53 protein-coding genes and 2 tRNA genes (1 of these 55 cut by a window edge) are annotated in these 56272 nt (G+C 67.1%); 30 read left to right on the top strand and 25 right to left on the bottom strand.

Annotation, left to right across the window (positions count from 1 at the left end; translation table 11 throughout):
• Positions 1 to 998, bottom strand: a 998-nt coding sequence (gene xseA / locus QZH66_RS07955) for an exodeoxyribonuclease VII large subunit (protein ID WP_305805418.1), incomplete at its 3' end; no start/stop codon positions are given.
• 55 nt (positions 999 to 1053) lie between these two features.
• The gene (gene queG / locus QZH66_RS07960) at positions 1054 to 2145 is read right to left on the bottom strand and encodes a tRNA epoxyqueuosine(34) reductase QueG (protein ID WP_305805419.1); all 1092 of its coding nucleotides are present in this window, start codon (positions 2143 to 2145) and stop codon (positions 1054 to 1056) included.
• A gap of 24 nt (positions 2146 to 2169) precedes the next feature.
• Here queG and QZH66_RS07965 point away from each other — a divergent pair, with 24 nt between their 5' ends.
• The 6 genes from QZH66_RS07965 to QZH66_RS07990 all read left to right on the top strand — a co-directional run bounded on the left by QZH66_RS07965 (position 2170) and on the right by QZH66_RS07990 (position 9700).
• The gene (locus tag QZH66_RS07965; protein WP_305805420.1) at positions 2170 to 3642 is read left to right on the top strand and encodes an NAD(P)H-hydrate dehydratase; all 1473 of its coding nucleotides are present in this window, start codon (positions 2170 to 2172) and stop codon (positions 3640 to 3642) included.
• 8 nt (positions 3643 to 3650) lie between these two features.
• Positions 3651 to 4130 (top strand): tRNA (adenosine(37)-N6)-threonylcarbamoyltransferase complex ATPase subunit type 1 TsaE, encoded by a 480-nt coding sequence (tsaE, locus tag QZH66_RS07970; RefSeq protein ID WP_305805421.1) that lies wholly within the window; start codon positions 3651 to 3653, stop codon positions 4128 to 4130.
• Positions 4131 to 4213: 83 nt separating this feature from the next.
• Entirely contained in the window at positions 4214 to 5758 is a 1545-nt protein-coding gene (locus tag QZH66_RS07975) for an N-acetylmuramoyl-L-alanine amidase (RefSeq protein ID WP_305805478.1), read from the top strand.
• A 130-nt stretch (positions 5759 to 5888) separates the two neighbouring features.
• Entirely contained in the window at positions 5889 to 7751 is a 1863-nt protein-coding gene (gene mutL / locus QZH66_RS07980; protein WP_305805422.1) for a DNA mismatch repair endonuclease MutL, read from the top strand.
• A complete protein-coding gene (locus QZH66_RS07985) occupies positions 7751 to 8692 on the top strand; it encodes a DUF1684 domain-containing protein (RefSeq protein WP_305805423.1) in 942 nt (313 codons plus the stop codon). Before mutL ends, QZH66_RS07985 begins: the two co-directional genes overlap by 1 nt.
• Before the next feature lie 3 nt (positions 8693 to 8695).
• Positions 8696 to 9700, top strand: coding sequence for a TraB/GumN family protein (locus tag QZH66_RS07990; RefSeq protein WP_305805424.1), 1005 nt, complete (start codon positions 8696 to 8698; stop codon positions 9698 to 9700).
• An 18-nt stretch (positions 9701 to 9718) separates the two neighbouring features.
• Here QZH66_RS07990 and phaR read toward each other — a convergent pair whose 3' ends face one another.
• The 4 genes from phaR to gluQRS are packed head-to-tail and all read right to left on the bottom strand — an operon-like array spanning position 9719 to position 12088.
• Complete coding sequence (phaR, locus tag QZH66_RS07995) at positions 9719 to 10246, bottom strand: polyhydroxyalkanoate synthesis repressor PhaR (protein ID WP_305805425.1); 528 nt, start codon at positions 10244 to 10246, stop codon at positions 9719 to 9721.
• A 7-nt stretch (positions 10247 to 10253) separates the two neighbouring features.
• Positions 10254 to 10382 (bottom strand): hypothetical protein, encoded by a 129-nt coding sequence (locus QZH66_RS08000; RefSeq protein WP_305805426.1) that lies wholly within the window; start codon positions 10380 to 10382, stop codon positions 10254 to 10256.
• Positions 10383 to 10398: 16 nt separating this feature from the next.
• A complete protein-coding gene (locus tag QZH66_RS08005; RefSeq protein ID WP_305805427.1) occupies positions 10399 to 11139 on the bottom strand; it encodes a beta-ketoacyl-ACP reductase in 741 nt (246 codons plus the stop codon).
• A gap of 46 nt (positions 11140 to 11185) precedes the next feature.
• Entirely contained in the window at positions 11186 to 12088 is a 903-nt protein-coding gene (gene gluQRS / locus QZH66_RS08010; RefSeq protein ID WP_305805428.1) for a tRNA glutamyl-Q(34) synthetase GluQRS, read from the bottom strand.
• Between the two features lie 96 nt (positions 12089 to 12184).
• Here gluQRS and htpX point away from each other — a divergent pair, with 96 nt between their 5' ends.
• Positions 12185 to 13051 carry a protease HtpX gene (htpX, locus tag QZH66_RS08015; RefSeq protein WP_305805429.1) on the top strand — a complete coding sequence of 289 codons (867 nt, stop codon included), beginning with the start codon at positions 12185 to 12187 and terminating at the stop codon, positions 13049 to 13051.
• Between the two features lie 488 nt (positions 13052 to 13539).
• Here htpX and QZH66_RS08020 read toward each other — a convergent pair whose 3' ends face one another.
• The gene (locus QZH66_RS08020) at positions 13540 to 14367 is read right to left on the bottom strand and encodes an inositol monophosphatase family protein (RefSeq protein ID WP_305805430.1); all 828 of its coding nucleotides are present in this window, start codon (positions 14365 to 14367) and stop codon (positions 13540 to 13542) included.
• A 120-nt stretch (positions 14368 to 14487) separates the two neighbouring features.
• Between QZH66_RS08020 and QZH66_RS08025 the strand changes: the two genes are divergently transcribed.
• The 3 genes from QZH66_RS08025 to QZH66_RS08035 all read left to right on the top strand — a co-directional run bounded on the left by QZH66_RS08025 (position 14488) and on the right by QZH66_RS08035 (position 18352).
• Positions 14488 to 15243: an RNA methyltransferase gene (locus tag QZH66_RS08025; protein ID WP_305805431.1), complete on the top strand. Its 756-nt coding sequence runs from the start codon at positions 14488 to 14490 to the stop codon at positions 15241 to 15243.
• Between the two features lie 80 nt (positions 15244 to 15323).
• Positions 15324 to 16220, top strand: coding sequence for a phosphate/phosphite/phosphonate ABC transporter substrate-binding protein (locus QZH66_RS08030; RefSeq protein ID WP_305805432.1), 897 nt, complete (start codon positions 15324 to 15326; stop codon positions 16218 to 16220).
• On the top strand, positions 16217 to 18352 hold the full coding sequence (locus QZH66_RS08035) for an EAL domain-containing protein (RefSeq protein WP_305805433.1): 2136 nt from the start codon (positions 16217 to 16219) through the stop codon (positions 18350 to 18352). Before QZH66_RS08030 ends, QZH66_RS08035 begins: the two co-directional genes overlap by 4 nt.
• A gap of 16 nt (positions 18353 to 18368) precedes the next feature.
• Here QZH66_RS08035 and epmB read toward each other — a convergent pair whose 3' ends face one another.
• Positions 18369 to 19397, bottom strand: a complete 1029-nt coding sequence (gene epmB, locus QZH66_RS08040) for an EF-P beta-lysylation protein EpmB (RefSeq protein WP_305805434.1) — start codon at positions 19395 to 19397, stop codon at positions 18369 to 18371.
• Between the two features lie 100 nt (positions 19398 to 19497).
• Between epmB and efp the strand changes: the two genes are divergently transcribed.
• The 5 genes from efp (at position 19498) to QZH66_RS08065 (ending at position 23739) form a co-directional block, all read left to right on the top strand.
• Complete coding sequence (gene efp, locus QZH66_RS08045) at positions 19498 to 20064, top strand: elongation factor P (protein WP_305805435.1); 567 nt, start codon at positions 19498 to 19500, stop codon at positions 20062 to 20064.
• A gap of 115 nt (positions 20065 to 20179) precedes the next feature.
• Complete coding sequence (locus QZH66_RS08050) at positions 20180 to 21523, top strand: TRZ/ATZ family hydrolase (RefSeq protein ID WP_305805436.1); 1344 nt, start codon at positions 20180 to 20182, stop codon at positions 21521 to 21523.
• Positions 21524 to 21577: 54 nt separating this feature from the next.
• Positions 21578 to 22315, top strand: a complete 738-nt coding sequence (gene ubiG, locus QZH66_RS08055; RefSeq protein WP_305805437.1) for a bifunctional 2-polyprenyl-6-hydroxyphenol methylase/3-demethylubiquinol 3-O-methyltransferase UbiG — start codon at positions 21578 to 21580, stop codon at positions 22313 to 22315.
• A complete protein-coding gene (locus QZH66_RS08060; protein WP_305805438.1) occupies positions 22308 to 23015 on the top strand; it encodes a phosphoglycolate phosphatase in 708 nt (235 codons plus the stop codon). The genes ubiG and QZH66_RS08060 overlap by 8 nt, the downstream gene beginning before the upstream one ends.
• A 22-nt stretch (positions 23016 to 23037) precedes the next feature.
• Entirely contained in the window at positions 23038 to 23739 is a 702-nt protein-coding gene (locus QZH66_RS08065; RefSeq protein WP_305805439.1) for a squalene/phytoene synthase family protein, read from the top strand.
• A gap of 113 nt (positions 23740 to 23852) precedes the next feature.
• Here QZH66_RS08065 and QZH66_RS08070 read toward each other — a convergent pair whose 3' ends face one another.
• The 3 genes from QZH66_RS08070 to yidD are packed head-to-tail and all read right to left on the bottom strand — an operon-like array spanning position 23853 to position 26315.
• Positions 23853 to 24698: a M23 family metallopeptidase gene (locus QZH66_RS08070; RefSeq protein WP_305805440.1), complete on the bottom strand. Its 846-nt coding sequence runs from the start codon at positions 24696 to 24698 to the stop codon at positions 23853 to 23855.
• Positions 24698 to 26044, bottom strand: coding sequence for a dihydroorotase (locus QZH66_RS08075; RefSeq protein WP_305805441.1), 1347 nt, complete (start codon positions 26042 to 26044; stop codon positions 24698 to 24700). The genes QZH66_RS08070 and QZH66_RS08075 overlap by 1 nt, the downstream gene beginning before the upstream one ends.
• Before the next feature lies 1 nt (position 26045).
• Entirely contained in the window at positions 26046 to 26315 is a 270-nt protein-coding gene (gene yidD, locus QZH66_RS08080; protein WP_305805479.1) for a membrane protein insertion efficiency factor YidD, read from the bottom strand.
• 262 nt (positions 26316 to 26577) lie between these two features.
• Between yidD and dksA the strand changes: the two genes are divergently transcribed.
• Both dksA and QZH66_RS08090 read left to right on the top strand, forming a co-directional pair.
• Positions 26578 to 27669, top strand: a complete 1092-nt coding sequence (dksA, locus tag QZH66_RS08085; RefSeq protein ID WP_305805442.1) for an RNA polymerase-binding protein DksA — start codon at positions 26578 to 26580, stop codon at positions 27667 to 27669.
• Between the two features lie 74 nt (positions 27670 to 27743).
• Positions 27744 to 28202, top strand: a complete 459-nt coding sequence (locus QZH66_RS08090) for a nucleoside deaminase (protein WP_305805443.1) — start codon at positions 27744 to 27746, stop codon at positions 28200 to 28202.
• A gap of 6 nt (positions 28203 to 28208) precedes the next feature.
• Here the strand turns inward: QZH66_RS08090 and QZH66_RS08095 are convergent, their stop codons facing one another.
• The 3 genes from QZH66_RS08095 to cysS form a co-directional block, all read right to left on the bottom strand.
• Positions 28209 to 29444, bottom strand: coding sequence for an MFS transporter (locus QZH66_RS08095; protein ID WP_305805444.1), 1236 nt, complete (start codon positions 29442 to 29444; stop codon positions 28209 to 28211).
• Complete coding sequence (locus QZH66_RS08100; RefSeq protein WP_305805445.1) at positions 29441 to 29878, bottom strand: SufE family protein; 438 nt, start codon at positions 29876 to 29878, stop codon at positions 29441 to 29443. Before QZH66_RS08100 ends, QZH66_RS08095 begins: the two co-directional genes overlap by 4 nt.
• A 186-nt stretch (positions 29879 to 30064) precedes the next feature.
• Positions 30065 to 31432, bottom strand: a complete 1368-nt coding sequence (cysS, locus tag QZH66_RS08105) for a cysteine--tRNA ligase (RefSeq protein ID WP_305805446.1) — start codon at positions 31430 to 31432, stop codon at positions 30065 to 30067.
• A gap of 162 nt (positions 31433 to 31594) precedes the next feature.
• Between cysS and QZH66_RS08110 the strand changes: the two genes are divergently transcribed.
• The 11 genes from QZH66_RS08110 (at position 31595) to QZH66_RS08160 (ending at position 43305) form a co-directional block, all read left to right on the top strand.
• Positions 31595 to 32140 carry a hypothetical protein gene (locus QZH66_RS08110; RefSeq protein ID WP_305805447.1) on the top strand — a complete coding sequence of 182 codons (546 nt, stop codon included), beginning with the start codon at positions 31595 to 31597 and terminating at the stop codon, positions 32138 to 32140.
• Between the two features lie 304 nt (positions 32141 to 32444).
• Positions 32445 to 33455 carry an N-acetylornithine carbamoyltransferase gene (locus QZH66_RS08115; protein ID WP_305805448.1) on the top strand — a complete coding sequence of 337 codons (1011 nt, stop codon included), beginning with the start codon at positions 32445 to 32447 and terminating at the stop codon, positions 33453 to 33455.
• Positions 33456 to 33572: 117 nt separating this feature from the next.
• Positions 33573 to 34766, top strand: a complete 1194-nt coding sequence (locus QZH66_RS08120) for an argininosuccinate synthase (protein WP_305805449.1) — start codon at positions 33573 to 33575, stop codon at positions 34764 to 34766.
• Between the two features lie 208 nt (positions 34767 to 34974).
• On the top strand, positions 34975 to 36072 hold the full coding sequence (locus QZH66_RS08125) for an acetylornithine deacetylase (RefSeq protein WP_305805450.1): 1098 nt from the start codon (positions 34975 to 34977) through the stop codon (positions 36070 to 36072).
• Positions 36073 to 36140: 68 nt separating this feature from the next.
• On the top strand, positions 36141 to 37469 hold the full coding sequence (locus tag QZH66_RS08130; RefSeq protein ID WP_305805451.1) for an acetylglutamate kinase: 1329 nt from the start codon (positions 36141 to 36143) through the stop codon (positions 37467 to 37469).
• A gap of 5 nt (positions 37470 to 37474) precedes the next feature.
• Positions 37475 to 38074 carry a GNAT family protein gene (locus QZH66_RS08135; protein WP_305805452.1) on the top strand — a complete coding sequence of 200 codons (600 nt, stop codon included), beginning with the start codon at positions 37475 to 37477 and terminating at the stop codon, positions 38072 to 38074.
• Positions 38071 to 39027, top strand: a complete 957-nt coding sequence (gene argC / locus QZH66_RS08140) for an N-acetyl-gamma-glutamyl-phosphate reductase (protein WP_305805453.1) — start codon at positions 38071 to 38073, stop codon at positions 39025 to 39027. The genes QZH66_RS08135 and argC overlap by 4 nt, the downstream gene beginning before the upstream one ends.
• Positions 39028 to 39161: 134 nt before the next feature.
• A complete protein-coding gene (gene argH / locus QZH66_RS08145; protein WP_305805454.1) occupies positions 39162 to 40460 on the top strand; it encodes an argininosuccinate lyase in 1299 nt (432 codons plus the stop codon).
• 143 nt (positions 40461 to 40603) lie between these two features.
• The gene (locus QZH66_RS08150) at positions 40604 to 40861 is read left to right on the top strand and encodes a YciI family protein (RefSeq protein ID WP_305805455.1); all 258 of its coding nucleotides are present in this window, start codon (positions 40604 to 40606) and stop codon (positions 40859 to 40861) included.
• Between the two features lie 4 nt (positions 40862 to 40865).
• On the top strand, positions 40866 to 42014 hold the full coding sequence (proB, locus tag QZH66_RS08155; RefSeq protein ID WP_305805456.1) for a glutamate 5-kinase: 1149 nt from the start codon (positions 40866 to 40868) through the stop codon (positions 42012 to 42014).
• 34 nt (positions 42015 to 42048) lie between these two features.
• Positions 42049 to 43305, top strand: coding sequence for a glutamate-5-semialdehyde dehydrogenase (locus QZH66_RS08160; RefSeq protein WP_305805457.1), 1257 nt, complete (start codon positions 42049 to 42051; stop codon positions 43303 to 43305).
• A gap of 227 nt (positions 43306 to 43532) precedes the next feature.
• Here QZH66_RS08160 and QZH66_RS08165 read toward each other — a convergent pair whose 3' ends face one another.
• The 6 genes from QZH66_RS08165 to QZH66_RS08190 all read right to left on the bottom strand — a co-directional run bounded on the left by QZH66_RS08165 (position 43533) and on the right by QZH66_RS08190 (position 48294).
• Positions 43533 to 44747, bottom strand: coding sequence for an MFS transporter (locus tag QZH66_RS08165; RefSeq protein WP_305805458.1), 1215 nt, complete (start codon positions 44745 to 44747; stop codon positions 43533 to 43535).
• A gap of 108 nt (positions 44748 to 44855) precedes the next feature.
• Positions 44856 to 44932, bottom strand: a tRNA-Pro gene (locus tag QZH66_RS08170).
• Positions 44933 to 45132: 200 nt separating this feature from the next.
• A tRNA-Pro gene (locus tag QZH66_RS08175) sits at positions 45133 to 45209 on the bottom strand.
• 186 nt (positions 45210 to 45395) lie between these two features.
• The gene (gene cydX, locus QZH66_RS08180; RefSeq protein ID WP_305805459.1) at positions 45396 to 45506 is read right to left on the bottom strand and encodes a cytochrome bd-I oxidase subunit CydX; all 111 of its coding nucleotides are present in this window, start codon (positions 45504 to 45506) and stop codon (positions 45396 to 45398) included.
• A gap of 34 nt (positions 45507 to 45540) precedes the next feature.
• Positions 45541 to 46692, bottom strand: coding sequence for a cytochrome d ubiquinol oxidase subunit II (cydB, locus tag QZH66_RS08185; protein ID WP_305805460.1), 1152 nt, complete (start codon positions 46690 to 46692; stop codon positions 45541 to 45543).
• A 15-nt stretch (positions 46693 to 46707) separates the two neighbouring features.
• Positions 46708 to 48294: a cytochrome ubiquinol oxidase subunit I gene (locus QZH66_RS08190; RefSeq protein WP_305805461.1), complete on the bottom strand. Its 1587-nt coding sequence runs from the start codon at positions 48292 to 48294 to the stop codon at positions 46708 to 46710.
• 233 nt (positions 48295 to 48527) lie between these two features.
• On the opposite strand from QZH66_RS08190, the gene cydD reads away from it, so the two are divergent.
• Both cydD and cydC read left to right on the top strand, forming a co-directional pair.
• Positions 48528 to 50213, top strand: coding sequence for a thiol reductant ABC exporter subunit CydD (gene cydD / locus QZH66_RS08195; protein ID WP_305805480.1), 1686 nt, complete (start codon positions 48528 to 48530; stop codon positions 50211 to 50213).
• Entirely contained in the window at positions 50210 to 51889 is a 1680-nt protein-coding gene (gene cydC / locus QZH66_RS08200; RefSeq protein ID WP_305805462.1) for a thiol reductant ABC exporter subunit CydC, read from the top strand. The genes cydD and cydC overlap by 4 nt, the downstream gene beginning before the upstream one ends.
• Before the next feature lie 309 nt (positions 51890 to 52198).
• On the opposite strand, the gene QZH66_RS08205 is transcribed toward cydC, so the two are convergent.
• The 5 genes from QZH66_RS08205 to QZH66_RS08225 all read right to left on the bottom strand — a co-directional run.
• Positions 52199 to 53065, bottom strand: coding sequence for a DNA ligase (locus QZH66_RS08205; RefSeq protein WP_305805463.1), 867 nt, complete (start codon positions 53063 to 53065; stop codon positions 52199 to 52201).
• 121 nt (positions 53066 to 53186) lie between these two features.
• Positions 53187 to 54299, bottom strand: a complete 1113-nt coding sequence (locus tag QZH66_RS08210; protein WP_305805464.1) for a homoserine O-acetyltransferase — start codon at positions 54297 to 54299, stop codon at positions 53187 to 53189.
• 74 nt (positions 54300 to 54373) lie between these two features.
• On the bottom strand, positions 54374 to 55393 hold the full coding sequence (locus QZH66_RS08215) for a cytochrome C biogenesis protein (protein ID WP_305805465.1): 1020 nt from the start codon (positions 55391 to 55393) through the stop codon (positions 54374 to 54376).
• On the bottom strand, positions 55387 to 55845 hold the full coding sequence (locus tag QZH66_RS08220; protein WP_305805466.1) for a cytochrome c-type biogenesis protein: 459 nt from the start codon (positions 55843 to 55845) through the stop codon (positions 55387 to 55389). The genes QZH66_RS08215 and QZH66_RS08220 overlap by 7 nt, the downstream gene beginning before the upstream one ends.
• Positions 55842 to 56272, bottom strand: the 3' portion of a protein-coding gene (locus QZH66_RS08225) for a DsbE family thiol:disulfide interchange protein (RefSeq protein ID WP_305805467.1). It continues 187 nt past the right edge of the window; the window shows 431 of its 618 coding nt (coding positions 188–618); its start codon lies off the right edge, out of view; its stop codon occupies positions 55842 to 55844. The genes QZH66_RS08220 and QZH66_RS08225 overlap by 4 nt, the downstream gene beginning before the upstream one ends.

The following is a 56272-nucleotide window of genomic DNA, read 5'->3' on the forward strand; positions in this document are numbered from 1 at the left end:
TCCATCTGTTGCTGCCACTGCGCCTGCAGCCGCTGGGCGGCGGCGTCCTGGCGGTGCCGCAGCAAGGCGAGCCGGGATTGCGGGCTTTGCCCCTGCAGGCGCAGCACGGCGCGATCGGCGCGCTGCATCGCCTGGACCAGCTGGTGGGTCTGCAGCTGCTGCAGGCGGGCCTGCAGGCGACGCAGGCGCACGGCCAGGTCGCGCTGGTCGGGAACCAATAGTTCGGCCGCCACCGACGGCGTGGGCGCACGCAGGTCGGCGGCGAACTCGGCCAGGCTGAAGTCGGTTTCATGGCCGATCGCCGCCACCACCGGGGTGGTGCTGGCGGCGATGGCGCGCACCAGTTGTTCGTCGTTGAATGCCCACAGGTCTTCCAGCGAACCGCCGCCGCGGGTCAGCAGGATCGCGTCATAACGGCCGCTGGCATCGGCGCGCCGCAGCAGCGCGCTGAGCTGCGCAGGCGCGCTGTCGCCCTGCACCAGGGAGGGCAGCAGTTCCACTTCCAGCAGCGGGAAGCGCCGTGCCAGCACGCTGAGCACGTCACGCACGGCCGCGCCGGTGGGCGAGGTGATCAGCGCCAGGCGGCGCACGTGGGCCGGCAGCGCCCGCTTGCGCGCCGGAGCGAACAGCCCTTCGGCTTCCAGGCGCGCCTTGAGCTGCTCGAACGCGCGGCGCAGCGCGCCCTCGCCGGCTTCTTCCATATGGTCGAGCACCAGCTGGTAGTCGCCGCGCGCTTCGTACAGCGTCAGCCGGCCGCGGACCAGCACCCGCATGCCTTCGCGGGGCAGGAATTTCAGCCACTGGCTCTTGGGTTTGAACAGCGCCCCGCGCACCTGCGCACGGGCATCCTTGAGGGTGAAATACAGGTGGCCGGAGGCGGGCCGGGTGACATTGCCCAGTTCGCCCTCGACCCAGATCAGCGGGAACGCCCCTTCCAGCAGGTCACGTGCCAGCGTGTTGAGCTGGCTGGGAGTCAGGGTGTGCGCGGCGTGATCCATGGGTTTGAAACGGCAAGTGCGGAGACGCAATGGTCGCACGTTGCCGTTGGCCGCTTCAGTCCACAGTTCGCTCAAGCGCCTGGCCGGTGTGGCGCTGCAACGCCCATTGCACGTGTTCGCGCACCAGCGCCGAAGGATGGTCGCGGCGCGAGGCCAGCGCCTGCAGCACGGCCACCGAGGTCGGCGCATTGCCCAGCGCCACGGCGATATTGCGCAGCCAGCGCTCGTGGCCGCTGCGGCGGATCGCGCTGCCTTCGGTGCGGCGCAGGAATTGGTCCTCCTCCCAGGCGAACAGCTGCGCCAGCGTGGCCCGGTCCAGGTCGTTGCGGGCGCGGAAGTCGGGCTCATCGGTGCGTTGGGCGAACTTGTTCCACGGACACACCAGCTGGCAATCGTCGCAACCGAAGATGCGGTTGCCGATCAGTGGACGCATCTCCAGCGGAATCGCGCCGTCGTGCTCGATGGTCAGGTAGGAGATGCAACGGCGGGCGTCCAGCCGGTGCGGGGCGGTGATCGCGCGCGTCGGGCAGATCTCGATGCAGCGGGTGCAGCTGCCGCAGTGGGCGCTGGCCGGGGTGTCCACCGGCAACGGCAGGTCGACATAGATTTCACCGAGGAAAAACCACGAGCCGCCATTGCGGTCGATCAGGCAGGTGTGTTTGCCGATCCAGCCCAGCCCCGCATTGCGCGCCAGCGCGCGCTCCAGCACCGGCGCCGAATCGACAAACACGCGGTGCCCGAACGGCCCCACCTCGGCGGCGATGCGCTCGGCCAGTTTCTGCAGGCGGCCGCGCATCAGCTTGTGGTAATCGCGGCCCAGCGCGTAGCGGGCGATGTAGGCGCGCTCCCCGGTGGCCAGCGTCTCCCAGGCATCGAGGTCATCCTTGTGGCCGTAGTCCAGGCCAACCGAAATCACCCGCACCGTGCCGGGCAGCAATTCGGCCGGGCGCGAGCGCATGTCGCCGTGGCGGGCCATCCATTGCATCGTGCCGTACAGCCCCTGGCCCAGCCAGTCACGCAGGTGGGCCTCGTCCTCACCCAGCTCGATCCCGGAAAACCCGCAGCGCTGGAAGCCGAATTCACGGGACAGCTGGCGGATGCGCAGGGCGAGCTGCGCCGGATCGGCGGGGACGGGAACGGTGGACATGCGCGCAAGTATAGAATCGGACCCATGCAAGCACCTGCTGCCCTCTTCGATAGTCCGGCTGCGCGCCGGATCGACGCACAGGCCACGGCGTTGCTCGGTGGCGACGGCTACGCGCTGATGCTGCGTGCCGGGCAGGCCGCCTGGGAGCAGGTGCTGGAGCACTGGCCGGCGGCGCAACGGATCGTGGTGGTATGTGGAACCGGCAACAACGGCGGCGACGGCTATGTGCTGGCACGGTTGGCGTTGCAGTCCGGGCGCCGGGTGCAGGTGCTGCACCTGCGCGGCGGCGGCCCGGCCACGGAACTGGCGCAGCGCGCCTGTACCGAATACCTGGGGTGCGGCGGCCACATCGAGCTGTTCGAACACGCGCTGGGGCAGGCCGACCTGGTGGTGGATGCGCTGTTCGGGATCGGTTTTTCGCGCAGCCCCGATGCGGCCACCACGGCGCTGATCAATGCGATCAACGCAGCCGCGTTGCCGGTGCTGGCGCTGGATGTTCCCAGCGGGGTGGATGCCCAGACCGGTGCGGTGCCGTCCGTCGCGGTACGGGCCACGCGGGTGCTGCAGTTCATTGTCGCACATCAGGGGCTGCATACCGGCGATGCGCTGGAATATGCCGGTGAACAGGCCTTGGCCACGCTGGACCTGCCGGCTGCGGCTTTCGCCGGGGTCCGGTCCGCCGCGCAGCACTGGCGGCAACCGCAACTGGCGGCGCAGTTGCCTCCGCGCCGGCGCAATACCCACAAGGGCGAATCCGGGCATGTGCTGTGCGTGGGCGGCAATCACGGCAGTGGCGGTGCGGTACTGCTGTGCACCGAGTCCGCGCTGCGCAGCGGCGCCGGTCTGGCAAGTGTGGCGACCCGCGCTGCGCAACTGGCGCCCCTGCTGGCGCGCTGTCCCGAAGCGATGGCACATGCGATCGAGGACCGCGCCGAGCTGACGCCGTTGCTGGAGCGCGCGGGCATCGTCGCGATCGGGCCGGGGCTGGGCCAGGACGACTGGGCGCGTGAGCTGTGGCAACAGGTGCTGGCATGCGGGCGGCCGCTGGTGGTCGATGCCGATGCCTTGAACCTGCTGGCCGCCGCGCCGTTGCGATTGCCCGGCGCGGTGCTGACTCCGCATCCGGGGGAGGCGGGACGGCTGCTAGGGATCGGCGCCGCGCAGGTCCAGGCCGACCGTTTCGCGGCTGCGCAGGCGCTGGTTGAACGGTTTGACGCGGTGGTGGTGCTCAAGGGCGCCGGAACCGTGGTGGCCGCGCCCGGCGCCAGCCCGCGGGTGATTGCCGCCGGCAACCCCGGCATGGCGGTAGGAGGCATGGGCGACCTGCTGACCGGCGTGATCGCCGCGCTGCGCGCGCAGGGGCTGGAGGCGTTCGATGCGGCCAGTACCGGCGCGCTGCTGCATGGGCTGGCCGGCGATGCCGCGGCGGGCGATGGCCAGCGCGGATTGCTGCCACGCGATCTTCTGCCACACCTGCGGCGGCTGGCCAATCCATAATTGCGGCCATGATCGAACTCTTTCTTCCCGATGCCGCGGCCACCGACCAGTTGGGCCAGGCCTTGGCGGCCACCCGTCCGGCCCTGGCCGTCGTGCATCTGCAGGGCGACCTGGGCGCCGGCAAATCCACCTTGGCGCGGGCGCTGCTGCGCGCGCTGGGGGTGCAGGGTGCCATCCGCAGTCCCACCTACACCCTGGTCGAACGCTATCCGGTCGCTGGCGGCGAGGCCTGGCACCTGGATCTGTACCGGATCGGCGATGCCGGCGAGCTGGATTTCCTGGGCCTGGATGATGCCGCCGCCACGCTGTGGCTGGTGGAATGGCCCGAGCGCGGGCGGGGCGGCCTGCCGCCGACTGATCTGAGCGTGGCCTTGGCGATGGAGGGCACCGGGCGCCGGGCCCGGTTGGCGGCGGCCAGTGAGGCGGGGCGCCAGTGGCTGCAACGGCTCGCGCACACCGGTCACTTGCAGGGGCTTTCTGTCTCCTGACAACAGGAAGATGCGGCAGGTTGCGGATTATCAAGGGAAAAACATATTGCAATTCCCCGATTCTGGTGTTTGAATCCAAACCCATGTTGACGGGAAGCCGCCGGATTGCCCTGTATGCCGCTGTTGCCGGACTGTGTCTGGCCGGCGCCAGCGCGTGGGCGGGCGAAATCCGCGGCGTCTCGCTCGCTGCCGGGGCCACCGGAACCCGCGCCGAGATCCAGCTCAGCGGTGGTGGCAGCTACAAGACCCTGTCACTGGCCGCGCCGAACCGGCTGGTGGTCGATTTTCCCGGGTCCAGCAGCATGCATGGCCTGAAAGTGCCGGCCCCGGCCGGGGTGGTCACCGCGGTCCGCACGGGCAGTCCCGAGCCGGGCACATTCCGGGTCGTATTCGACCTTGCCGAATCGGTGGCGCCGTTCAAGCCGCAGATGCAGGTGCAGGGCGCCGACTCGCGGCTGCTGATCGAATGGCCCGGTGAAATGCCGCTGGCCAAGGCCGTTCCCGACGCTGTGCCAGCGACCGGCGCCACGCTGGTGGACGCGCGCGCGGAAGCGGCAAAGGCAACCGCGGCCCTGACCGCGGCGGTCAACCAGCGCGCAGCCACAACCGCCTCCACGCCAGCAGAGTCCGCCTCGCAGACACCCCCCGCCGCGACACTGGCGACGGGTGGATCGGCGATGGCGATCCTCAATGGGCAGGCCACCTCTGCCATTGCGCCATCTTCTTCTTCGCCCTCCGCCGTAAGCGTTGCCGCCCCCCCGTCGACGGGGCCGGCCGTGACGGTGCCGGCGCCCGTGGTGACCACGGTGGTGCCGCCACGGCCGGCCATGCCCAGCGACGCGGCGCGCATGCGCATGCAGCCCGGGATGCGGCCGCTGGTGGTGGCGATCGATCCGGGCCATGGCGGCCAGGATCCCGGTGCCGTCGGTCCCACCGGCAAGCGTGAAAAGGACATCACCCTGGCGGTGGCGCGCGAACTGGCCCGCCAGGTCAATGCCACGCCCGGATTGAAGGCCTATCTGACGCGCGACAGCGACGTGTTCATCCCGTTGCCGATGCGGGCGCAGAAGGCCCGCGCGGCCAAGGCCGATATCTTCATCTCGATCCACGCCGATGCCGCCGAAAACCGCGCCGCCACCGGCTCATCGGTGTATGTGCTGTCGACCAAGGGCGCTTCCTCGCAACGCGCGCGCTGGTTGGCGGACAAGGAAAACTCGGCCGATCTGGTGGGCGGCGTGCGCCTGCAGCAGACCGAAGGCACGCTGGCCAACGTGTTGCTGGATCTGGCCCAGAGCGGATACATGAAAGCGTCCGAAGATGCGGCCTCGCACGTGCTGGGCGGGCTCAAGCGCATCGGCAAGAACCACAAGCCGAATATCGAACGGGCCAATTTCGCGGTGCTGCGCACCTCGGACATGCCGGCGATGCTGGTGGAAACCGCGTTCATCTCCAATCCCGACGAGGAGCGGCGCCTGATCGATCCGGCCTACCAGCGCCAGCTGGCGGGCGCGGTGCTGGATGGGGTCAATACCTTCTTTACCCGACAGCCGCCGCCGGGAACGCTGTTTGCCGCCCGCGCGCAGGCGGAGCTGGATGCGGGCGCCACGGTTGCCGGCGGCAGCCGCTGAGGCGCTCGGCTATCATCGGCAGCTGATTTCCGATGACGGCGTCCGCGCCGAATACCGTGCCTGAATCCGTGTCAGCGTTGTTTCCCCTTTGCGTCCTGTTGCCGGCATTTCCCACTGCAGGAGGCCCGGCATGAGCATTCGCCAGTTGCCCGAGATCCTGATCAACCAGATCGCGGCCGGCGAGGTGGTGGAGCGGCCGGCCTCGGTGGTCAAGGAACTGGTCGAGAACGCGCTTGATGCCGGCGCCCGTCGGGTGGACATCGATCTGGAGGAAGGCGGCGTGCGCCTGATCCGCATCCGTGACGATGGTGGCGGTATTCCGCCCGGCCAGCTGTTGCTGGCGGTGTCGCGGCATGCGACCAGCAAGATCGCTTCGCTCGATGATCTGGAGTCCGTCGCCACCCTGGGCTTCCGCGGCGAAGCCTTGCCGTCGATCGCCTCGGTCAGCCGCTTCACCCTGGCCTCGCGCCGGCCCGAAGACGACCATGGCTCGGCATTGCAGGTTGAAGGAGGCCGGATCGGCGAGGTGACGCCGCGGGCGCATGCACCGGGTACCACGGTGGAAGTGCGCGAGCTGTTCTACAACGTGCCGGCGCGGCGCAAATTCCTGCGCGCCGAACGCACCGAGCTGGGCCATATCGAAGAATGGCTGCGCTCGCTGGCGCTGGCCCGACCGGATGTCGAACTGCGGGTCTCGCACAATGGCAAACCGTCGCGCCGCTACAAGCCTGGCGACCTGTATTCCGATACGCGGCTGGGTGAGACGCTGGGCGAGGATTTCGCCACCCAGGCGCTGCGCGTGGACCACAGTGGCGCCGGATTGCGGCTGCATGGCTGGATCGCGCAGCCGCATTATTCGCGCGCCAGTGCCGACCAGCAGTATCTGTATGTCAACGGCCGTTCGGTGCGTGATCGCAGCGTCGCCCATGCGGTGAAAATGGCGTATGCCGATGTGCTTTACCACGGCCGCCAGCCGGCATACGTGCTGTTCCTGGAGCTGGACCCGACCCGGGTCGACGTCAACGTGCATCCGGCCAAGCACGAGGTGCGCTTCCGCGATTCACGGCTGATCCACGATTTCGTCTATCGCACGCTCAAAGAAGCGCTGGCCGAGACCCGCGCCGGCATGGATCCGGCAGTCATGGCCGCGACCGAGGCGCATGCGCCAGCGGGGGCCGATAGTGGCCATGGCGCCGGCGGCTATGCGTTGGTGCGGCCGGCCGGTAGCGGTGCCGGCGGTGATTGGCGGCCGCAGCAGTCGCCGTTGGGTTTGCAGGTGGCCGAAGCGCCGTCGGCGTATGCCGCGCTGTATTCGACGGGTACGCCACCAAGCGGCGAGGGCACGTTCGCGCCGCCGGCCTTCCGCAATGCCATGAGCGGACTGCCGGCCACCGCTGCCGACAGCGGCGTGCCACCGCTGGGTTATGCCATCGCCCAGTTGCATGGCATCTACATCCTGGCCGAGAACGCCGAGGGGCTGATCGTGGTGGATATGCATGCCGCCCACGAACGCATCGGCTATGAGCGTTTGAAGACCGCGCATGACGGCATCGGCCTGCATGCGCAGCCGCTGCTGGTGCCGATCACGCTGGCGGTGGGCGAGCGCGATGCCGATACCGCCGAGCGCGAGGCGGAAACGCTGGCGGCGCTCGGGTTTGAAGTCACCCGCAGCGGACCGGGATCGCTGCATGTGCGCAGCATTCCGGCGCTGCTGGCCAATGCCGAGCCTGAGGGACTGCTGCGCGATGTGCTGACCGACCTGCGCGAACACGGGCAGAGCCGGCGCATCGCCAGCGCCCGCGACGAGCTGCTGTCGACAATGGCCTGTCATGGCGCGGTGCGTGCCAACCGGCGCTTGACCGTGCCGGAAATGAACGCGTTGTTGCGCGACATGGAAGTCACCGAGCGCTCCGGGCAATGCAATCACGGCCGCCCGACCTGGGCGCGTTTTTCACTGGCTGAAATCGATCGTTGGTTCCTGCGGGGGCGTTGATGGCAAACAGGATGGGGAGAATGGCGCTGTTGCTGGCAGCGGTGATGCTGGCCGGCTGCGGCGGCGACCGGCAGCAGGTCGCACCAGTGGCGCCGATAGCCGATGCGGGCTTCATGTTGCAGAACGATGGCTGGCGCGAACAGCGCCTGGCCGAACTGCAGGCGCCCGAAGGCTGGACCAGTCTGGTGGGGCTGCACTGGCTGGAATGGAAGGCGCATTACATCGGCAGCGGCAGCACCAGTGGCATCCGGCTGGCGGTGGGTCCGCCGAAGTTGGGCATGGTGTCGCACGAAGGCGACCGCGCCTGGTTCACCCCGGAAGCCGGCGTGGCGATGAGCATCGACGAGGTGCCGCTGAAAGGGCGCGTGCGCTTCTACAGCGACCGCGATGCCGAACCGACCGTGATCCATTTCGACGATGGCAAGGGCGCACTGAGCCTGATCCGGCGCGGCAACCGCTTCGCGCTGCGGGTCAAACACGCCGATGCGCCGTCGCGGGTGGGGTTTTCCGGGTTGCAGTACTGGCCGCTGGACCAGTCCTGGCAGGTCACCGCGCGCTTCGTGCCGCACGCAGCGGAAAAAACCCTGCCGATCGTGGACATCACCGGGCTGAGCAGCGAACTGCCCAACGCCGGTGCACTGGAGTTCCAGCGCGAGGGCCGGACTTGGCGCCTGGAGGCGATCGGCGAGCCCGGAGATGCGCTGTTCGTCATTTTCGCCGACCGCACCAGCGGCCACGGCAGCTATCCGGCCGGACGCTATATCGATGTGGCGCAGCCCGATGGCAACAACCAGGTGGTGCTGGATTTCAACCGCGCCTACAACCCGCCGTGCGCGTTCACGCCGTTTGCGACCTGCCCGCTGCCACCGCCGGAAAACCGCCTCGACCTGCGCATCGAGGCCGGCGAAAAGGCCTATCTCAAGCCACTTGCACAGGGCTGACCGATGAAATCCCGATTCCACAATGCGCTGGGCGCGCTGTTGCTGACGGCTGCAGCGCTGCTGGTGCCTGCGGCCGCCATCGGCAAGGACGCGCCGGCCAGTGTGCCGCGAGCCGCGCCGGTGCCGCTGCTGTGGAAAGTCAGCGGGGCCGATGGCAGCGAGCTGTACCTGCTGGGTTCGTTCCATCTGCTCAAGCCGCAGGACTACCCGCCCTCGGCCGATGTCGAACAGGCCTTTGTCGCGGCGCGGCGGCTGCTGTTCGAACTGTCGCCGCAGGAGCTGGCTTCGCCGACCTTGCCGGCGCAGATGCTGCAGGCGGCCGTGCGCCAGGATGGCCGTCAGCTCAAGGACGACCTCGACGCTGCGACGTGGACGCGGCTGCAGGGCTATGCCCGCGCCAATGCGCTGCCACTGGATCGGCTGGCAGGCATGAAGCCGTGGTTTGTCGGGCTGTCGATCAGTCTGGCGCAGATGGCCAAGCAGGGCCTGGACCCGCAGTCGGGTCTGGATCGATACCTGATGGGGCGGGCCGATGCGGCGGGTAAACCGGCGTCAGGACTGGAGACGGGCGCCGGTCAGATCGCCCTGCTTGATGGCATGGACACCCTGGAGCAACGGCAATTGCTGCGCGAGGCACTGGAACAGGCCGAGCAGGGCGATGCGGACGGCCAGCGCCTGTACGACGCCTGGCGCCGCGGCGATGAGGCCATGTTGTGGAAAGACATGGCCCAGCAGATGAAGCGCGGCTACCCGCAGCTGTACCGGCGGATCAATGTCGATCGCAACGACGCCTGGGTGCCGCTGCTGGAGCAGCAGCTCAAGCCCGGCCGCGGCAGTACCCTGGTGGTGGTCGGAGCGCTGCATCTGCTCGGCAATGATGGCGTGGTCGAGAAGTTGCGGGCCCGCGGTTATGCGGTCAAGCGCATCTGTTCGTCCTGTCAGCCGCAGAAAAAAGCCGCGGCGCTCAGGCAGCCGGTGACGCGCACGGCGCAGAAAGCCGGTGCCTGAGCACCGGTTCTTCCAGCATCAGCGGCCGCTGCGGCCCTTGGCGGCAGGCGCCGGCGGCGGGTCGGCCGGCTTGCCGGTACCCTGCGCGCCGGGTGCACCGGGACGGCCAAAGCCGGCCCCCATGGTGCGCTGGAATTCCTGCCACAGCTCCAGGTTGCGCTCGGTGAGCTGGTTCATCATCGCCCACGGCGTCTGCCCCAGCAGGTTGCCCATCTGCTGGCGGAACTGCTGCTGCTGGTCGAGGAAGGTCTGCATGCTGCGTTCAAGGTAATTACCCATGAAGCCCTGCAGCGAATCGCCATAGAAGCGGATCATCTGGCTCAGCATCTGGGTGGACAGCATCGGCTCGCCGTCCTGCTCCTTGTCGGCGATGATCTGCAGCAATACAGAGCGGGTCAGGTCGTCGCCGCTCTTGGCGTCGCGGACCTCGAAATCTTCGCCATCGATGATCAGCTGGCGCACGTCTTCGATGGTGATGTAGCTGGAAATCTCGGTGTCGTACAGCCGGCGGTTCGGATACTTCTTGATGATGCGGGTCGCAGCCATTAAGCAGTCACTCGTCACGGTAGAAGCGCAGCATGGCGCAGTGCAGCAGGCCTTGCAACCGCCAACCGTACTGGTCGCAGGCCGTTTTCAGGGGGATGAATTGTTGCGCAGCACGGTTATCCACACGCTGCAGCATCGGTGCAGCCTGCGGCCTACCAGCCCATGTGATGGCCACCGTTGATATCCAGGTTGGAGCCGGTGATCCAGGCCGCCTCCTCGGCGACCAGGAAGGCGACCGCATAGGCGATTTCCTCCGGCTTGCCGAGGCGCCCGGTGGGGATGTCGGCGATGATCTTGGCGCGCACTTCATCGGGCACGGCCATCACCATGTCGGTGGCCACGTAGCCCGGCGAAATGGTGTTGACGGTGATGCCGAAGCCGGCGTTCTCACGCGCCAGGGAAATGGTGAAGCCGTGCATGCCGGCCTTGGCCGCGGCGTAGTTGGCCTGCCCGTACTGGCCCTTGAGGCCGTTGATCGAACTGATCTGGATCACCCGCCCCCAGCCGCGCTTGCGCATGCCTTCGATCACCGGGCGGGTGACGTTGAACACCGAGTTGAGGTTGGTGTTGATCACGTCATGCCACTGCTCGGCGCTCATGCGGTGGAACGTGGTGTCGCGGGTGATGCCGGCGTTGTTGACCAGGATGTCGATCGGACCCAATGACGCTTCCACGGCATGGACCAGGGCCTTGCCGCTTTCCGGGGCGGCGACGTCACCTTCAAACAGCCCGATGTCATAGCCTTTGGCGCGCATGGCCTGTTGCCAGAGCTGCGCTTTTTCGGCGTTGCGGAAATTGCTGGCCACCCGATGGCCCTGGTCGGCCAGCCGTTGGCAGATGGCGGTGCCGATACCGCCGGTACCGCCGGTGACCAGTGCAACGCGAGGTGTCATGGGGTAGGTGCTCCAGGGCGGGGGGCGCAAAAGTGAGAAGGCAATTCTAATGAGGTTGCGCCGCCGTTGGGGCGCCGGTCTCCACCCGCAGCGATTGCCGGGGCAGCCGCGCCGGATCGAAATGACAGTGTGCGGCCTCCAGCAATGCCGCAACGTCACGGCAGGTACCCAGCGCCTCGGCGGGCTGGCCCAGGGTGGTCCACAGCCAGCGCAGGACCGGCAGCGGTGCGCCGGCATTGACCGGCGCCGCCGCCAGCGACTTGGACAGCTTGCGGCCCTCGGCGTCCAGCAGCAGTGGCAGGTGCAGGTAGTGCGGCGACGGCAATCCCAGGGCCCGTTGCAGCAGCAGCTGGCGCGGAGTGGAGTCGACCAGGTCGGCACCGCGGACCACGTGGTTGATCTGCTGTTCGGCATCGTCGACCACCACCGCCAGCTGGTAGGCCCAGCAGCCGTCTGCGCGCCGCAGCACGAAGTCGCCGACGGCGCTGCGCACGTCCTGTTCCACATGTCCCTGCAGGCCGTCGTCGAAGCCGACAGGGCGGCTGTCAGGCACGCGCAGCCGGATGGCCGGCTGGCGGCGACGGGTGCGGGCCACACAATGACGGTGGATGCCGCCTTGTGCGTCCAGTTCGGCGCGGCTGCAGTGGCATTCAAAGGCCAGCCCAAGGTCCAGCAGCCGCTCCAGCGCCTGCCGGTACCGGTGGTGGCGCGCGCTCTGGTACTGCGGTGGCGCATCGGGATGCAGACCGAAGGCGGCCAGTGTGGCGCGCTGGCAATCCGCCGCGCCGGGAACCTCGCGCGGCGGGTCCAGGTCTTCGATGCGCAGCAGCCATTGGCCGTTGGCATGGCGGGCCAGCAGCCAGCTGCCGAACGCGACCAGCATCGACCCCAGGTGCAGGGGGCCGGTCGGCGAGGGGGCAAAACGGCCGCGATAGGGGAGGTCAGGCATGACAAACTGAATCGTCGGTCAGATGGGTGCTTGAATTCAATATTCAGGAACCTCAAATTGAACCGTCGTTCTCCCTTCCTTCCGGATCGTTCGCCCATGTTCAGCCGTATCGCCCTGTTCCTTGCCACCAACTTCGCGGTGCTGATTCTGGCCAGCATCGTGATGTCGATCCTGGGCGTCAATTCGAGCCAGATGAGCGGATTGCTGGTGATGGCCGCCATTTTCGGCTTCGGCGGCTCGATCATCTCGCTGCTGTTGTCCAAGTTCATGGCCAAGCGCAGCACCGGCGCACAGGTCATCACCAGCCCGCGCAACGACACCGAACGCTGGCTGCTGGCCACGGTCGAGCGGCAGGCCCGTCAAGCCGGTATCGGGATGCCGGAAGTGGCGGTGTACGAAGGCCCGGAGATCAATGCGTTCGCCACGGGCGCGAACCGCAACAAGGCGCTGGTGGCGGTGTCCACCGGCCTGCTGCAGAACATGAGCGAGGACGAGGCGGAGGCCGTGCTGGGCCATGAAATCGCCCACGTCGCCAATGGCGACATGGTCACCATGGCGTTGCTGCAGGGCGTGCTGAACACCTTCGTGATCGTGCTGGCGCGGGTGGTGGGCGGCTTTATCGACAGTGCGCTGTCGGGCAACCGCGAAGGCGGTGGCCGCGGTTTCGCCTACTACATCATCGTGTTCGGACTGGAGATGGTGTTCGGTCTGTTCGCCACCATGATCTCGATGTGGTTTTCGCGCCACCGCGAGTTCCGGGCCGATGCTGGCGGTGCCAGCCTGGCCGGTCGGCAGAAGATGATCGCCGCGCTGGAGCGGCTCAAGCTCAACCATGGCCAGAGCACACTGCCCAACCAGATCGCCGCGTTCGGCATTGCCGGTTCGACCGCGAAGAAACTGTTCCTGAGCCACCCGCCGCTGGAGGAGCGCATCGCTGCGCTGCGTGCCTCGACCCAAGTCTGATCAGTCGCGCCTGTCTGTCGAAACGCCCGGCCTGGTGCCGGGCGTTTTTTGTTTGGTGGTGCCATGGTTCGATGGACTGGCTGATAAAGGCCGAGCGGCTGCGCGCTGGCAGGTCGTTGCCGTCGAATGCGCGGTGGTCTTTGCTCTTGATTTGGGCTCTTAGGGGCCGTCAAAGCGGGCCGGGCACCGCAGGGTCGCCGGGGCGAAGAGGTGCACGTGTCTGAGCGTAGCGAGTTTGTGCGCCGGCCCCGATGACGCGAGCAGCGCAGGGAACCGATGCGGCTGTATCGCATCGGACCGCGTCCGGCCACAGCGGTTTTGGCTACTTTCCCAAGAGAAAAGTAGCTCGCGCCTTGAGGCGCGAAAGCTCTACTGCCTTTCAGCGCTTACGCTGGGCACGAAAAGGCGCGAATGCGGCGACAGCCAGTCGGCGCAAAGCAAAACGGCACCATTGCGGGTGCCGTTGGAAACTCCGGATGCGGGGGCGATCAGAACCTGGCGTCGAACTCGGCGGCGTAGCCGGTGTTGACGATGATCTTCTGCAGCGCGTCGCTGACCTTGATGTTGCCGGCCACGATCTGCTGGGTCTCCGGGCCGCGCGAGTCCATGCGCGCCGGGGCGGCGCCCTTGTAGTCGCACACGCGGCCACCGGCCTCGCGCACCAGCAGCACGCCGGCGGCGATATCCCAGGCTTTCACGCCGGCTTCGAAATACGCGTCGGCGCGGCCACAGGCCACGTAGGCCAGATCCAGCGCGGCCGAGCCGGTACGGCGCACGTCTTCGGCCTGCACCAGCAGCGCATCAATCGCCTTGAGCTGGGCGCTGGTACGCGAGCGCTCGCGCGGGGCGAAGCCGGTGTGGACGCTGGCACCGGCCAGGTCCTTGCGGTCGGAAACGCGGATACGGCGGTCGTTGAGCACCGCGCCGGCGCCACGGCTGGCGGTGAACAGCTCGTTGCGCAGCGGATCGAAAATGACCGCGTCGATCGGCTCGCCGTTTTCGACCAGGGCGATGGACACGCAGTAGTGCGGGAAGCCGCGCAGGTAGTTGCTGGTGCCGTCGAGCGGGTCGATCACCCACATGTAGCGGTTCACCGCCTGCACACCGCCTTCCTCGCCCATGATTCCGTATTCCGGATAGGCGCGCTTGAGTTCCTTGACGATGACCTTCTCAGCGTCTCCGTCGACCTCGCTGGCGTAGTCCATGCGCCCTTTCTGGACGACATTGAGCGAGTCGAGCTTGTTGATGTTGCGCAACAGGACATTGCCGGCGAGGCGGGCGGCCTTGACCATGACGGTTACGGCGGGTTTCTGCATGGCAAAAGGCTCCCGTGAAGGCTGAGATCGGATTGGCGGGGGAAAAGAGCGGGTCCGGCGCGCTGGCCGGTCGGGCAGTTTACCATCTGCAGCTGTCTCGCTCCTGATTTCTGTCAGCCAATGTCTGTATCCACACATATCCGTTTCATTCTGGTCGGGACCCAGCATCCCGGCAATATCGGCGCCGCGGCGCGCGCGATGAAGACCATGGGGCTGTCGCGGCTGGTGCTGGTGGCGCCGGAGAAGCCGCTGGACGAGGTGGCTTTCCGCCGCTCGGCCGGGGCCGAGGATGTGCTCGGCGATGCCCCGGTAGTGCAGACCCTGGCCGAGGCGGTGGGCGATTGCCGGCTGGTGCTGGGGTGCACCGCACGCTCGCGCAGGGTATCGCTGGAGGAGCTGCTGCCCGAGGTGGCGGGGCAGCGCGCCGTGGCCAAGGCGGGGGAGCGGGCGGAGGTCGCGTTCGTGTTCGGGCGCGAGCGCACCGGGCTGACCAACGAAGAGCTGCAGCTGTGCCACGCCGCGGTGCACATCCCGTCCAATCCGGATTTCAGCTCGTTGAACCTGGCCGCGGCGGTGCAGGTGCTGGCCTACGAGGTGCGCATGGCGCAGCTTGGCGAGGCGGCCATGCCGGTGGCAGAGCCGGGATTTGGCGAGGCGCCGGCCAGTCATGCGCAGGTCGAAGGCATGTTCGGGCAATTGGCCGAAACCCTGGATCAGATCGATTTCCACAAGGGCCGGGCGCCGGAATCGGCGATGCGCAAGCTGCGCCGGCTGTTCCTGCGCACGGAATTGAGCGAGCAGGAAGTGCGTCTGTTGCGCGGAATCCTGTCTGATGCCCAGCGCATGGCGCGGCTGGCCGGCGGTAGCGCGAACTGAGCTGTCGCCACTGCCGGCATTTCGGTTAGTCTTCTCCGGTCTCTAGGGGAGCTGCCGTTTTGCCTGTATCGCGATGGCTGTTGGCAGTCTTACTGCTGTCGCTGGTCCTGACGCCTGACGTAGGCCGCGCCGGGCCGTCGTCCGTGCTGGTCCTGGGGCGCATCAGCGATGACCCGAAATCCCATTACCAGCAGCTGCAGCCGCTGCTCGATTACGTGGTGCCGCGCATGCGTGATGTCGGCATCACCGAAGGACGCATCCTCATGGCGCGCGATCCCCAGCAGATGGCCAGCTATCTGCGGCGGGGGCGCGTGGACTGGGTCACCGAAACCGCCGGGACCGCGATGGCCCTGGGCCAGCGCAGCGGCGCGCGGCCGTTGCTGCTGACCGAACGCAGCGGGGTGGGCAGCTACCAAAGCATCTTCTTTGTCCGCCGTGACAGTCCGATCAGGCGCCTGGCCGATCTGAAGGGGCGCACCCTGGCGCTGCAAAGCGTGCAGTCCACCAGCGCCTACCTGGTGCCGGCGATGGAGCTGCTGGACCATGGCGTGCATCCGCAGATCCTGTTGACCCCGCAGGATGCCCCGGCGCCTGATTCGGTGGGTTATGTGTTTGCACGCTCCGAATTGAATATTTCCACTTACGTGCACAAGGGCGTGGTCGATGGCGGTGTGGTCAGCAGCATCGACTGGGGCCGCGAGACCAGCGTGCCGGCTGCGTTCAAGCGCGATTTGCGGGTGATCCATCGCAGCGAGCCCTACCCGCGGGCGGTGGAAATGGTGCGTGCCGATCTGTCCTCGCCGGTTCGCCAACGTCTGCAGGAAGTGCTGTTGCAGGCCAGCACTGATCCGCAGGCAGCGCCGGCATTGAAGACGTTTTTCGGCACCACCGGCTTTCACCGGGTGGACGCCGGTACCCAGCGCCGGCTCGATCGCCTCAAGGCCGGGCTGATGCGGGTACGGATGGACGTGGAATGAATCCGCTACGGCTGGGGCTGCAGGCCAGGTTCCTGCTGGGGTTGACCACCGCGCTGTTGGTGGTCGGTGCGATTGTGGTGCTGATGCTGGCGCGCCAGACGGCCATGCAGCGTGAGCTGACCCAGCTCAGTGGCAGTGTCATCCACGACCTGTTCGAGCGCAGTGTGCGCAAGCAGGGCGAGTCGCTGACCCGGGCGTTGGCCGATGCGCTGGTCAACCCGCTTTATTACTCCGACCTGGAGGCGATCGGCGCGCTGGTCCGCAACACCGCCAGCCAGCAACTGGTCGACTATGTGCTGGTCTACGACCCGGCCGGCCGGCTGATCCACGATGGTTCGCTCGATGTCGCCGACTATGGCCGGCAGATGCAGGATCCGTTGGCTGCCGCCGTGGTGGCGGCCGATGCGCTGACCGTGCAGGATTCCGCGGCGATCGTGGATGTGGCCATGCCGGTGTTTATCGGCAACCAGCGGATCGGCGGGGTCCGCGTCGGCATGGGCCTGGGCAAGCTCCGCACACAGGAAATCGAGGCGATAGAGCAGGTGGGGGGGCGCCTGGATGAGCTGGGCAAGCGCCATCTGGGCTGGCTGGCATTGATGCTGGCTGCGCTGGTCGGCTTCGGTGCGGTGTTTGGCCTTTACGTGCAGCACATGCTGGTCCGTCCCATCCGCTGGCTTGCAAGTGCGGCGCGACGGATCGAGTCCGGTGACTACGACGTCGAGCGACGTGACAGCCGCCGGCGCGACGAGGTGGGCGAACTGGTGCGTGCGTTCGGGAGGATGAGCGAAAGCATTGCCCGGCATGACCGCGAAGTCCGCCATATGGCCTATACCGACGCCCTGACCGGGCTCACCAACCGGCTTGCTTTCCGCGAGGCGCTGGACCACCGGATGATGGCCGCCCGCGTCTCCGGTCAGCGGCTGGCGCTGCTGTTCACCGACATCGACGAATTCAAGCGGGTCAACGACACCCTGGGGCATGAGGCCGGGGATGAGGCGCTGCTGCAGGTGGCCCAGCGCATCACTGTCGCGGTGCAGGGCGCGGGTGGCGATGATGCGTTGCTGGCGCGGTTCGGCGGCGATGAATTCGTGATCCTGATCAGCCAGGGCGATGTGGCGGTGGCGGCCATGCAGCTGGCCGAGCTGCTGGTGGCCGAACTGGGGCGGCCACTGCTGGTGCAGGGCCGGGAGATTTTCCTTGGTACCTCGATCGGCATCACCCTGTTCCCGGATGATGCGGTGGATGCCACGGCACTGCTGAAAAATGGCGACATCGCGATGTACCAGGCCAAGCTGGCCGGCAAGAACTGCTATCGCTATTACAGCCGGGCGATGGACCACGCGGTGGAGCGGCGCCTGCATATGGAGCAGGAATTGCGCGGCGCGTGGGACCGCGGCGAATTGCATCTGATGTATCAGCCGATCTTCCGCACCCGCGACCGCTGCCTGGTGGGGGTGGAGGCGCTGCTGCGCTGGCAGCATCCGGCACTGGGGACGATTCCGCCCTCGGTATTCATCGACGTCGCCGAACAGAGCGGGTTGATCGAAAGCATCGGCCCGCGGGTGCTGCGCGCGGCCTGCATGGAAGCCAGGCGCTGGCCGGTCAACAGCGTCGGCGAGGAACTGTTCGTCTCGGTCAATGTGTCGCCACGGCAGTTGCGCAGCGGCGATCTGGCCGGAGAGGTCGCCAACTGTCTGCGTGATTCCGGATTGCCGGCCTCACGGCTGCACCTGGAGCTGACCGAAACGGCGGTGATCGGCGACGAAATGCTGGCCGCCTCGCTGCTGGACAAGCTGCATCGCACCGGGGTGAAAGTGTGGCTGGACGACTTTGGAACCGGCTTCTCCGGCCTCAGCCACCTGCGCCAGGTGCCGGTGGACGGGGTCAAGATCGACAAGAGTTTCGTGGCCGACCTGCAGCACGATGCCGATGACCTGGCGTTGACCACGGCCATCATCGCCATGGCCCATGCGCTGGGCATCACCGTGGTGGCCGAGGGGATCGAGCAGCAGGTCCAGTTCGACCTGCTGTGCCAGCGCGGCTGCGATCTTGCCCAGGGCTATTGGCTCAGTCACCCGTTGGCGTCGGCCGATCTGGTGCAGTTGCTGGTGCGCCACGGGTCGCGGTCGTAGACGGCGGCACCGCGATTCAGAGCGGGCGCTTGCTGCTGTCGCCGGCGATCTCACGCACCAGCCTGGGCACCAGGTAGCCGGAAAGGCGCGCCATCAGCGCCGCATGCAGTGCCTGCGCCTGCGCATCGCCGACCTCGAAATGGGCCACGCCCTGTACCCGGTCCAACTGGTGCAGGTAGTAGGGCAGTACGCCGGCGGCAAAACTGCGTTCGCTCAGGGCTGCCAGCGCGTCGACACTGTCGTTGACCCCGCGCAGCAGCACCGCCTGGTTCAACAGCTGCGCGCCGGTATTGCGCAGGCGCGCCAGCGCGGCATCGACATCGGCGGCGAATTCGTTGGCATGGTTGGCGTGGATCACAAAGGCTACCGGCCAGGGCAGGTGGCCCAGCCACTGGATCAACTCGTCGTCGATCCGTTCGGGCATCACCACGGGCAGCCGGCTGTGGATGCGCAGGCGCCTGAGGTGGGGAATACGCATCAGCGCATCGGTCAGTTCGGCCAGCTTCGGGGTTGCCAGCGACAGCGGGTCACCGCCGGAAAGGATCACTTCATCGATGTCCGGATCGGCGGCAATGGCCGCCATCGCCGGTTGCCAGTGGTCGCGGCTGGCATTCTCGGCGGCATAGTCGAAGTGCCGGCGGAAGCAGTAACGGCAATGGATCGCGCAGCTGCCGGTGGTCACCAGCAGGGCACGGCCACGGTATTTCTGGATGACGCCGGTGGCTTTCCTGGCGGCGCCATCGCCCACCGCATCGAAGCTGAAACCAGGCACGACCTGCATTTCCCGGTCGATCGGCAGCACCTGGCGCAACAACGGGTCATTCCGGTCGCCCGCGCGCATGCGCGCCACGAAGCTGCGCGGCACCCGCAGCGGGAATTGCGCCAGCGCGTCGCTCGAGACCCCCAGCGCCGCCGGGTCCAGTTGCAGCAATGCCAATAGCTCGACCGGGTCGCGCAATGCCTGGCGCCAGGCTTGCTGCCAGCGCGGAGCGGGTTCGGGGATAGCGGCTTTTTCTGGAGTGGCGAGGGGGGCTGCGGTTATCATTGGCGGTCAGAAAATCAAGTGCCCGGCCGACCGGTCGGGCGGTCCATTCTATCCGGCCGGCCGCAGGCCCGGCGGTTTTGCCCCATCAGGAGTTCCAGTTATGGCCACTTACGGCATGAACGACGTCAAGAACGGGATGAAGATCCTGGTCAACAATGAGCCGGCCGTCATCATCGAGACCGAGTACGTCAAGCCGGGCAAGGGCCAGGCCTTCACCCGCGTCAAGTACCGTTTCATCAAGTCCGGGCGCATGGTCGAACTGACGATGAAGGCGACCGATGACCTGGAAGCGGCCGACGTTGTGGATACCGATATGCGCTATCTGTACAGCGATGGCGAGTACTGGCATTTCATGGACCCCGAATCGTTCGAGCAGGTGCAGGCCGACAAGGCCGGCATGGGCGGCGCCGAGAAGTGGCTCAAGGGGGAGGAGGACTGCGTGGTGACGCTGTGGAACGGTTCGCCGATCTGGGTGCAGCCGCCGAATTTCGTCGAACTGAAGATCACCGAAACCGATCCGGGCGTGCGTGGCGACACCTCCGGCGGCGGTGGCAAGCCGGCGACGCTGGAAACCGGTGCGGTGGTGCGGGTGCCGCTGTTCGTCAACCAGGATGAAATCATCAAGGTCGACACGCGCTCGGGCGAGTACGCATCGCGCGTCAAGTGATCCCGCAATGCCCGCCGCCGTCGACGAGGGCGGGCACGCCGGTATTTGCCGGCTTTTGCCGGGCACAGGTGCCCGGCTCTCCGGGCGCCGATGGCGTCCTTGCAAGTGAGTCCGCATGAGCGACAACCAGTGCATTCCCGAATCCTGTGACCTGTTGATCGAGGCCGGTTACGTGGTTCCGATCGAGCCGCACGCGGTGGTGCTGGAAGACCACGCGGTGGCCATCCGCGGCAGTGAAATCATCGCGATCCTGCCCACAGCCGAGGCGCGCGCCCGGTTTGCGGCGACGCAGGTCGTCTCGCGCCCCGATGCGGCGCTGATGCCGGGCCTGGTCAACGCGCATACGCACAATCCGATGACGCTGCTGCGTGGCGTGGCTGACGACCTGCCGCTGATGGTGTGGCTGCAGCAGCACATCTGGCCGGTGGAAGCGGCGGTGATCGGGCCGGAGTTCGTCGCCGACGGAACCCGGCTGGCCATTGCCGAGATGCTGCGCGGCGGCACCACCTGCGCCAACGAGAACTACTTCTTCTCCGACGTCCAGGCCGCCGTCTACAAGCAGCATGGCTTCCGTGCGCTGGTGGGCGCGGTGATCATCGATTTCCCGACCGCCTGGGCCAGGAGTGACGACGAGTACTTCGCCCGCGCCGGCGAGCTGCACGACCGGTGGCGCGGCGATCCGCTGATCGGCACCGCGTTCGCACCGCATGCGCCGTACACGGTCAATGACGCCAATTTCGAGCGGGTGCGGATGCTGTCCGACCAGCTCGACATGCAGGTGCACCTGCATACCCACGAAACCGCACAGGAAGTGGCCGATTCGATCAAGCTGCACGGCCAGCGCCCGCTGGCGCGGCTGGACCGGCTGGGGCTGGTCAACGAGCGCCTGATCGCGGTGCACATGACCCAGCTGACCGGGGCGGAGATCCAGCTGTGCGCCGACCGTGGCGTGCACGTGGTGCATTGCCCCGAATCCAACCTCAAGCTGGCGTCGGGTTTCTGCCCGGCCTGCGCGCTGGTGCGTGCCGGGGTGAACCTGGCCATCGGCACCGATGGCTGCGCCTCCAACAACGACCTGGACATGTTCAGTGAAAACCGCACCGCGGCGATTCTGGCCAAGGCGGTGGCCGATGACGCCACTGCGCTGGATGCGGCGACCACGCTGCGCGCGGCCACGCTGGGCGGCGCGCGCGCGTTGGGCTTCGGCGACCGGATCGGCTCGATCGAGGTCGGCAAGCAGGCCGATCTGGTCTGTGTCGATCTGTCGGCGCTGGAAACCCAGCCGCTGCATCATGTGCTGTCGCAACTGGTGTATGCCGCCGGCCGCCACCAGGTCAGCGATGTGTGGATCGCCGGCCAGCCCAGGCTGGTCCAGCGCGAGCTGGTCGACATGGATACGGCCGCGCTGGTGGCCAATGCCCGCCAGTGGCGTGAGCGCATCCGCCACGTGCGTGCCTGATGCCACTGTCCGGGGCGTCGCGCAAGCGCCGTCCCCAACCGGAATGACAACGATATGACTGCCCCCCGCGACACTGTTTCTTCCAATTACGACCAGGCCGAGCTGGACAAGTTTGCCGCCCTGGCCAACCGCTGGTGGGACGTTGACGGCCCGCAGAAGCCGCTGCACGCGCTCAATCCGGTGCGGCTGGACTACGTGGCTGGGCGGGCGCCGTTGCGCGGCGCGCGGGTGCTCGATATCGGCTGCGGCGGCGGCCTGCTCAGCGAGGCACTGGCCAAAGAGGGCGCGCAGGTGACCGCGATCGACCTGGCGCCGGAGCTGGTCAAGGTGGCGCGTCTGCATGGCCTGGAGTCGGGGGTGCAGGTCGACTATCGGGTGCAGGCCGCCGAGGATCTGGCCGCCGAACAGCCGGGCGCGTTCGACGTGGTGACCTGCATGGAAATGCTCGAGCACGTGCCCGATCCCGGTTCCATCGTGCGCGCCTGCGCCACGCTGCTGAAGCCGGGCGGACAGCTGTTCCTGTCCACCATCAATCGCACCGCGGCCGCGTTCGCGGTGGCGGTGGTGGGCGCCGAATACGTGGCGCGGCTGCTGCCCAAGGGCACGCACCACTACCAGGATTTCATCAAGCCGGCCGAACTGGGTGCATGGGTGCGCGAGGCCGGCCTGCAGTTGTGCGATGTCAGCGGCATGGCCTACGAGCCGTGGCGCAACCGGGCGCGGCTGAGCTCGCGGACCGACATCAATTACCTCGCCCACGCGCGCAAGCCGGAGACCGCGGGCGGTGAGTGAGGTGTCCCGCCCTGCGGCCGCGGCGTTTCCGCCGGCGGTATTGTTCGACCTTGATGGCACCTTGCTCGACAGCGCGCCGGATATGCTGGCCACCGCCAATGCCATGCGCGCTGCCCGCAGTCGCGCACCGCTGACGTTGGCACAGCTGCGGCCAGTGGTATCCAAGGGTTCGCGGGCGATGCTGGCGGTGGCGTTTCCCGAACTGGACGAAGGCGCGTGCAGTGCGCTGGTGCCCGAGTTCCTGGACGGCTACGAAGCGCTGATCGGCCGCCACGCGGTGCTGTTCGATGGCATCGCCGACATGCTGCTGGCGCTGGAGCAGGCCGGCAGCCGCTGGGGCATCGTCACCAACAAGCCCGAGTATCTGGCGCGGCTGATCCTGCCGCAGCTGGGCTGGGAGCAGCGCTGTGCGGTGCTGGTCGGTGGCGATACCCTGGCCGAGCGCAAACCGCATCCGTTGCCATTGCTCGTGGCGTCGCAGCGGATGGGTTTTGCGCCCGCGCAATGCGCCTACGTCGGTGACGATGAGCGCGACATCCTCGCCGCGCGTGCGGCCGGCATGCCGTCGGTGGCGGCGCTGTGGGGATACCGTGTGGCGCATGACGATCCGCACTGCTGGCAGGCCGACCGCATGGTGGCCGAGCCCGCGCAACTGCAACACCCGTGTGGCTGGCCGCGCATCGGTGCGCCCGCTGCCTGAATCCATTTTGCAAGGAGCCGCCGTGAGCAGCGCGCTGGACAGTTTTCTCGATAAATGGCGCACCCGTTGGCCGGAGTGGTCGCAGGTGGAGGGCTTCATTCCCGCAGCCGAGCGCGAGCGGGTGGTGGCCTGGTTCGCGCTGCTGCAGGAGTTTGACGACATCCTCAATACCAGCGGCGACCCGATGCCGTCCGACGCCAAACTGGCGTGGTGGGGCGAGGAGCTGCGCGGGTGGTCGGCCCAGCGTTCCAAGCATCCGCTGGGCCGTCTGCTGGAACCGGTGCGGGCGCCGTGGGCCGAGCTGGCACAGGTGCTGCCGCACCTGGTCCAGGCGCGCGCGGCCAACGCGGATCCGCAACAGGCGCGGCAGTCGTTGGCGGCATATGCGAACGCCGTAGCCGCTGTGGAACAGGCGATGTTCGGCGGGCACGCCCGCGGTGACGCGGCTGCGGCGGTGTTGACCCAGACGCTGGCGCAGCGGCTGCAGGACCTCGACAGCGCGGCAGTCCCGCATTCGTTGCAGGCGCCCGAACCATCCGTGTCGGTGCGGCAGTGGGGCCGGGAATTGCTGTCGCAGTGGCCGGCCCGCGTTGCCGGGCCGCGCCCGCGCCGCATGTGGTCCGCGCTCGCGCGTTCACGGCAGCAGGCCAAGGTGCGCGGTCAGGCCTATGCGCCCAAACCCATCGGGGTGCTGTGGCGTTGCTGGTGGGCCGGCCGCGGCTGAGCAAGAGTTCCTACGTCGCGCCCAGCGGCGATGGTCAGGCGTTGCCGGGTGCCCGTTGGATTTTCGACGGAAATCCTGGGCTTCCGTGCGGCGCTCGATGAATGCCCGGACTTTTACTTGCCGCGTTCGAGCACCAGCAGCGGGTCGATGCGGGTATCAAACCAGTTCATCCCCCAATGCAGGTGCGGCCCGGTGGCCCGTCCCGTTGCGCCGACCGCGGCGATCACCTGGCCCTGTTCGATCTGGTCGCCGACTTTGACGTCGATCCGCGACAGGTGCAGGAAGTTGGAGCTGATGCCAAAGCCGTGATCCAGCAGCACGGTGCCGCCGGTCAGGTACAGATCCGGGCCGGCGAAGGTGACCACGCCGGCCGCCGGCGCCTTGACCGGCGTGCCGGTCGGTGCGGCGATATCCATGCCCGAATGGCCCGACCCCGGCTGGCCGTTGTAGATCCGCGCATTGCCGAAGCGGCCGCTGATGCGGCCCTGCACCGGCCAGATGAAGGGTTGGGCAAAGCCGGTGCGGTTGTCGTCCCGGGCGCGGGCAGCGGTGACCTGCGCCTGTTCGCGCTGGATCCGTTCGGCGATCGCCGGCGGCGGGTTGACCGTCTTCGGCGGCACCCCGTTGACGCGTTCGGTCGGCCAGTCGCGCGGGGTCACCGCGATGCTGACCGCTTCGCTGCCGCCGTCCGGGCGTCGCACCTGGAGCTGCAGCGGGCCCTTCTCGTCACGGCCGATGCCAAACACCACGCTGCCATAACCGCTCACCCGCAAGGTGCGGCCGGCGTACTGCACCGTGCTGCCGGCGGGGACCTTGCCGATCACCATCGCACCCTGCGAGGCGCTGGCGGGAAACACCACCCGGCTGTCGGCCTGGGCGAGCGCGGGCGAGGGCAGCAGGGCAGTCACGCCTGCGCCGCCCGCCGCCAGCAGGCCCAGGCCCAGCAACGCCGCCCGCATCAGCGATCGAAGCTCATGCGCTTGCCATTCGGCGCGCCAACCAGTGCCTGGCCGTCCCACGCCAGCTCGCCGTTGACCCAGGTCGAGGCGATGCGCGAGCGGAAGGTGGCGCCCTCAAACGGCGACCAGCCGCACTTGGACAGCACGTCTTCGCGCTGGACCGTGAAGGGCACATCCTCGACCAGCACCAGATCGGCCCAGTAACCCTCGCGCAGGAAGCCACGCTGGCTGACATCGAACAGCTGCGCCGGGGCATGGGCGAACTTCTGCACGATCTGGGCAATCTCGATCTTGCCTTCGTGCACCAGCTCCAGTGCGGCGACCAGCGCGTACTGCACCAGCGGCAGCCCGGACGGCGCCTGCGCATACGGCTTCTGTTTCTCTTCCCAGGTGTGCGGGGCATGGTCGGTGGCGAGCACATCGATCACGTCCTCGACCAGGGCGCGGGTCAGCGCCTCGCGGTCACTGGCATCCTTGATCGCCGGGTTGCACTTGATCAGGTTGCCCAGTCGCGCGTAATCGCCGCGATCGAACCGCAGGAAATGGATGCAGGTTTCCGCGGTGATCTGCTTGCGGCTGCCGTCGGCCCGGATCAGCGGGCCGCGCTCGAACAGGGCCAGTTCGTCGGCAGTGGAGATGTGCAGCACGTGCAGGCGGGTGCCGTGCTTCTTTGCCAGCGATACCGCCAGCTGCGAGGACTTCAGGCAGGCCTGGCGCGAGCGGATATCCGGATGATGCTCGGGGCCGAGCGCGTCGCCGTATTTCTCCACGAACGCCTTCATGTTGGCGTCGATCATCGGCGTGTCTTCGCAGTGGGTGATGATCGGTGTCGGCGCATCGCGGAAGATCGCATCCAGCGTCTGCGGGTTGTCCACCAGCATGTTGCCGGTGGAGGCGCCCATGAACACCTTGATGCCCGGTGCGGTCTTCGGGTCCAGCGTCTGGATATGCTGCAGATTGTCGTTGCTGGCGCCCATGTAGAAGCCGTAATTGGCACGGGCGCGGCCGGCGGCGGCGTCGTACTTGGCCTGCAGCGCCTGCGCGTCGAGCGTGGGCGGATTGGTGTTGGGCATGTCCATGAAACTGGTCAGGCCACCGGCCACGGCCGCGGCCGATTCGCTGGCGATATCGCCCTTGTGGGTCAGGCCCGGTTCGCGGAAATGGACCTGGTCATCGATCATGCCGGGCAGCAGCCAGCGACCGGCCGCGTCCACTACCTGGTCGCCGGGCCCGGGCGAAATCTGCGCCGCGATGCGCGCGATGCGCCCCTCCTCGATCCGCAGGTCGGCATCGAATTGCCGGCCTTCGTTGACCAGTCGGGCATTGACGATAACGGTAGAGGACATGTCAGTGGTTTCCTGTGCAGCGGGAAGGGGGAGGATCGGCATCGGGCACCGGGTCGAATCCGCCGGGATGCAAGGGATGGCAGCGTGCAAGGCGGCGCGCGGCCAGCCAGCTGCCGCGCAGCGGGCCATGGCCGGCAATGGCCTGCATCGCATATTCGGAGCAGCTGGGCACGAAGCGGCAGCGCGGCCCCAGCAACGGGCTGATGAAGCGTTTATAGAAACGCAGCGTGGCAATGAGGAGGCGGCCGATCACCGCTGAATCATAAGCCAGTTGTCATTGCGGCAGTGTTTGGCGCACGATGCCCGGACGGCCGCGAACGAAGCTGAACAGCTTTGTCCGCGCCGGCCGGGTGCAGCGAGTGCCTGGTTACGTTCCGAACTGCGCGAAACGGTCCGGCAACACCCGCGGCCCGTTTCCACGCAGACGCGACCTCCGTTCATGGAGGTGTGGTCGACGTGGTTGCTGCTGCTGGTCGGGTAGGCTATAAAGGCCCGCTTTCCCGGGCCCCGGGGGAACCAAGGAAGAGCTTTTCGTGGCTGCTAAAAAAACTGCAAACAAGGCCGTTCCGGCCGCCAAGAAAATCGCCAAGCCTGTTGTGAAGAAGGCCGCGGCGACATCCGTTGCCAAGAAGCCGGTCGCCAAGGTGGCGAAGAAGCCGGTGGCCAAACAACCGGTTGCCAAGAAGGCACCTGCAAAGAAGGTGGCTGCCAAGAAGGCGGCGCCGGCCATCAAGAAGATCGTGAAAAAGGCCGCCGCACCCGTTGCCAAGCCGGCAGCGAAGAAAGCCGCCGCGGTCGTCAAGAAGGGGGTCAAGGTGGCGCCCAAGCCGGTCGCCAAGAAGGCCGTCGCCAAGCCGGCGGTTGCCAAGGCCGCCAAGCCGTCTCCGCCCAAACCCGTCGTCAAGTCCGCACCGAAACCGGCCTCCAAGCCGGCGCCGGCCAAGTCTGTCCCGGTCAAGGCCGCCACACCGGTCGCACCTCCGGCTCCCAAGCCGGTCGCCGCCACACCGAAATCGGCGTCCAAGACCCCGCAACTCAAGAATCCCGTGCCTGTTTCGAAATCTAACGCTAAAACCGTCGTCAAGCCTTCCGCCGCTCCCAAGGCCGTCCGTCCGGTCGGCAAGGTCGCCGTAGCGGTGGCCGCGCGCTCGGCCGCCCCGGCCCCGCGCACCAAGTACAAAGTGGTGGAGTACAAGACCGACGAACTCACCGGTCGGCCGATCCTGCCTGCCGGCTACAAGCCGTCCGCGGATGAGGAGTACATGAGTCCGCTGCAGCAGGAGTATTTCCGCCAGCAACTGCAGGATTGGCGCGCCGATCTGGTCGAGGAGTCGAAGCAGACCATCGAGAATCTGCGTGATGAAGTGCGTGATATCGGCGACGAGGCCGAGCGCGCCACCCGCGAAACCGAAAATTCGCTGGAACTGCGTACCCGTGACCGTTACCGCAAGCTGATCGGCAAGATCGACAGCACGCTCAAGCGTCTGGATGCCGGCGATTACGGCTACTGCGTGGACAGCGGCGAAGAGATCGGGCTGGATCGGCTGGAGGCTCGCCTCACCGCCGAACGCACGATCGATGCGCAGGAGCGTTGGGAACATCTGCAGAAGCAGCAGGGCGACTGAGCCCGGCTGCTGTCACCGCATGTTTTACCGGGAACCCCGCTTCGGCGGGGTTTCCCTGTTTTGGAGCGCAAACCATGTCGGACCATGAAGGCTTCATGCGCCAGGCGATCGAGCTGGCGCGACGCAATGTTGTTGAAAGTGGGCGCCCGTTCGGCGCGGTGCTGGTGAAGGATGGCGTGGTGATCGCCACCGGTACCAACACCCTGCATCTCAGCCACGATCCCACCGATCACGCGGAATTGCGGGCGATCCGCCAGGCCAGCGCGCATCTGCGGAGCCCGCGCCTGGAGGGCTGCGTGATCTATGCCAGTGGCCATCCGTGCCCGATGTGCCTGGCGGCGATGTACCTCAGTGGTATCGGGCAGGCATGGTTTGCCTACTCCAACGAGGATGCGCAGCCTTATGGGCTGTCAACCGACGCCGTCTACGCCCGGCTTGCCGCCGGACCTGCGGCCGCCGGCTCCGGCTTGCGGCAGTTGCGGCCATCGGGCGAAGCCGGGTTGTATGCGCAATGGGCCGACGCCGGCCGTTGAGGCGGGTCAGTGCAGATCGCGCAGGTTCAGGCGCCGCAGTTGCGGCGCTTTCCATGCGGTGACTCCGGCAACCCCGAGCACCGCGCAGCCGCCGATGACCACCGCCGGCACCAGTCCGAGCAGGCGCGCCATGCTGCCGGCGTAGAACGCGCCCAGTTCGTTGGACGAGCTGATGAAAATGCCGTTGATCGAGGACACCCTGCCGCGCATCTCGTCCGGGGTGGCCAGTTGCAGGATGGTTGAGCGCACCACCACCGACACCCCGTCGAAGGCGCCGTAGAACAGCAGGATCACAGCCGACAGCCAGAAATGCTGCGACAGGCCGAAGGCGATCACGCACATCCCGAATCCGGCCACGGCAAACAGCAGCACGCGGCCGGCGTGGCGTTGCAGCGGCCGTCGTGCCAGCCACAGGCTGACACCGACCGAGCCCAGCGCCGGCGTCGCGCGCAGGATGCCCAGCCCTTCGGGACCGTAGTGCAGGATTTCCTGGATGAAGGCCGGCAGCATCGCCACCACGCCGCCCAGCAGCACCGAGAACATGTCCAGCGCCATCGCCCCGAGCATGATCTGGTTGGACAGCACGAAGCGGGCGCCTTCGGCGATGCTGGCGAAAATCGGCGCGCGCACGACCGGGGCGGCGGCTTCTTCGACCCGCAGCGTGGCCAATGCCAGCAGCGCGACTACAGCCATCATCGCCGCCACCGCATAGGCCATGCCTTTGCCGCCCACGCCCACCAGCAGCCCGCCCAGCGCCGGGCCCACCACCATGCCGGTCTGGAACACCACGCTGCCGAGGCCGGCGCCACGGGCAAACTGCTCGCGGGCGAGGACGCGGGCGAACAGCGCGTTGTAGATCGGCGAAAGAAATGCGCGGACCATGCCGGTCAGGGCGATGGCCAGATAGATCGGCCAGACGCCCTTGAACGGCAGTCCACCCACTGCCACCGCCGCCAGCACCGCCGCGGTGACGACCAGGCCGGAACAGGCGGCCATGCCCAGCTTGCGGCGGGGCAGGTGGTCGACCAGATAGCCGGCGAACGGCGCCACCGCGAAATAGGGCACCACTTCCGCCAGGCCGATCAGGCCCAGCGAGAACGGATTGCGGGTGATCTCGTAGATATGCCAGCCGACCGTGATTGCCACGATCTGGTAGGACAGCATCGCGGCGATGCGATACAGCAGCAGCCGGGAGAAGCCGGGTTGGGCCAGCAGTGGGGCGCTGCCGTGGACGCGACTCACTGCTGCGCTTGTGCGGTATCGCGGATGAAGGCCAGCATCGCCGCCAGACCGTTGCTGCGGGTCGGTGACAGGTGCTTGGCCAACCCGATTGCGGCGACGTAATCGGGCTCGGTAGCGAGGATTTCGCGCGCCGGCCGCCCCGAATACACCCGCAGCGCCAGATAGATCAGGCCCGAGACGATGGCCGAATCACTGATGGCATGGAAGCCCAGTCTGTCGGCATTGCCCTCCGGCACGATCCACACCATCGACTGGCAGCCATGCAGACGGTGCTCTTCCGTTTTCCAGTCGTCGCGGAACGGCGGCAGCTTGCGGCCGAGGTCGATCAGGTACTGGTAGCGCTCGGACCAGTCACTGAAGAATGCGAATTCCTCGGCGATGGCGGCCTGGGCCTCGGCGGCGGTGGCTTCGAGCGGGAACGGGGTGTCGGTCATTTCAGGATCCTGTGTAAGCCCTGCTCCCGCCGGGAGAAGGATTGTGAAGAGGGGCAAGGTCTGCCCCGCATCCGGCGCGATGCGCCATGGGCCTCTGGCAAATTGCGGTGCGCCGCTTCGGGGCTGCTGCGCGGTGCAGGCCGCCAGGCCTGTGCACCATGTGAGCTGGGAAAAGCGGCCCCAGCCTCAGCCGCGCTTCCAGCGTACGCCCTGCGGGGTGTCCTCCAGCACAACGCCTTCGGCGGCCAGCTGGTCGCGGATGGCGTCGGCACGGGCGAAGTCGCGCGCCTGCTTGGCCGCGATGCGCTCATCGATCAGGCCCTGGATGCGGGCGTCATCGCCGCCTTCTGCGCCCCGTCCGAACCAGTCGGCCGGCGCCTGTTGCAGCAGCCCCAGCGCGAGCCCGGCACCGAGCAGCTCGCCTTTCAGTCGCGCCTTGTCGGCGGCAGTTGCGGCCTTGCGCGCTTCGCCGGCAATGCGGGCCACTTCGGCCAGCGCTTGCGGCGTATTGAGATCGTCATCCAGCGCGGCTTCCACCGTGGCCGGAATCATCGCGGTCGCGTCGATTTCCACCAGGTCCCGCAGCGTGCCGTACAGCCGGTCCAGCGTGCGCACCGACTGCTCGATCAGCGCATCGGACCAGTCCAGCGGCTGCCGGTAATGGGCCGACAGCAGCGCGTAGCGCAGCGCCTCGGGCGGGTGCTTGCGCACCAGGTCGTGCACGCGCTCGATGTTGCCGATGGACTTGCTCATCTTGGCGCCGCCGAAGTTGAGCATGCCGTTGTGCAGCCAGAAGCGGGCGAAGGTCTGGCCGCCGTGGGCGCATTCGCTCTGCGCGATCTCGTTCTCGTGGTGCGGGAACTGCAGGTCCACACCGCCGGCGTGGATGTCGATGGTCGGGCCCAGGTGCGCGGCGGCCATCGCCGAGCACTCGATGTGCCAGCCCGGGCGGCCGCGCCCCCACGGCGATTCCCAGCCGGGCAGGTCGTCGCTGGAGGGCTTCCACAGCACGAAATCACCGGGATCACGCTTGTACGGGGCCACGTCGACGCGGGCGCCGGCCAGCATTTCGTCCGGGTCGCGGCGCGAGAGCTTGCCGTAGTCCTTGAAGCTGGCCACCGCGAACAGCACGTGGCCCTCGGCGGCGTAGGCGTGGCCGCTTTCGATGAGCTGCCCGATCATGGTGATGATCTGCGGGATATGGGCGGTGGCTTCCGGCTCGATATCCGGGGGCGCCACGCCCAAGGCAGCCATGTCTTCGCGGTAGGCGGCGGCGAAGCGGTCGGTGATCGTGGCGATCGGCACGTTCTGTTCACGCGCGGCCGTATTGATCTTGTCGTCGACGTCGGTGATGTTGCGGGCATAGCGCAGCGCGCCGAAACGGCGGCGCAACAGGTTGGCCAGCACCCCGAACACCACCGGGCCGCGGGCATTGCCGATATGCACGTAGTTGTAGACCGTGGGGCCGCACACATACAGGGTGGGGCAGGCGGGGTCGAGCGGAGCAAACGGCTCCAGCTGCCGCGTCAGATTGTTGTGCAGGCGCAGGGTCATGTCGGTCTGGGGGAAGAACGGATGCGCCGATTCTACCGGTCCACCTGCCGTCGGGCACCTCCGGGCTGGGCAGGCGGCCTCTGGAAGGGTAGTGTTCAGCCCTCCGTGGGCTCCGGTGCCTACACTAGCGGCCATTGTCTTGTCTTCGATTGCCTTGTGTTGATGAATCCAGCATCTCTGTTGTCGATAGTCTGCCTGTTTGCCGCGGCCACCGTGCCCGTTGGCGCCCAGGAGGTCGATCTGCGCAACCGCGTGGTGGTGGTCGAGAACATCCGCTACGACTACGCGCAGGTGCTCAATGTCGAGCCGGTCTTCCAGACGTTGCGGGCCTCGCGCACCGAGGAGCACTGCGAGCCGGTGTCCACCCGCACGCTGGCGCCGGTGCAGGTGATTGCCGAAGAGGAGAAGGGCCGGTTCAGTCGCTTCATGGATTCGGTCAAGGGTATTTTCAAAAGTCGTGACCAGGCCGAAGACGGTCCGGTGGCGGTGGCGCATTCGGGCAATGCCGCGTTGCTGACGCCCGAATGCCGGATTGTGGAAGTCGGCCGCGAGTTCCGCCGCCCGATCGCCTATGACGTGGATTACGTCTACAAGGGCACCAAATACCGCTCGCGGTTGCCGGAAGATCCGGGCAACCGGCTGAAACTGCGGGTCTCGATCACCCCGCATCTGGCCGAAACCGACGACTCCGCAGGTGTGTCGCCATGATCCGCGTGTTTCTTCCCGCTTGCGTGCGCGGGGCGTGCGTGCGACCATCCGCAGCGATGAAATCGAACAGCTCACAGCTTGGCACCAGCGCCGCCCGGATGGCCTCCGGCATGACTTCGCGTGCCCGTCGACCGGAACCCCACATTCTCGCTGGGTGACCGGAGCTTCGTGCTGTCTGTTCGGAAAACCCAGCCCAGGCTGGGTTTTTTCGTTTCCGGATGATGAAAAGTTTCAAGCGTAATGAATCGCGCGTCCGCGCATTGCCCGCCCCACGGCGAACCCCACCACAGCAAAGGATGGACCGATGTCTCTGAAGCACTTCCTGAACACCCAGGACTGGCGTCGCGATGAACTGGACGCGTTGCTGACCCAGGCCGCGCTGTTCAAGCAGAACAAGCTGGGCGAAGAGCTCAAGGGCCGCTCGATCGCGCTGGTGTTCTTCAACCCTTCCATGCGTACCCGCACCAGTTTCGAGCTGGGTGCGTTCCAGCTGGGCGGCCACGCCATCGTGCTGCAGCCGGGCAAGGATGCGTGGCCGATCGAGTTCAACCTCGGCACGGTGATGGACGGCGATACCGAAGAGCACATCGCCGAAGTGGCCAAGGTGCTGGGCCGCTATGTCGATCTGATCGGCGTGCGCGCCTTCCCGAAGTTCATCGACTGGACCAAGGACCGCGAAGACGAAGTGCTCAAGAGCTTCGCCAGGTATTCGCCGGTACCGGTGATCAACATGGAGACCATCACCCATCCGTGCCAGGAGCTGGCGCATGTGATGGCGCTGCAGGAACACTTCGGCAGCCAGGACCTGCGTGGCAAGAAGTACGTGCTGACCTGGACCTATCACCCCAAGCCGCTCAACACCGCGGTGGCCAACTCGGCGCTGACGATCGCCACGCGCATGGGCATGGACGTGACCTTGCTGTGCCCGACCGCCGATTACATCCTCGACGAGCGTTACATGGGCTGGGCGGAGAAAAACGTCGCCGAGAGCGGCGGTTCGCTGCAGGTCAGCCATGACATCGCCAGCGCCTATGCCGGCGCCGACGTGGTCTACGCCAAGAGCTGGGGCGCGTTGCCGTTCTTCGGCAACTGGGAGCCGGAAAAGCCGATCCGCGACCAGTACAGGCACTTCATCGTGGACGAGGCCAAGATGGCACTGACCAACAATGGCGTGTTCAGCCACTGCCTGCCGCTGCGCCGCAACGTCAAGGCCACCGACGCGGTGATGGATTCGCCGCAGTGCATCGCCATCAACGAAGCCGAGAACCGGCTGCACGTGCAGAAGGCGATCATGTCGGCGCTGGTCGGCCGGTAACAACATCGGTACAGAGCCGACGGGTACCCGGCTGCTCTTCCCGCCAGCACACCACGCGTTCCAGCCGGGCATAGCCCGGCTCTACAAAAACCGCATTCCAATTTGGACCTGACCCCCATGAGCAACAAAGACATCGTCCTCGCCTTTTCCGGCGGCCTCGACACCAGCTTCTGCGTGCCGTATCTGCAGGAACGCGGCTACAACGTGCACACCGTGTTCGCCGACACCGGCGGCGTGGATGATGAAGAGCGCGATTTCATCGAAAAGCGCGCCGCCGAGCTGGGCGTGACCAGTCACGTCACCGTCGATGGCGGCCCGGCGATCTGGGAAGGCTTCGTCAAGCCGTTCGTATGGGCCGGCGAGGGCTACCAGGGGCAGTACCCGCTGCTGGTGTCGGACCGTTACCTGATCGTCGATGCCGCGCTCAAGCGCGCTGCCGAGCTGGGCACCAACATCATCGCCCACGGCTGCACCGGCATGGGCAACGACCAGGTCCGCTTCGACCTGGCGGTGAAGGCGTTGGGCGACTACCAGATCGTCGCGCCGATCCGCGAGATCCAGAAAGAGCACACCCAGACCCGTGCCTACGAGCAGAAGTACCTGGAAGAGCGCGGCTTCGGCGTGCGTGCCAAACAGCAGGCCTACACCATCAACGAGAACCTGCTGGGCCTGACCATGTCCGGTGGCGAGATCGACCGCTGGGAAGCACCGGGCGAGGGTGCCCGCGGCTGGTGCGCCCCGCGCAGCGCGTGGCCGATCGAACCGTTGACGGTGAAGCTGACCTTCGTTGAAGGCGAAGCGGTGGCGCTGGATGGCAAGCCGATGCCGGGCGAGCAGATCCTGGCCCGGCTCAACACCATGTTCGCCTCGTACGGCGTCGGTCGCGGCGTGTATACCGGCGACACCGTGATCGGCCTGAAGGGCCGCATCGTGTTCGAAGCGCCGGGGCTGGTGTCGCTGCTGGTCGCGCACCGGGCGCTGGAAGACGCGGTGCTGACCAAACAGCAGAACCGTTTCAAGCCGGACGTGGCGCGCAAGTGGGTGGAGCTGGTGTACGAAGGCTTCTACCACGACCCGCTGAAGGCCGATATCGAAGCCTTCCTGAAGTCCTCGCAGGCCAAGGTCAACGGCGAAGTGACGCTGGAAACCCGCGGTGGCCGCGTCGATGCGGTGGCGGTGAGCTCCGCGCACCTGCTCAATGCCAAGGGCGCAACCTACGCGCAGTCGGCCGACTGGGGGGTGGAGGAAGCCGAGGGCTTCATCAAGCTGTTCGGCATGAGTTCGACGCTGTACGCGCAGGTCAACCGCTGAGCGCCGCTCGAAGCCTGACGCTCAAAGCCCCGCTCCCGCTTGCGGGAGAGGGGTTGGGGTGAGGGGCGCTTTGCCCGTGCTGTTGGTCCTGCCCCGAACGCAAAACCAGCAAAGCAGAAGCCCCCCATCCGCCCTTCGGGCCCCTTCCCCCGCACGCGGGAGAAGGGATGTCTCCGATCACCGACCAGATGACCTGTAGCTGCCCACCATGACAACCTTGCTTGAATCCACCCTGCAGCACCTTGAAGCGCTGGTGGCGTTCGATACCCGCAATCCGCCGCGGGCGATCACCACCGGTGGCATCTTCGATTACCTGCGCGCGAACCTGCCGGGCTTCAACGTCGAGGTGATCGACCACGGCGCCGGTGCGGTCAGCTTCTATGCGGTGCGTGGCACGCCCAAGTACCTGTTCAATGTGCATCTGGACACCGTGCCGGATTCGCCGCACTGGAGTGCCGACCCGCACCTGATGCGGCGTACCGAGGGCCGCGTGATCGGCTTGGGCGTGTGCGATATCAAGGGCGCCGCCGCCGCGCTGGTGGCCGCGGCCAACCTCACCGATGGCGACGCGGCGTTCCTGTTTTCCAGTGACGAGGAAGCCAACGATCCGCGGTGTATCGCCGCCTTCCTTGCGCGCGGGATTCCGTACGAAGCGGTGATCGTCGCCGAGCCGACCATGAGTGAGGCGGTGCTCGCGCATCGCGGCATCAGCTCGGTGCTGATGAAGTTCGCCGGCCGCGCCGGACACGCCTCCGGCAGGCAGGATCCGTCAGCCAGCGCGCTGCACCAGGCCATGCGCTGGGGCGGCAAGGCCTTGGACCATGTCGAGTCGCTGGCGCATGCGCGCTTCGGTGGCCTGACCGGGCTGCGTTTCAACATCGGCCGCGTGGAAGGGGGGATCAAGGCCAACATGATCGCGCCCGAAGCCGAGTTGCGCTTCGGTTTCCGGCCGTTGCCGTCGATGGATATCGATGCGCTGCTGGGCACGTTCGCCGGTTTCGCCGAGCCGGCGGCCGCGCACTTTGAGGAAACCTTCCGCGGCCCGAGCCTGCCGTCCGGTGACATCGCCCGCGCCGAAGAACGCCGTCTGGCCGCCCGCGACATCGCCGACGAGCTGGGCCTGCCGATCGGCAATGCGGTGGATTTCTGGACCGAGGCCTCGCTGTTCTCGGCCGGCGGCTACACCACGATGGTCTACGGCCCCGGCGATATCGCCCAGGCCCACACCGCCGACGAGTTCGTGACGCTGGACCAGCTGCAGCGCTATGCCGGGTCGGTGCTGCGGATCCTGCAGCGCGGTGCCTGAAACATGTGACCCGGTGGCACGCCACCGGTTTTCCCCCCGCGACCGCGGTCGCATCGAAGAAGCAAGAAATGTCCCCTGCCATGCAACCCCATCGCCAAACCCGCCAGACCATCGTGCGCCTGCTTTCGAGCATGGCCAGCGCCAAGGAGATCAGCCAGTACCTGAAACGGTTCTCGCAGCTGGACGCCAAGCGCTTTGCCGTGGTCAAGGTCGGTGGGGCGGTGCTGCGCGACGATCTGGAGGCGCTGACCTCCTCGCTGTCGTTCCTGCAGGAGGTTGGCCTGACCCCGATCGTGCTGCATGGCGCCGGTCCGCAGCTGGATGCCGAGCTGTCGGCCGCCGGCATCGAGAAGCACACCATCGACGGCCTGCGGGTGACCTCGCCCGAAGCGCTGGCGATCGTGCGCCGGGTATTCCAGGCCTCCAACCTGAAGCTGGTCGAGGCGTTGCAGCAGAACGGCGCGCGTGCCACCTCGATCACCGGCGGGGTATTCGAGGCCGAATATCTGGACCGTGACATCTACGGCCTGGTCGGCGAGGTCAAGGCGGTGAACCTGGCGCCGATCGAGGCCAGCCTGAAGGCCGGCTCGATTCCGGTGATCACCAGTCTGGGTGAAACGCCGAGCGGGCAGATCCTCAACATCAATGCCGACTTCGCCGCCAACGAGCTGGTGCAGGAGCTGCAGCCGTACAAGATCATCTTCCTCACCGGTACCGGCGGTCTGCTCGATGCCGAAGGTACGGTGATCGACTCGATCAACCTGTCCACCGAATACGAGCAGCTGATGGCGCAGCCGTGGATCCACGGCGGCATGCGGGTCAAGATCGAGCAGATCAAGAGTCTGCTGGACCGGCTGCCGGAAGAGTCCTCGGTGTCGATCACCCGTCCGGCGGACCTGGCCAAGGAGCTGTTCACCCACAAGGGCTCGGGTACGCTGGTGCGCCGCGGCGAGAAGGTGCTCAAGGCGACAGCGTGGGACCAGCTGGACCTGCCGCGGCTGAAGGCGCTGATCGAGTCCAGCTTCGGCCGTACGCTGGTGCCGGACTACTTTGAAAAGACCCGGTTGCTGCGTGCCTATGTCAGCGAGCACTACCGCGCCGCGGTGATCCTCACCGACGAGGCCGAAGGCGTGTATCTGGACAAATTCGCGGTGCTCGATGACGCGCAGGGCGAGGGGCTGGGGCGCGCGGTGTGGAATGTGATGCGGGAAGAAACCCCGCAGCTGTTCTGGCGCTCGCGCAACGGCAACCCGGTCAACCATTTCTACTACGCCGAATCCGACGGCTGCTACAAGCAGGGCAACTGGAAGGTGTTCTGGTTTGGCGCTGACGGTTTCGAGCGGATCCGCACCTACGTAGAGCACTGCGCCGCGCGCGCCCCGAGCCTGGAGGGCTGAGCCACATGAATCTCGCTGACTGGACCAAGGTGCCTACGCTGGATGGAAGGCATGCGCGGATCGAGCCGCTGCAGATGGCGCATATCGAGGGCCTGCGGGGAGCGTTGGGCGACGGGGCGCTGTCCCGGCTCTGGTACACCCAGGTGCCGACAGCAAAGACGATGACCGCGTACGTCCAGGCCGCGCTGCAAGGGCAGGCCGAGGGCAGGATGCTGCCGTTCGCGGTGCTCAATGCCGACGGCGAGGTGGTCGGCACCACCCGTTACTACAACCTGGATACCGATGTGCCCCGGCTCAGTATCGGCTACACCTGGTATGGCCAGGCCGCGCAGCGCACCGGCATCAACACCGAAACCAAGCTGATGCTGCTCACCCATGCGTTTGAACGGCTGCAGTGTCTGAGCGTGGGGTTCGAGACCAGCTGGTTCAACTTCGCCTCGCGCGCGGCGATCGCGCGGCTGGGGGCCAAGCAGGACGGCGTGCTGCGCAACCACAAGCGCCATCCGGATGGCACGCCGCGCGACACCGTCATCTTTTCCATCATCGACGCGGAATGGCGGGGCGTTAAACATCACCTGCAGCACCGCCTGGACGCCCACGCATGAGCACTTCCAAGACCTTCACCGTCGGCATCGTCGGTGCCCGCGGCCATACCGGCGCCGAACTGATCCGCCTGATCGCCGCCCATCCGCGGATCGAGCTGGCGTTCGTGTCCTCGCGCGAACTGGCCGGCCAGCGCGTGGCCGAACACAGCGACGCTTATCAGGGCGAACTGCGTTATGAGAACCTCGATGCCGGGGCCGTGGCCGCCAAGGGCGCCGATGCGGTGATCCTGGCGCTGCCCAACGGCAAGGCCGGCCCGTATGTGAGCGCGCTGGATGCGGCAAGGCCGGACACGGTGATCGTCGATCTTTCCGCCGATTACCGTTTCGACAACAGCTGGTATTACGGCCTGCCCGAACTGACCCGGCAGCGTTATGCCGGGCAGAAGCGCATCAGCAATCCGGGCTGCTATGCCACCGCGATGCAGCTGGCGATCACCCCGCTGCTGGGCCAGCTGGCCGGGCCGCCGCAGTGCTTCGGGGTATCCGGCTATTCCGGCGCCGGCACCACGCCGTCGGACAAGAACGATCCGGACAAGCTGCGCGACAACCTGATGCCGTACGCACTGACCGACCATGTGCACGAACGCGAGGTAGCGGTGCGGCTGGGCGTGCCGGTGGAATTCATGCCGCACGTGGCGCCGCATTTCCGCGGTATCACCATGACCGTCAATCTGTGGTTGCAGCAGCCGCTCAAGCGCGAGGAAGTGATGGCGCTGTACCAGCAGCGCTATGCCGGCGAGGCGCTGGTCGAGGTGGTCGACGAGGCGCCGTGGGTCAGCCGGATTGCCGGCACCCACGGCGTGCAGATCGGTGGCTTCACCCTGGCGCCGGGCAACAAGCGCGTGGTGGTGGTGGCCACCCTCGACAACCTGCTCAAGGGCGCTGCCACCCAGGCGTTGCAGAACCTGAATCTCGCCCTTGGCCTTGATGAGCTGACCGCCATCCCGCATTGATCCCCGGCATGCAGGAACAACGCAAATCGCGATGCGGCTTTACCGGTGAGCATCGCGACTTGCACCTGAAGAAGGTGCAAGCGTCGCTCCTGCAACGCCTCTGCCACGCTCCTGATTGCTTTAGAGAGAACCCCATGACCAACCTGCTCTGGCAAAAACCCGGCGTCGCGGTGGACGCGAAGATCCAGACTTTCCTGGCCGGCGATGACGTGATCCTGGATCGCGAATTTTTCCTGTACGACATCGCCGCCAGCACCGCGCATGCCGAAGGCCTGCAGCACATCGGCATCCTTTCGGCCGACGAACTGGCCGGACTGAAGCGCGAGCTGTCGGTGCTGGCCGACGACTTCCGCAGCGGTGCGTTCGTGCTCGACGAGCAGTACGAGGATTGCCATTCGGCGATCGAGGCACGCCTGACCGACCGCCTCGGCGATGCCGGCCGCAAGATCCACACCGGGCGCAGCCGCAATGACCAGATCCTGGTCGCCACCCGGCTGTGGTTGAAGGACAGGCTCACCCGCGTGGCCGAACTCAGCCGCGGGATTGCGCGGGTTGCGCTGGATCGCGCGCAGGCTGAAAAGGACCTGCCGGTACCGGGCTACACCCATATCCAGCGCGCCGTGGTGTCCTCGGCGGGCATGTGGTGGGCCGGCTGGGCCGAGGCCTTCATCGACAACGCGATCCGCGCCGTCGATACCCGCAAACTGGTTGACGCCAATCCGCTCGGCACCGCCGCCGGCTATGGCGTCAACCTGCCGCTGGATCGCGCCCACACCACCGCCGCGCTGGGCTTTGCGCGGATGCAGGTGAGCCCGATCTACGCGCAGCTGTCGCGCGGCAAGTTCGAGATGGCCGCGCTCGAAGCGTTGGGCGGTGCCACCCTGGACCTGCGCCGCCTCGCCTGGGACCTGTCACTGTTCACCAGCGGCGAGTTCGCCTTTGTCGCGTTGCCGGCGCAGTACACCACCGGCAGCTCGATCATGCCGAACAAGCGCAATCCCGACGTGATCGAGCTGATGCGCGCCACCCACGCCAGCGTGGCGGCGGCGCGCACCGAGATCGAGCAGCTGCTGTCGCTGCCGTCCGGCTACCATCGCGATCTGCAGAGCAGCAAGGGCGCGATCTTCCACGGCTTCGGCCGCGGACTGGCGGCGCTGGAACTGCTGCCGGCGTTGCTGGCCAACCTGGAATGGCGTGAAGACAGGCTGCGCGCGGCGATCGACTCGGGCATGTATGCCACCGACGTCGCGGTGGAAGCGGCGGTGGCCGGAGTCCCGTTCCGCGACGCCTACAAGGCGGCGGCTGAAGCCTCCGCGAGCGCAGGGCAGGGGCGTACGCCGGAAGGCAGCCTGGCCGCGCGCGTTTCGCCCGGTGCCGCGGCCGACCTGCAGCTCGACGTGTTGAACAGGCGCTGGCAGGCCTTGTCCGTATAACGGCAACGGCGCAACCGTGCTGCAGGAGCGGCGAATCGGCTTTGCAGGAGCGCTTGCACCCTTTTCAGGTGCAAGTCGCGATGATCCGCCTTGAAAGCCTGACTGCTGCACATCGCAAATTACAGGGAAATCAAGGGCAGGGAATGAAACGGTATCTGGTACTGGCCATGCGCAAGCCCTCGTTCGACGTGGCGGTGGTCGCGCCGCACAAGGCGTTTCTCGACTTCCTGCGCGAGCAGGGGAAGCTGCACCTGACCGGCGGTTTCAGCGATGGCAGCGGCGGCGCCTATGTTCTCGAAAACATCGCGGACCTCGCCGAGGCCACGGCCATCGTCGCCACTGATCCGCTGGCGATCCACGACAGCTCCGAGCTGACCATCCACGAATGGAACACGCGCTGAGCCCATGACCGAGCTTCCCGCATCACGGTTCACCGAGCAGTCGCTGCCGCCGTGGCGGCGTGCGGTGTTGAAGGTCGGCAGCAGTCTGCTGGCCGCCGATGGTGGCGGCCTGACGCCCCGCTTCGCGCTGGGGCTGGCGCAGTTCGTGTCGGCCAATCTGCTGGCCGGGCGCGAAGTGGTGATCGTCTCATCCGGCGCGGTTGCGGCCGGGCGGGCGATCGTGCCCAAGGCATTCGAAGCCGGTGCGGCGATTGCCGCCCGCCAGGCGCTGGCCGCCTTGGGCCAGGCGCAGCTGATCGCCTTGTGGCAACGCTTCTTCGAGCGCCCGGTGGCGCAGGTGCTGCTGACCCATGACGATCTGCGCAACCGCCGGCGTTATCTCAACGCCCGCGCCACCCTCAACGAGTTGCTGGCATTGGGCGCATTGCCGGTGGTCAACGAGAACGACACGGTCTCGGTAGACGAGTTGAAGCTGGGCGACAACGACAACCTGGCCGCGATCGTGGCGGCGCTGGTCGATGCCGATGCGCTGTTCATCGCCACCGATATCGATGGCCTGTACACGGCCGATCCACGCGGCAACCCCGATGCGCGAGCGCTCGACCAGGTGCTGCAGCTGACGCCCGAGGTCATGGCCATGGCCGGTGGCAGCGGGAGCGCGCTGGGTACCGGCGGCATGCAGACCAAGCTGCAGGCCGCGGCCAAGGCCGGCAAGGCCGGCATCGACACCTATCTGTTCAATGGCCGCAATGGCGACGTGGTGCGTGGGCTGGCCCAGGGGCGGCTGCGCGGCACCCGCCTGCACGCCGGGCAGACACGGGTTGCCGCGCGCAAATACTGGTTGCGGCACGCGCCGGTGGAAACCGGGGCGATCGTGATCGATGCCGGTGCCGCGCGTGCGTTGCAGCAGCAGGGTGCCTCGCTGTTGCCCGGTGGTGTGACTGCTGCAGAAGGCGACTTCCGCCGCGGCGACATGGTGGAAGTGCGTGTGCGTGATGACGCCGGAGAGCGCTGTGTGGCCCGCGGCGTCAGCCAGTATTCGGCGTTGGACATCCGCCGCATCTGCCGCCATCACTCGCGCGAGATCGAGGCGATCCTCGGTTACAACTATGGCGGCAACGTCGTCCATCGTGACGACCTGGTGCTGGTGTGAACCTCTTCTTTCGGGCTTGGAGCGGGGTGGTCTGATGAGCGATATGCGCAATCTGGCGCTGCAGTGCCGTGAGGCCGCCGATGTGCTGGCGCAACTTTCCGGCGAAGCCAAGGCCAAGCTGCTCGAAGCGATGGCGATGGCGATGGAGCACGACACAGACGCCATCCTCGATGCCAATGCGCGCGATCTGGCGACGGCCGAAGGCAAGGGCGTGGGCGCTGCCATGCTGGACCGGCTGAGGCTCGATCCGCAGCGTCTGGGTGGTATCACTGCCGCGCTGCGTGAAGTGGCTGGCCTGCCGGACCCGGTCGGGCAGATCACGCGGGACGATGTGCGCCCCAATGGCCTGCGCGTGCAGAAGGTGCGCGTGCCGCTGGGAGTGATCGCGATGATCTACGAGGCGCGCCCGAACGTGACCGCCGATGCGGCGGCGCTGTGCATCAAGGCCGGCAATGGTGTGATCCTGCGTGGCGGCTCGGAGGCGATCCACTCCAATACCGCCATTGCCGCCTCGCTCAAGCGCGCATTGCGCGAGGCCAGCGTGCCGGATGCGGCGTTGACCCTGGTCGAGGATCTGCGCCGCGAGACGATACTGGAGCTGGTGCAGCTCAGCGATATCGTCGATCTGGCGATCCCGCGTGGGGGCGAGGGCCTGATCCGGTTTGTCGCCGAGCATGCGCGGGTGCCGGTGATCAAGCACTACAAGGGCGTGTGCCACCTGTTTGTGGATGCCCCGGCGGATCTTGCGCTGGCGCTGAAGCTGGTGGTGGATGGCAAGACTTCGCGGCCGTCAGCCTGCAACTCGCTGGAAACCCTGCTGGTGCATGCCGATATCGCGCCGCGGTTCCTGCCGCTGGCGGCGGCCGCGCTGCGCGAACGTGGCGTGGAACTGCGCGGTGATGCGGCCACGAGGCAACTGGTCCCGGGCGTCCTGCCGGCCAGCGAGGACGATTACGCTGCCGAGTATCTGGATCTGATCCTGTCCATCGCGGTGGTGCCGGATCTGGAGGCCGCGATCGCGCATATCCGGCGCTATACGTCCGACCATACCGAGGTCATCGCCACCTCCGATGCGGCAAACGCCGAGGCGTTCGTGCATGCGCTGCGCTCGGCGGTGGTGATGGTCAACGCGTCCCCGCGCTTTTCCGATGGCGGCGAACTGGGGTTGGGCGCGGAGATCGGCATCTCCACCACCCGCCTGCACGCCTATGGCCCGATGGGACTGGAAGCGCTGACGGTCGAACGCTTCGTGGTACGCGGCCAAGGCCAGACCCGGGCCCAGGGGCAATAGCCCGCTGCGCGGGACTGGCTCACGCGCCTCGGGGCATCACCGTGACGATGGCGGCGATGCGTGCCCGGAAAAACGACAGGCTGTAATCGGCCTGGCTGATCCACAGCGGCGCCACTGTGGCTGTTCAGGGGGGCGTTTACCTGCCCATTGCCCGGAATGGCGCGAAAACCCCTCGGGAACAAACCTGGCCAGGAAGTTGAAGTGGCCGCCGTGGTTGCCGGTGCGGCTTACTGCTGGTCTTCCAGTTTCTGCGGTTTGCAGGCGACCCAGGAGGCGGTGAGCAGGATCACGCTGCACAGCACCAGGAAGGCGAATGGGCCGGCCCAGGTGCCGGACCAGGCGTGCAGCAGGCCGAACAGCAGCGGCCCGACACAGCTGAAGCTGTAGCCGACGCCCTGCATGAAACCGGACAGCGCCGATGAGCCGGCTGCGGTCCGCGTGCGCAGGTTGATCAGGGTCAGTGCCAGCGGGAACGTGCTCGGCCCCAGGCCCAGCAGGGCCACCCACAACAGGGGCGCCTTGAGCGGTGCCCACAACAGGCCGGCGAAGGCGCACATCAGGCAGATGAAGCACAGCAGCACGATCGGGAACGGGTTGCGGACCCGCACCGCGATGGCCGGCATGGTCAGCGCACTCACCAGGCCCAGGGCGGAGAACAGCGCCACCATCGCGCCGCCGAAGGCCGGGGTCGCGCCGGCGTCCACCAGCAGCCGCGGCAGCCAGGTGAACATCGAATAGGACACCAGCGAGGTCATGCCGAACATCAGGGCCAGGCCCCAGCCCAGCGGCGTGCGCCAGACCTGCAGCGCAGGTGCGCCTGGCGTGGCAGCAGTCTGGGCCGCATGCGCCCCGGGCTTGAGCCAGACCAGCGGCAGCATGGCGAAAGCGGAGATCAGGGCCCACACGCCCAGTGAAACCCGCCAGCCCGCGGCATCGGCCAGGGGAACCGCGAGCAATGCCGGCAGCATCGTGCCGACCTGCAGCACGGTGATGTAAAGCGTGCTGACGGTGCCGACGCGGTCGGGGAAGTAGCGCTTGACCATCGGCGGCACCACCACGTTGCCGATGCCCATACCCGCCAGGGCGATGGCCGACCCCACCAGCAGGCCGCCGGTGCTGCCGGCCAACGAGCGCGCCAACAGGCCTGCGGTCGCCAGTGCCATGGCCAGCAGCGCGGTGCGCTCAAGGCCGATGCGTCGCGCCAATGCCGGGGTGGACACGCCGAACAGCGCGAAGGCGGCGGTCGGCACCATGCCCAGCACCCCGGTCATGGTGGCGCCAAAGCCGAACACCTGGCCCAGCTGCTCCAGCAGCGGGGTCAGCGACGTTACTGCCGTACGCAGGTTGAATGCGGCGACCAGGATCGCGGCGAATGCCAGCAAGCGACCGTGAAGCAGGGGGCGACGGGCGGTGGACCCGGCCAAGGGGGAAGGACTGGGCATGTACTGGCTCCGTAACGGAATAGCGGGCATCGCCTTGCGCGAGCCGGAATAACACAAAAGCAAAAGCCGGCGCGGCGGCCGGCTTTTGCAGATACATCCTTGAATCTTTGGTCGGGGAGACAGGATTCGAACCTGCGACCTCTACGTCCCGAACGTAGCGCTCTACCAGACTGAGCTACACCCCGAAGGAGCCGCCTATGATAACGGCGGGCCTGGAAACTGGCAAGTGTTTTGCGGGAGAAGCGGCCGTGGCCGATCGCGCGGTCCGGCAGGCGCAAATATCCGTGCGGAGGGAGCCGCTGCTACTGCTTTCCATTGCTGGAAACGGGCACAAAAAAGCCCGGAGAACGCAGCGCGTTTTCCAGGCTTCAATGTGACCAGTGCGTGGTCGGGGAGACAGGATTCGAACCTGCGACCTCTACGTCCCGAACGTAGCGCTCTACCAGACTGAGCTACACCCCGAAGGAGCCCGCTAAGATACCTTCTGAGCGGGCAACTGACAAGATGGATATGTCGGTTTTTCTACTTCTTCTGTTCCAGGTGACGCTGTTCGCGCGCCTCGAACCACATGCCATTGAGGATGGCGGCGGTGGAGNCGCTAAGATACCTTCTGAGCGGGCAACTGACAAGATGGATATGTCGGTTTTTCTACTTCTTCTGTTCCAGGTGACGCTGTTCGCGCGCCTCGAACCACATGCCATTGAGGATGGCGGCGGTGGAGGCCAGGCCGACACCGAGAATCCAGGCGAAATACCACATGTGATGACACTCCTTGATGGTTGTCGTTTGCGGATCAGTAGGCGTTCGGGTTCTCACCCATTTCCGACAGCGTCGTCTTGCCCTTGAGCACGCGATACACCCAGGTGGTGTAGGCGATGATGATCGGCAGGAAAATCGCCGTGGCCAGCAGCATGATCCACAGCGTCAGATGGCTGGACGAGGAATCCCACACCGTCAGGCTGGAGCCGGGCTGGCTGGAGGAAGGCAGCAGGAACGGGAAGATCGCAAAGCCCACGGTCAGGATGATCGCGGCGATGGAGGCCCCCGAGGCGAGGAAGGCGAGCCCGCCCCGGTGCTTGCGCAGCAACAACGCGCTCAGCACCGCGCCCAGCAGGCCGACGATCGGCGCCAGCAACGTGGCGGGCATGCTGCTGTAGTTGTACAGCCAGCCGCCGGCAGCGCCGAGTTCCACGGTTTTCAGCAGCGGATTGCTGGGACCATCGCCGACCACCTGCGAGGTGATCTGGTAACCCGGCAGGCCGATGGCGACCCATATCCCGGCGACGGCGAACAACACCCCCGAGGCGATCGCCGCGATGCTGCCGTAACGCGCGGCCCGTTCGGCCACCGCGCCGTCGGTCTTCAGCACCAGCATCGCCGCCCCGTGCGCTACCAGCATCGCCACGCTGACCAGGCCGGCAAGCAGTGCGAACGGTGTCAGCAGGCCGAAGAAACCGCCGGTATAGAACATGCGCTGGGTGTCATCGAAGTGGAACGGCACGCCCAGCAGCACGTTGCCGACCGCCACGCCCATGATCAGTGCCGGCACCAGGCCCGCGATGAACAGGATCCAGTCCCAGTTGTTGCGCCAGCGCGGGCTGGGCATCTTGCTGCGGTACTTGAAGCCGACCGGACGCAGGATCAGGGCGAACAGGATCACGAACATCGCCAGGTAGAACCCGGAGAAACTCACCGCATACAGCGGCGGCCAGGCGGCGAAGATCGCACCGCCACCGAGCACCAGCCACACCTGGTTGCCCTCCCATACCGGGCCGACGGTGTTGATCACCAGCCGGCGTTCCTCGTCGGTCCTGGCCACGAACGGCAGCAGCATGCCGACGCCAAGGTCGAAGCCGTCCATTACCGCAAAACCGATCAGCAGCACGCCCAGCAGCAGCCACCAGATCAGGCGCAGCGTCGTGTAGTCCAGAAGAATGAAATCCATGAGTGTTCTCCTGCCTTATGCCTGGCCCGGGGCCGATGCGCGGGCGTGGGGGGAAACAGTGGCCGGTTCCTGCAGTGACGGCAGGATGTCGTCCGGTCCCTTGCGGATCGCTTTGAGCATCAGCTTGATCTCGATGACCATCAGCACCGTGTACAGCGCGATGAAGCCGGTCAGGGTGACCAGGATCTGATGCAGGGCCAGGCCCGAGGCGGCGTAGAACGTCGGCAACACCCCGTCCACGGCCCACGGCTGGCGGCCGTATTCGGCCACGAACCAGCCACACTCGATCGCGATCCACGGCGCCGGCAGCGTCCACAGGGCGATCTTCAGGAAGGTGCGTTTGCTTTCGACGTTGTGGCGGCACGAGTAGTAGAAGGCCACCGCGAAGAAGGCGATCAGGTAGAAACCCAGGCCGGCCATGATGCGGAAGGTCCAGAACAGCGGGGCCACGGTGGGAATGGTGTCCATCGCGGCCTGCGCGATTTGCTCGGGGGTGGCGTTGAGGATGTCCTCGCGGTAGCGCTTGAGCAGCAGGCCGTGGCCCAGATCCTGCCAATGCCGGTCGAACATCTCGCGCGCTTCGACATCGTTCTTGTCGGCACGCACGCGTTCCAGCGCCCCGTAGGCGATCTGGCCGCCGCGGATGCGGTGTTCGGCGCGACCGACCAGTTCCAGGATGCCGGGGATCGGCGTGTCCAGCGAGCGGGTGGCGATCAGGCCCATCAGGTACGGGATCTTGATCGCGTAGTCGTTCTGGTGGGTCTTCTGGTTGGGGATGCCGAAAGCGGTGAAGTCGGCCGGCGCGCGTTCCGTTTCCCACATGGCCTCGATCGCGGCCAGCTTCATCTTCTGGTGTTCGGAGGCGGCATAACCGCTCTCGTCACCCAGCACCACCACCGACAGCGACGACAGCAGGCCGAAGGCGGCGGCAACCGCGAACGAGCGGCGGGCCACGTCATGGTGCTTGTTGCGCAGCAGATAGAAGGCGCTGATCGACATCACGAACACCGCACCGGTGACGTAACCGGCGCTGACGGTATGCACGAACTTGGCCTGGGCCACCGGGTTGAACAGCACGGCGACGAAGTCCACCACCTCCATGCGCATCGTTTCCGGATTGAACACCGCGCCCACCGGATACTGCATCCAGCCGTTGGCGATCAGGATCCACAGCGCCGACAGGTTGGTGCCCAGCGCCATCAGCCAGGTCACCGTGAGGTGCTGGACTTTCGACAGCCGGTTCCAGCCGAAGAAGAACAGGCCGATGAAGGTGGCTTCCAGGAAGAACGCCATCAATCCTTCGATCGCCAGCGGCGCGCCGAAGATGTCGCCCACATAGTGGCTGTAGTAGGACCAGTTCATGCCGAACTGGAATTCCATGACGATGCCGGTGCCCACGCCCATCGCGAAGTTGATGCCGAACAACGCGCCCCAGAACAGCGTCATGCGCCGCCAGACCTCTTTTCCGGTCATGACGTAGATGCTCTCCATGATCGCGATCATGAAGGACAGGCCCAGGGTGAGGGGGACAAACAGGAAGTGGTACATCACGGTCAGCGCGAACTGCAATCGTGATAGATCCACTACGGTCATATCGATCATGGCCAGGCTACCTCGTGGAATGTGGGCATAAGGGTGGCAGGGTTGCGGGAATGACGAGCATGATCCGCCTTGAGCATGATGCCAGCCTTGATCTGGATCAATGTGCCCAGGGGCCATGCCGGGAGAAGGTGCACACGCAGCGAGCGGGGGGCTTGCTTACAATCGCCGTGTTTTCCTTCTGCAGAGTTGCCGTCCTTGTGAGTGATGTTCCAGACCCGCCTGAAGAGCAGCGCATGCGCCGCCGCCAGCAGCTGCAATGGCTGGCATCGCTTGCATCGGACGCGCGGTCGCGCCAGCGCACGGCGGCCGTGGCGGTCAGTGTTTCCGGAGCGCTGCTGATTGCGCAGGCCGCGGCCATCGCGTGGTTGATCCATGGCGTCGTGATTGAACACCGCGCGCTGGCGCAGACCGTGCCGGTTTTCACGGGCCTGGCATTGGTGTTGCTGTTGCGCAGCCTGCTCGGGGGAGTGGCGCAGACGGCCGGTGGCGATGTCGCCGACAGCGCGCGGCTGGCGCTGCGCGAGCGCGTCTACCGGCGGCTGATGGGCAACGGCCCGCTGTGGCTGCGGCAACAGCGCAGCGGCGAGCTGGGCGAACTGCTGATGACCCACGGCGATGCCATCGAAGGCTATTACGCCGGCTACCAGCCGGTGCGGGTCGAAGTGGTCGTGGTGCCCCTGCTGATTGTGCTGGCGGTGGCCTGGGTGGACTGGGTGGTGGCGCTGGTCCTGGTTTTCACCGCGCCGCTGGTGCCGTTTTTCATGATGCTGGTAGGTTGGGGTGCCGAAGCGGCCGGGCGCCAGCAGCTCGGTGAGCTGGCGCGGATGAGCGGCCATTTCGCCGATCGCATCAAAGGCCTGGGGCTGCTGCGTCTGTATGGACGGGGCGATGCCGAGCTGGAAGGCGTGGCACGGGCGGCGGAGGGCGTGCGCGTACGCACCCTGAAAGTGCTGCGCATCGCCTTCCTCTCGTCCACCGTGCTGGAGTTCTTCGCGTCGGTAAGCGTGGCGATGGTGGCGTTGTACCTGGGGCTGAGCTATCTGGGAATGCTGTCATTGCACGCCACGGTACCCACGCTGGGGACCGGCATGTTCTGCCTGCTGCTGGCGCCGGAGTTCTATGCGCCGTTGCGGCGTCTGGCCGCGCACTACCACGACCGCGCCAACGCGCTTGCGGCCGCGGCGGAAGTGGAACGCCTGTTGGGGGGCTTGCCGGGGGCCGATGACGCCGAACTGTTGCAGGCGTCCGCGCGCATGCTGGAGCCGGCCGAAGCAAAGGCGCCGGCGGTGGTCGTCGAGGCCGTTTCGTTGCGGCCACTGGGCGCCCGTCATGACGCGGTGACTGGACTTTCACTTCAGCTCGAAGCCGGGCGACGGGTGGCACTGACCGGCGCCAGCGGCAGTGGCAAGAGTACGGTTCTGGAAGCGCTGGCCGGCTGGTTGCCGCCGCGCGAAGGACGGATCGTTGTGCACCCGGGGTTGAAGGTCGGCTATGCCGGGCAACGGCCCTACCTGTTCCACGGCACCATCGCCGACAACCTGCGTCTGGCCGATCCCGGCGCCAGTGAGGCGCGCCTGCGCGCGGTGGCCGAAGCGGCGCAGGTGATGCGCTTTGCCGCGGGCCTGCCGCGCGGGCTGGATACGGTGATCGGCGAGCGCGGCTTCGGTCTTTCCGGCGGCGAGGCACGACGGATCGGGCTGGCACGGCTGTTGTTGCGTGATCCGGATGTGCTGCTGCTGGACGAACCGACCGCGTTCCTCGATCCGCGCACCGAAGCCGACCTGCTGGCGGCGCTGGCGATCCATGCGCGCGGGCGCAGCGTGTTGATGGCCACCCACAGCCAGGCGGCAATGCGCTGGGCCGACCAGGTCGTCGAACTGCAGGCCGCTGCCACCACGTCCGCGGAAGTGCTGGCATGAGCCGGGTACAGGACGATGACCTGCGCGCGGTGTTCCAGCGCCATCGCTGGCGGCTGCTGTTTTCAGTGGTGCTGCTGCTGACGACGATGCTGGCCGGGGTCGGCCTGCTGGGGCTGTCCGGCGGCTTCCTGACCGCGGCGGCATTGGCCGGGGCGACCGGCATCGGCAGTGGTTTCAACTTCTTTTCGCCCTCGGCCGGCATCCGTGCGCTGACCATCGCCCGGATCGTCTCGCGCTATTTCGAAAAGCTGGTCGGCCACGACGTCACCCTGCGTATCGCCCGTGACCTGCGGGTGTGGTTTTTCCGGCGTGCGCTGCCGCTGGCTCCCTCGCGTCTGGGCAGCAGCCGTACCGGCGAGCTGCTGGCGCGGTTGATGTCCGATATCGGCGAGATGGACGGTCTGCTGGTGCGGGCGATCGGGCCACTGCTCGCACTGGCCGGCATTTGCGTGGCTGCGATCACCGCGGCCGCGCTGATCTACTGGCCGGCGGCGGTACTGCTGACGGGGCTGGTGGTGGTCATCGGGATTGGCGTGCCGTGGCTCGCAGTGCGGCATGGCCATGCCGCGGAAAGCCAGCGTGCGCTACGCCGCTCGACGTTGCGCACCGTGGCCTTCGAGGGACTGGAGGGCGCGGCGGATCTGACCGCGCTGGAGGCGCGCGGCGACTGGACTGCGCGGGTGGAGGCCGCCGCGTTGCAGGTCGCCAGCAGCGATCGCCGCCGTCGGCGCCGCCTGGTTTCCGGCAATGTCATGCATTCGGCGTGTGCCGGCGCGGGGCTGGTGGCGATGCTGTGGCTGGCCCTGTCCGCGTTCCAGCACGGCGCGCTGGAGGCCCCGTTGGCGGCGGCCCTGGTGTTCCTGACGGTGGCCCTGCTCGAGGTGGCGGCCGGCATCGGCATGGCCTGGCAGTCGCTGCAGTCGGCGCAGGTCGCCGCGCACCGCTTGCGGCAGATTGCCGGCCAGTCGCCTGCGGTAAGCGAGGCACCGGCCCCGCAGCCGTTGCCGGCGGCGCCGTCGGTGCTGGCCTTGGAGGATGTGGGCTTCGCCTGGTCGGGGGAAAGCCGACGGCTGCTGGATGGCCTGGACCTGCAACTGGCACCGGGCGAGCGCATCGCCATCTGCGGTGACAGCGGGTGTGGCAAGACCACGCTGTCGTCGCTGGTGCTGCGGCTGTGGGATCCCGAGCAGGGGGCGGTGCGCTATGGCGGCGTCGACCTGCGGCAGGTCGAACAGGCCGCGTGGCACCGGCGCCTGGCATGGTTGCCGCAAGGCGCGCCGGTATTTGCCGGCAGCCTTGCCGAGAACCTGCGCCTGGGTGATCCGGCTGCCAGCGATGAGGCGTTGTGGGCGGTTCTGCACGACGTGCGTCTTTACGACTGGGCGCAGCGCCTGGGCGGGCTGTCGGCGTGGGTCGGCGAGAACGGCGCCACCCTGTCCGCCGGACAGGCGCGGCGCGTGGCGCTGGCCCGCGCGTTGCTGCGCAATGCGCCGTTGATGGTGCTCGACGAACCCACCGAGGGGCTGGACGTGGATACCGCCCACGCGTTGTTGCAGGACCTGGCTGCCGCACTGGGGAATCGCAGCCTGTTGATGATCACCCATGACGCGCTGCCCGACGGCGTGGTGCATCGCAGTTACCGCCTGCAGCAGGGCAGGTTGATCGCGGAAACGTGACGGGGTGGAGCTACCGCGTGCAGGCGATGCGCCAGGGCGATCTCTCGGCAGGTGGTTCATCCCGGGTATCTCTGGGAGATGGCGGTTGCCAGGCCAACCAGCCCCGGGAACGCCGGACAAACCTGTACAGCCATGCCCCGTTTGACGCCTCGCGGTCGAGCGCTGCGTGTCGGGCAGGGCGCGCCAGCGTCAGCCGCGCAGCCGTGGCGGCGCAGCTACCGCATGCCGTCCGGTGCCGTGGGCAAGGCCGGAGCACTGCCTGGGCGATGGAAGCCTTCCTGCGCTGGCGTCCACAGGCCGCGACCGGTTTCAGGGACGCCGTGGATCGGGCGGTGGCAGTTCCTCCCGGATGCGCAGGAACCGCGCGAAGCGCGGCAATCCGGTGCTGGTCAGCCCGTTGTAGCGATAGGTGACATGACTGCCCAACGGCGGTGGGGCCGCGCGCTGGGCATCCGTGAAACCGCTGCCGAGCCGGAACTGGCGGCCATCGGCACGTTCGACCAGCAGAGCGCCGAGCATCCCGGTGTATTTGCCTTTGCCCGGGACATGGGCAACCACCCGGGCTTCGGCATCGTCCCAGGGCTTGAGTTTGAACAGGGTGTCACTGCGCCCGGGCAGGTAGCGTCCGTGGCGGTGATGCAGCATCAATCCCTCGCCGCCGGCCGCCACCACCTCGCGCAGGTGCCTGTGCAACGCGGCGGTGTCGGCGAGTTGCCGCTGGGGAATGGCCTGCAGCCACGGCACGTGGGCCGCGCGGATACGCGTCTGCAGGATTTCCAGGCGCGCATCGAACGTGCCCGGATGGGCCGGCGCGTCGAACACCATGAAACGCAGGCGGCGCCAACCGCTATCGGTGGCGCCGGTGGTGCGCACCAGGGCACTGGTCTCGTCGAAGCGGTCACGGCCGAGCCACAGCTCGCCATCCAGTTCCATCGGCGGCCAACCGGCCACGAACCAGGCCGGTGCATCGATGCGGTTGCCGGCGCGGCTCCACAGCACCTTGCCGTCCCAGCGGGCGCGCACGCCATCGAGCTTCTCGCTGACCCAGTACTGGGAAACCTCCGGGCCCTCGCGCCAGCTGTTGGCCAGCATCAGCATCGGAGGCGAGCCGGCCGCTGCGGGGACCGCGGGCATCAATAGCAGCGCTGCCAGCAGGAATACAAACACTCGGGACATGGCCGGGTTCTCCGAAGGCGGTGTCAGGCACCACCTTCGCGTCCGCTGATCCGCCGGGCTATCGGAGTAGGACCCGCGGGCGGGTAGGAACCTGGACTGCCGTCGGGTGCGGAAACGCCGCCTACAGCGAGCGCAGGAAATTGCCGATGGCCGGACCGAATCGCGCGTAATCGACCAGGAACGCGTCATGGCCCTGCGGCGAGTCCAGCCCGATGAATTCGGCCTCGGCGCCGCCGGCGCGCAGCCCGTCGGCAATCTGTTGTTGCTGCTGCACTGGAAACAGGATGTCGGTATTGGCGCCGATGACCCGCACGCGCGGGACGTGGATTTTCGCCAGCCCGGCGATCACGTCGCCATTGCCGTATTCGGCCATGTCGAACCAGTCCATCGCCCGTCCCAGGTAGAGGTAGCAGTTGGGATCGAAGTGGCGCACGAAGCGGCGCGCATGGCCTTCCAGATAGCTTTCCACCTGGAATTCCAGGCCGAACGGGTCGTCATCGGACTGGTCCGAATCCAGTCGCACCCGGCCGAAGCGGCCATCCCACTCCAGTGCCGAGCGGTAGGTGATCACCCCCAGCTTGCGCGCCATGCGCATGCCCGATTCCGGATAGTGCTCGTCGTCGTAATCACCGCCGTTCCACTGCGGATCAAGGCGGATGGCTTCGCGCTGCAGCGAGCGGATGGCGATGGAAAAGGGCAGGGCCTGGGCGCTGCCGGAGATGTTGATGTGGGTGCGGGCGATACCGGGGTGCTGCAGCAGCAGCGCCAGCGCGGTCATGCCGCCCATCGAATTGCCGATCACACAGGCCAGCTGGTCGATGCCGAGCGCGCGCACGGTCTCGATCGCGGCATTGGCGATGTCCTCGATCGACAGCTCGGGAAAAGAGAGCCGGTAGCGCTGGCCGGTGGCCGGATCGATCGAGGCCGGCCCGGTGGACCCCTTGCAGCTGCCCAGCGAATTGACGCAGACCACGAACCAGCGATCGGTGTCGATCGGTTTTCCCGGTCCCAGCATCGGCTCCCACCAGCCCGGCGCGGGATTGGCCGGGTTGCTGGCCGCATGGGCGTCGGGCGACAGGCCGGTGACGATCAGGATCGCGTTGCCGCCCCCGCCATCCAGGGTTCCCCAGGTTTCATAGGCGATGTGCGCTTCGCGCAGCGCGCCCCCGCGCTTCATCCGGAACGGCGAGGAGAGCGCGAGGAAACGGCTGCCGGGAGGCGTGAATTCGGTCATCGGTCGATTTTAGCGGGGTTGCCGCCGGTTGTTGCGGTCTGTGGCAGCGCCGGTGGTCACCGCGCTACGCCCCATCACGTGCCGGGGGCGCCGAGCACGATCTCCACCGGCTGCCGCGCCGGCAGCGTCACCCGCACCGGCGCCGATTCGAGGTCATCGGTCTGGCGCATCGCATTGCCGCTGGCCGACAGCCGTGCCAGTACTTCGACCTCGCCCAGCGCGGAGAGCTTGTGGGTCGGCATCGGGCTGTCGCCGTCATCCAGGGTCACCGTCAGCGGCAGGTCCTGCAGCGCATGCCGCTCCACGGCGACCGGCATCGGCGGGCCGCCCGGAATGCGGGCGATCACAAACACGGTGGTGTCACCGCGCAGGCGCGCGCGCGCGGCGAAGTCCGGGTCCAGGGCGATCCTTACCGTTACCGCGTTTTCCGCGACCGCCGTTGTGGGAGCCGCCGGCAATGGTGGCTGGCCGGCGGCGGCGCGGGCCGCGTCGATCTGTTCGCGCAACGCGGCCGCAGCGCCGGGTTCAAGTCGCGGCAGCAGGGTTTCCCAGGTCTGCGCCGCCTGCGCGGCGTGTCCGCGCTGGCGCTGGACGATGCCGATCAGCCACACCGCCCGTTCGTTGTCGGGCGCCTGTTCGCGGGCCTGTTGCAACCACTGCAGCGCGGTGTCATCGAACTGGTGGTCCGGGTCGGCCTGGGCGCGGGCCTGGGCGGCTTCCACCAGCAGCACCGATTCAGCAGGAGCCAGCTGCACGGCGCGCCGGTAGGACGCGGCGGCGGCCTCGGTGCGGCCCAGTTCGAGCTGGGAGCGGGCCAGCAGCGCCCAGCCGTCGGCCCGTTGCGGATCGCGCTCCAGTGCGGCCTGCAGGCGGGCGATGCCGTCCTCCAGTGTTTGCGGGGCCAGTGTCGCCTGCGGCTGCAGGGCGTCGGGGGTTCCCAGCAGCCGGTACAGCGCCAGCGTGGCGACCACCAGACTGGCCACCAGCGTCAGCCAGACCGCGCGCTTGCCATCGCGGGCCAGCGGCCACAACACGATGCCGGTGGCCGCGGCCGCCAGCAGCGCGATCAACAGCTGGAACAGGCCGCTCACCATTCGCGTTCTTCCTGGTCGGCCTCATCGGCGATGGGCGCGGCCAATTGCCGTCCGCGCCGGCGGACATGCACCACCAGGACGCCAGCCGCGATGAGCAGCAGCAGCCCGGGGCCGAACCACAGCAGCAGGTTGCCGCCGTCCATCTGTGGCCGGTACAGCACGAACGGGCCGTAGCGATCGACCAGGAACCGCTTGATCTGCGCATCGCTCCGGCCCTGCTGCATCAGCGCCAGTACTTCGCGGCGCAGGTCATGGGCGATCTGCGCGTTGGAGTCGGCCAGCGACTGGTTCTGGCATTGCACGCAGCGCAATTCGGCGGTCAGCGCGTGAAAGCGGTTTTCCTCGGCGCGGTCGCGATACTGCAGCGGACTGGGGTCGCCCGCCGGCTGCGCATGGGCGGGGACGACAGCGCCCAGCACCAGCAGCAGTACCGGCAGCCAAAGCCGATTCATCGAGTGGCTCCGCCGCGTGCCGGTGGCGCGGCGCGGCGCGCGTCATCTTCGACTTTCTGCAGCGCCGGCAGCAGCTGCCGGGTCATCACGGTCTCGGTCAGGGCACCGCTGTACTTCCAGCGCACGATGCCGTTGCCATCGACCAGGAAGGTTTCCGGCGCCGCGGCGATGCCCCAGTCCAGCGCGGTGCGGCCATCGGTGTCGGCCAGCACCAGCAGATACGGATTGCCCAGACGCTCCAGCCACTGCAGCGCATCGGCGCGTTCGTCCTTCCAGTTGTAGCCGATCACGCGCACGCGCTTGGTCAGCGCGAACCGGGTCAATACCGGGTGTTCATCGCGACACGCCGGGCACCAGCTGCCCCAGACGTTGAGCAGGTAGGGCGCACCGCGCAGCTGCTGGCCGGTGACCTGGATGCTCGGGTCGT

The sequence above is a fragment of the Stenotrophomonas sp. YIM B06876 genome, from assembly GCF_030711595.1.
In the GTDB taxonomy this organism is placed as follows: domain Bacteria; phylum Pseudomonadota; class Gammaproteobacteria; order Xanthomonadales; family Xanthomonadaceae; genus Stenotrophomonas.

Bases quoted from the DNA above. Each gene is read 5' to 3' on its own strand.
- queG (WP_305805419.1), bottom strand. From the start codon at position 2,145: ATGTCCACCGTTCCCGTCCCCGCCGATCCGGCGCAGCTCGCCCTGCGC.
- QZH66_RS07965 (WP_305805420.1), top strand. From the start codon at position 2,170: ATGCAAGCACCTGCTGCCCTCTTCGATAGTCCGGCTGCGCGCCGGATC.
- tsaE (WP_305805421.1), top strand. From the start codon at position 3,651: ATGATCGAACTCTTTCTTCCCGATGCCGCGGCCACCGACCAGTTGGGC.
- QZH66_RS07975 (WP_305805478.1), top strand. From the start codon at position 4,214: ATGTTGACGGGAAGCCGCCGGATTGCCCTGTATGCCGCTGTTGCCGGA.
- mutL (WP_305805422.1), top strand. From the start codon at position 5,889: ATGAGCATTCGCCAGTTGCCCGAGATCCTGATCAACCAGATCGCGGCC.
- QZH66_RS07985 (WP_305805423.1), top strand. From the start codon at position 7,751: ATGGCAAACAGGATGGGGAGAATGGCGCTGTTGCTGGCAGCGGTGATG.
- QZH66_RS07990 (WP_305805424.1), top strand. From the start codon at position 8,696: ATGAAATCCCGATTCCACAATGCGCTGGGCGCGCTGTTGCTGACGGCT.
- phaR (WP_305805425.1), bottom strand. From the start codon at position 10,246: ATGGCTGCGACCCGCATCATCAAGAAGTATCCGAACCGCCGGCTGTAC.
- QZH66_RS08000 (WP_305805426.1), bottom strand. From the start codon at position 10,382: ATGCTGCAGCGTGTGGATAACCGTGCTGCGCAACAATTCATCCCCCTG.
- QZH66_RS08005 (WP_305805427.1), bottom strand. From the start codon at position 11,139: ATGACACCTCGCGTTGCACTGGTCACCGGCGGTACCGGCGGTATCGGC.
- gluQRS (WP_305805428.1), bottom strand. From the start codon at position 12,088: ATGCCTGACCTCCCCTATCGCGGCCGTTTTGCCCCCTCGCCGACCGGC.
- htpX (WP_305805429.1), top strand. From the start codon at position 12,185: ATGTTCAGCCGTATCGCCCTGTTCCTTGCCACCAACTTCGCGGTGCTG.
- QZH66_RS08020 (WP_305805430.1), bottom strand. From the start codon at position 14,367: ATGCAGAAACCCGCCGTAACCGTCATGGTCAAGGCCGCCCGCCTCGCC.
- QZH66_RS08025 (WP_305805431.1), top strand. From the start codon at position 14,488: ATGTCTGTATCCACACATATCCGTTTCATTCTGGTCGGGACCCAGCAT.
- QZH66_RS08035 (WP_305805433.1), top strand. From the start codon at position 16,217: ATGAATCCGCTACGGCTGGGGCTGCAGGCCAGGTTCCTGCTGGGGTTG.
- epmB (WP_305805434.1), bottom strand. From the start codon at position 19,397: ATGATAACCGCAGCCCCCCTCGCCACTCCAGAAAAAGCCGCTATCCCC.
- efp (WP_305805435.1), top strand. From the start codon at position 19,498: ATGGCCACTTACGGCATGAACGACGTCAAGAACGGGATGAAGATCCTG.
- QZH66_RS08050 (WP_305805436.1), top strand. From the start codon at position 20,180: ATGAGCGACAACCAGTGCATTCCCGAATCCTGTGACCTGTTGATCGAG.
- ubiG (WP_305805437.1), top strand. From the start codon at position 21,578: ATGACTGCCCCCCGCGACACTGTTTCTTCCAATTACGACCAGGCCGAG.
- QZH66_RS08070 (WP_305805440.1), bottom strand. From the start codon at position 24,698: ATGCGGGCGGCGTTGCTGGGCCTGGGCCTGCTGGCGGCGGGCGGCGCA.
- QZH66_RS08075 (WP_305805441.1), bottom strand. From the start codon at position 26,044: ATGTCCTCTACCGTTATCGTCAATGCCCGACTGGTCAACGAAGGCCGG.
- QZH66_RS08090 (WP_305805443.1), top strand. From the start codon at position 27,744: ATGTCGGACCATGAAGGCTTCATGCGCCAGGCGATCGAGCTGGCGCGA.
- QZH66_RS08100 (WP_305805445.1), bottom strand. From the start codon at position 29,878: ATGACCGACACCCCGTTCCCGCTCGAAGCCACCGCCGCCGAGGCCCAG.
- cysS (WP_305805446.1), bottom strand. From the start codon at position 31,432: ATGACCCTGCGCCTGCACAACAATCTGACGCGGCAGCTGGAGCCGTTT.
- QZH66_RS08110 (WP_305805447.1), top strand. From the start codon at position 31,595: ATGAATCCAGCATCTCTGTTGTCGATAGTCTGCCTGTTTGCCGCGGCC.
- QZH66_RS08115 (WP_305805448.1), top strand. From the start codon at position 32,445: ATGTCTCTGAAGCACTTCCTGAACACCCAGGACTGGCGTCGCGATGAA.
- QZH66_RS08120 (WP_305805449.1), top strand. From the start codon at position 33,573: ATGAGCAACAAAGACATCGTCCTCGCCTTTTCCGGCGGCCTCGACACC.
- QZH66_RS08125 (WP_305805450.1), top strand. From the start codon at position 34,975: ATGACAACCTTGCTTGAATCCACCCTGCAGCACCTTGAAGCGCTGGTG.
- QZH66_RS08130 (WP_305805451.1), top strand. From the start codon at position 36,141: ATGTCCCCTGCCATGCAACCCCATCGCCAAACCCGCCAGACCATCGTG.
- QZH66_RS08135 (WP_305805452.1), top strand. From the start codon at position 37,475: ATGAATCTCGCTGACTGGACCAAGGTGCCTACGCTGGATGGAAGGCAT.
- argC (WP_305805453.1), top strand. From the start codon at position 38,071: ATGAGCACTTCCAAGACCTTCACCGTCGGCATCGTCGGTGCCCGCGGC.
- argH (WP_305805454.1), top strand. From the start codon at position 39,162: ATGACCAACCTGCTCTGGCAAAAACCCGGCGTCGCGGTGGACGCGAAG.
- QZH66_RS08150 (WP_305805455.1), top strand. From the start codon at position 40,604: ATGAAACGGTATCTGGTACTGGCCATGCGCAAGCCCTCGTTCGACGTG.
- proB (WP_305805456.1), top strand. From the start codon at position 40,866: ATGACCGAGCTTCCCGCATCACGGTTCACCGAGCAGTCGCTGCCGCCG.
- QZH66_RS08160 (WP_305805457.1), top strand. From the start codon at position 42,049: ATGAGCGATATGCGCAATCTGGCGCTGCAGTGCCGTGAGGCCGCCGAT.
- QZH66_RS08165 (WP_305805458.1), bottom strand. From the start codon at position 44,747: ATGCCCAGTCCTTCCCCCTTGGCCGGGTCCACCGCCCGTCGCCCCCTG.
- cydX (WP_305805459.1), bottom strand. From the start codon at position 45,506: ATGTGGTATTTCGCCTGGATTCTCGGTGTCGGCCTGGCCTCCACCGCC.
- cydB (WP_305805460.1), bottom strand. From the start codon at position 46,692: ATGGATTTCATTCTTCTGGACTACACGACGCTGCGCCTGATCTGGTGG.
- QZH66_RS08190 (WP_305805461.1), bottom strand. From the start codon at position 48,294: ATGATCGATATGACCGTAGTGGATCTATCACGATTGCAGTTCGCGCTG.
- cydD (WP_305805480.1), top strand. From the start codon at position 48,528: ATGCGCCGCCGCCAGCAGCTGCAATGGCTGGCATCGCTTGCATCGGAC.
- cydC (WP_305805462.1), top strand. From the start codon at position 50,210: ATGAGCCGGGTACAGGACGATGACCTGCGCGCGGTGTTCCAGCGCCAT.
- QZH66_RS08205 (WP_305805463.1), bottom strand. From the start codon at position 53,065: ATGTCCCGAGTGTTTGTATTCCTGCTGGCAGCGCTGCTATTGATGCCC.
- QZH66_RS08210 (WP_305805464.1), bottom strand. From the start codon at position 54,299: ATGACCGAATTCACGCCTCCCGGCAGCCGTTTCCTCGCGCTCTCCTCG.
- QZH66_RS08215 (WP_305805465.1), bottom strand. From the start codon at position 55,393: ATGGTGAGCGGCCTGTTCCAGCTGTTGATCGCGCTGCTGGCGGCCGCG.
- QZH66_RS08220 (WP_305805466.1), bottom strand. From the start codon at position 55,845: ATGAATCGGCTTTGGCTGCCGGTACTGCTGCTGGTGCTGGGCGCTGTC.